Annotated in this window: 47 protein-coding genes (1 of these 47 running past the window's edge); 23 read left to right on the top strand and 24 right to left on the bottom strand. The window is 66.0% G+C overall.

What is annotated here, in order from left to right; genetic code table 11:
• Nucleotides 1–431 carry the 5' portion of a CDP-alcohol phosphatidyltransferase family protein gene (locus tag GFY24_RS12715; protein ID WP_309230776.1) on the bottom strand. Its footprint begins 181 nt before the window's first position, so only the first 431 of its 612 coding nucleotides appear in the window; it begins with the start codon at nt 429–431; its stop codon lies off the left edge, out of view.
• A gap of 147 nt (nt 432–578) precedes the next feature.
• Here GFY24_RS12715 and GFY24_RS12710 point away from each other — a divergent pair, with 147 nt between their 5' ends.
• The 3 genes from GFY24_RS12710 (at nt 579) to GFY24_RS12700 (ending at nt 4676) form a co-directional block, all read left to right on the top strand.
• Nucleotides 579–2273: a GMC oxidoreductase gene (locus GFY24_RS12710; RefSeq protein ID WP_153805246.1), complete on the top strand. Its 1695-nt coding sequence runs from the start codon at nt 579–581 to the stop codon at nt 2271–2273.
• Between the two features lie 17 nt (nt 2274–2290).
• Nucleotides 2291–3679 (top strand): DUF2252 domain-containing protein, encoded by a 1389-nt coding sequence (locus tag GFY24_RS12705; protein WP_309230775.1) that lies wholly within the window; start codon nt 2291–2293, stop codon nt 3677–3679.
• Between the two features lie 100 nt (nt 3680–3779).
• The gene (locus tag GFY24_RS12700; protein ID WP_153805244.1) at nt 3780–4676 is read left to right on the top strand and encodes an NERD domain-containing protein; all 897 of its coding nucleotides are present in this window, start codon (nt 3780–3782) and stop codon (nt 4674–4676) included.
• Here the strand turns inward: GFY24_RS12700 and GFY24_RS43320 are convergent.
• The gene (locus GFY24_RS43320; RefSeq protein ID WP_153805243.1) at nt 4648–5274 is read right to left on the bottom strand and encodes a phosphatase PAP2 family protein; all 627 of its coding nucleotides are present in this window, start codon (nt 5272–5274) and stop codon (nt 4648–4650) included. The genes GFY24_RS12700 and GFY24_RS43320 overlap by 29 nt on opposite strands.
• Nucleotides 5275–5287: 13 nt before the next feature.
• A complete protein-coding gene (locus GFY24_RS12690) occupies nt 5288–7210 on the bottom strand; it encodes an acyl-CoA dehydrogenase (protein ID WP_153805242.1) in 1923 nt (640 codons plus the stop codon).
• 179 nt (nt 7211–7389) lie between these two features.
• Here GFY24_RS12690 and GFY24_RS12685 point away from each other — a divergent pair, with 179 nt between their 5' ends.
• Nucleotides 7390–8730 (top strand): threonine/serine exporter ThrE family protein, encoded by a 1341-nt coding sequence (locus tag GFY24_RS12685; protein ID WP_153805514.1) that lies wholly within the window; start codon nt 7390–7392, stop codon nt 8728–8730.
• On the opposite strand, the gene GFY24_RS12680 is transcribed toward GFY24_RS12685, so the two are convergent.
• Entirely contained in the window at nt 8705–9193 is a 489-nt protein-coding gene (locus GFY24_RS12680) for an amidase family protein (RefSeq protein ID WP_255458648.1), read from the bottom strand. The two genes, GFY24_RS12685 and GFY24_RS12680, sit on opposite strands and share 26 nt — an antisense overlap.
• On the opposite strand from GFY24_RS12680, the gene GFY24_RS41865 reads away from it, so the two are divergent.
• Nucleotides 9186–9443, top strand: a complete 258-nt coding sequence (locus GFY24_RS41865; RefSeq protein ID WP_309230774.1) for a hypothetical protein — start codon at nt 9186–9188, stop codon at nt 9441–9443. The two genes, GFY24_RS12680 and GFY24_RS41865, sit on opposite strands and share 8 nt — an antisense overlap.
• Here GFY24_RS41865 and GFY24_RS12675 read toward each other — a convergent pair.
• On the bottom strand, nt 9425–10066 hold the full coding sequence (locus tag GFY24_RS12675) for a TMEM175 family protein (protein WP_309230773.1): 642 nt from the start codon (nt 10064–10066) through the stop codon (nt 9425–9427). The two genes, GFY24_RS41865 and GFY24_RS12675, sit on opposite strands and share 19 nt — an antisense overlap.
• A gap of 81 nt (nt 10067–10147) precedes the next feature.
• On the opposite strand from GFY24_RS12675, the gene GFY24_RS12670 reads away from it, so the two are divergent.
• Both GFY24_RS12670 and GFY24_RS12665 read left to right on the top strand, forming a co-directional pair.
• Nucleotides 10148–12355, top strand: a complete 2208-nt coding sequence (locus GFY24_RS12670) for an MMPL family transporter (RefSeq protein WP_375336036.1) — start codon at nt 10148–10150, stop codon at nt 12353–12355.
• 27 nt (nt 12356–12382) lie between these two features.
• Nucleotides 12383–15451 (top strand): NACHT domain-containing NTPase, encoded by a 3069-nt coding sequence (locus tag GFY24_RS12665; RefSeq protein WP_153805240.1) that lies wholly within the window; start codon nt 12383–12385, stop codon nt 15449–15451.
• Here the strand turns inward: GFY24_RS12665 and GFY24_RS12660 are convergent.
• Both GFY24_RS12660 and GFY24_RS12655 read right to left on the bottom strand, forming a co-directional pair.
• Nucleotides 15448–16173, bottom strand: coding sequence for a TetR/AcrR family transcriptional regulator (locus GFY24_RS12660; protein ID WP_153805239.1), 726 nt, complete (start codon nt 16171–16173; stop codon nt 15448–15450). The two genes, GFY24_RS12665 and GFY24_RS12660, sit on opposite strands and share 4 nt — an antisense overlap.
• 10 nt (nt 16174–16183) lie before the next feature.
• Nucleotides 16184–17419: a cytochrome P450 gene (locus GFY24_RS12655; protein ID WP_309230772.1), complete on the bottom strand. Its 1236-nt coding sequence runs from the start codon at nt 17417–17419 to the stop codon at nt 16184–16186.
• Between the two features lie 246 nt (nt 17420–17665).
• On the opposite strand from GFY24_RS12655, the gene GFY24_RS12650 reads away from it, so the two are divergent.
• Complete coding sequence (locus GFY24_RS12650) at nt 17666–19165, top strand: sugar transferase (protein WP_153805238.1); 1500 nt, start codon at nt 17666–17668, stop codon at nt 19163–19165.
• Here GFY24_RS12650 and asnB read toward each other — a convergent pair.
• Entirely contained in the window at nt 19162–20997 is a 1836-nt protein-coding gene (gene asnB / locus GFY24_RS12645; protein ID WP_309230771.1) for an asparagine synthase (glutamine-hydrolyzing), read from the bottom strand. The genes GFY24_RS12650 and asnB overlap by 4 nt on opposite strands.
• A 106-nt stretch (nt 20998–21103) precedes the next feature.
• Nucleotides 21104–21685 (bottom strand): serine acetyltransferase, encoded by a 582-nt coding sequence (locus tag GFY24_RS12640; RefSeq protein WP_309230770.1) that lies wholly within the window; start codon nt 21683–21685, stop codon nt 21104–21106.
• Between the two features lie 63 nt (nt 21686–21748).
• On the opposite strand from GFY24_RS12640, the gene GFY24_RS12635 reads away from it, so the two are divergent.
• Nucleotides 21749–23875 carry an alginate lyase family protein gene (locus GFY24_RS12635; protein WP_309230769.1) on the top strand — a complete coding sequence of 709 codons (2127 nt, stop codon included), beginning with the start codon at nt 21749–21751 and terminating at the stop codon, nt 23873–23875.
• On the opposite strand, the gene GFY24_RS12630 is transcribed toward GFY24_RS12635, so the two are convergent.
• Genes GFY24_RS12630 through GFY24_RS12615 form a run of 4 tightly spaced genes read right to left on the bottom strand, consistent with a single transcriptional unit; the run spans nt 23856 to nt 28288 of the window.
• The gene (locus GFY24_RS12630) at nt 23856–24440 is read right to left on the bottom strand and encodes a YdcF family protein (RefSeq protein WP_153805237.1); all 585 of its coding nucleotides are present in this window, start codon (nt 24438–24440) and stop codon (nt 23856–23858) included. The two genes, GFY24_RS12635 and GFY24_RS12630, sit on opposite strands and share 20 nt — an antisense overlap.
• Nucleotides 24419–25885: a lipopolysaccharide biosynthesis protein gene (locus tag GFY24_RS12625; protein ID WP_153805236.1), complete on the bottom strand. Its 1467-nt coding sequence runs from the start codon at nt 25883–25885 to the stop codon at nt 24419–24421. The genes GFY24_RS12630 and GFY24_RS12625 overlap by 22 nt, the downstream gene beginning before the upstream one ends.
• Entirely contained in the window at nt 25882–26895 is a 1014-nt protein-coding gene (locus GFY24_RS12620; RefSeq protein WP_153805235.1) for a glycosyltransferase family A protein, read from the bottom strand. The genes GFY24_RS12625 and GFY24_RS12620 overlap by 4 nt, the downstream gene beginning before the upstream one ends.
• A gap of 16 nt (nt 26896–26911) precedes the next feature.
• Nucleotides 26912–28288, bottom strand: coding sequence for a nucleotide sugar dehydrogenase (locus GFY24_RS12615; RefSeq protein WP_228566258.1), 1377 nt, complete (start codon nt 28286–28288; stop codon nt 26912–26914).
• Nucleotides 28289–28495: 207 nt separating this feature from the next.
• Between GFY24_RS12615 and GFY24_RS12610 the strand changes: the two genes are divergently transcribed.
• Genes GFY24_RS12610 through GFY24_RS12595 form a run of 4 tightly spaced genes read left to right on the top strand, consistent with a single transcriptional unit; the run spans nt 28496 to nt 33313 of the window.
• Nucleotides 28496–29797, top strand: coding sequence for a phenylacetate--CoA ligase family protein (locus GFY24_RS12610; RefSeq protein ID WP_228566257.1), 1302 nt, complete (start codon nt 28496–28498; stop codon nt 29795–29797).
• Nucleotides 29798–29814: 17 nt separating this feature from the next.
• Nucleotides 29815–30375, top strand: a complete 561-nt coding sequence (locus GFY24_RS12605) for a hypothetical protein (RefSeq protein ID WP_228566256.1) — start codon at nt 29815–29817, stop codon at nt 30373–30375.
• Nucleotides 30372–31802: a CpsD/CapB family tyrosine-protein kinase gene (locus tag GFY24_RS12600; RefSeq protein WP_153805232.1), complete on the top strand. Its 1431-nt coding sequence runs from the start codon at nt 30372–30374 to the stop codon at nt 31800–31802. The genes GFY24_RS12605 and GFY24_RS12600 overlap by 4 nt, the downstream gene beginning before the upstream one ends.
• Nucleotides 31799–33313: an O-antigen ligase gene (locus GFY24_RS12595; RefSeq protein ID WP_153805231.1), complete on the top strand. Its 1515-nt coding sequence runs from the start codon at nt 31799–31801 to the stop codon at nt 33311–33313. The genes GFY24_RS12600 and GFY24_RS12595 overlap by 4 nt, the downstream gene beginning before the upstream one ends.
• Here GFY24_RS12595 and GFY24_RS12590 read toward each other — a convergent pair.
• Genes GFY24_RS12590 through GFY24_RS12565 form a run of 6 tightly spaced genes read right to left on the bottom strand, consistent with a single transcriptional unit; the run spans nt 33274 to nt 41152 of the window.
• Entirely contained in the window at nt 33274–34476 is a 1203-nt protein-coding gene (locus GFY24_RS12590) for a glycosyltransferase family 4 protein (protein WP_153805230.1), read from the bottom strand. The genes GFY24_RS12595 and GFY24_RS12590 overlap by 40 nt on opposite strands.
• Nucleotides 34473–35606 carry a glycosyltransferase gene (locus tag GFY24_RS12585; protein WP_153805229.1) on the bottom strand — a complete coding sequence of 378 codons (1134 nt, stop codon included), beginning with the start codon at nt 35604–35606 and terminating at the stop codon, nt 34473–34475. Before GFY24_RS12585 ends, GFY24_RS12590 begins: the two co-directional genes overlap by 4 nt.
• Nucleotides 35603–36628, bottom strand: a complete 1026-nt coding sequence (locus GFY24_RS12580; RefSeq protein WP_153805228.1) for a glycosyltransferase family 4 protein — start codon at nt 36626–36628, stop codon at nt 35603–35605. The genes GFY24_RS12585 and GFY24_RS12580 overlap by 4 nt, the downstream gene beginning before the upstream one ends.
• Before the next feature lie 48 nt (nt 36629–36676).
• Complete coding sequence (locus GFY24_RS12575) at nt 36677–38083, bottom strand: polysaccharide biosynthesis tyrosine autokinase (protein WP_153805227.1); 1407 nt, start codon at nt 38081–38083, stop codon at nt 36677–36679.
• Nucleotides 38080–39795, bottom strand: a complete 1716-nt coding sequence (locus GFY24_RS12570) for an oligosaccharide flippase family protein (RefSeq protein WP_194852844.1) — start codon at nt 39793–39795, stop codon at nt 38080–38082. The genes GFY24_RS12575 and GFY24_RS12570 overlap by 4 nt, the downstream gene beginning before the upstream one ends.
• A complete protein-coding gene (locus GFY24_RS12565; RefSeq protein ID WP_153805225.1) occupies nt 39788–41152 on the bottom strand; it encodes a polysaccharide pyruvyl transferase family protein in 1365 nt (454 codons plus the stop codon). Before GFY24_RS12565 ends, GFY24_RS12570 begins: the two co-directional genes overlap by 8 nt.
• Nucleotides 41153–41330: 178 nt before the next feature.
• Between GFY24_RS12565 and GFY24_RS12560 the strand changes: the two genes are divergently transcribed.
• Genes GFY24_RS12560 through GFY24_RS12545 form a run of 4 tightly spaced genes read left to right on the top strand, consistent with a single transcriptional unit; the run spans nt 41331 to nt 45669 of the window.
• The gene (locus GFY24_RS12560) at nt 41331–42575 is read left to right on the top strand and encodes a GNAT family N-acetyltransferase (RefSeq protein WP_194852843.1); all 1245 of its coding nucleotides are present in this window, start codon (nt 41331–41333) and stop codon (nt 42573–42575) included.
• A gap of 13 nt (nt 42576–42588) precedes the next feature.
• A complete protein-coding gene (locus GFY24_RS12555) occupies nt 42589–43764 on the top strand; it encodes a glycosyltransferase family 4 protein (protein ID WP_153805223.1) in 1176 nt (391 codons plus the stop codon).
• 8 nt (nt 43765–43772) lie between these two features.
• A complete protein-coding gene (locus GFY24_RS12550; protein ID WP_375336035.1) occupies nt 43773–44789 on the top strand; it encodes an NAD-dependent epimerase/dehydratase family protein in 1017 nt (338 codons plus the stop codon).
• 4 nt (nt 44790–44793) lie between these two features.
• Entirely contained in the window at nt 44794–45669 is an 876-nt protein-coding gene (locus GFY24_RS12545) for a polysaccharide lyase (RefSeq protein ID WP_153805221.1), read from the top strand.
• Here GFY24_RS12545 and GFY24_RS12540 read toward each other — a convergent pair.
• On the bottom strand, nt 45664–47052 hold the full coding sequence (locus tag GFY24_RS12540; RefSeq protein ID WP_153805220.1) for a sugar transferase: 1389 nt from the start codon (nt 47050–47052) through the stop codon (nt 45664–45666). The genes GFY24_RS12545 and GFY24_RS12540 overlap by 6 nt on opposite strands.
• A 502-nt stretch (nt 47053–47554) precedes the next feature.
• Here GFY24_RS12540 and GFY24_RS12535 point away from each other — a divergent pair.
• Genes GFY24_RS12535 through GFY24_RS12520 form a run of 4 tightly spaced genes read left to right on the top strand, consistent with a single transcriptional unit; the run spans nt 47555 to nt 51238 of the window.
• Nucleotides 47555–48787: a class I SAM-dependent methyltransferase gene (locus GFY24_RS12535; protein ID WP_309230768.1), complete on the top strand. Its 1233-nt coding sequence runs from the start codon at nt 47555–47557 to the stop codon at nt 48785–48787.
• Nucleotides 48784–49566, top strand: coding sequence for a glucose-1-phosphate cytidylyltransferase (locus GFY24_RS12530; RefSeq protein ID WP_153805219.1), 783 nt, complete (start codon nt 48784–48786; stop codon nt 49564–49566). The genes GFY24_RS12535 and GFY24_RS12530 overlap by 4 nt, the downstream gene beginning before the upstream one ends.
• The gene (locus GFY24_RS12525; protein WP_153805218.1) at nt 49563–50213 is read left to right on the top strand and encodes a PIG-L deacetylase family protein; all 651 of its coding nucleotides are present in this window, start codon (nt 49563–49565) and stop codon (nt 50211–50213) included. The genes GFY24_RS12530 and GFY24_RS12525 overlap by 4 nt, the downstream gene beginning before the upstream one ends.
• 2 nt (nt 50214–50215) lie before the next feature.
• On the top strand, nt 50216–51238 hold the full coding sequence (locus GFY24_RS12520; protein WP_153805507.1) for an NAD(P)-dependent oxidoreductase: 1023 nt from the start codon (nt 50216–50218) through the stop codon (nt 51236–51238).
• A gap of 6 nt (nt 51239–51244) precedes the next feature.
• On the opposite strand, the gene rfbC is transcribed toward GFY24_RS12520, so the two are convergent.
• Entirely contained in the window at nt 51245–51802 is a 558-nt protein-coding gene (gene rfbC / locus GFY24_RS12515; RefSeq protein WP_153805217.1) for a dTDP-4-dehydrorhamnose 3,5-epimerase, read from the bottom strand.
• Nucleotides 51803–51816: 14 nt separating this feature from the next.
• On the opposite strand from rfbC, the gene GFY24_RS12510 reads away from it, so the two are divergent.
• Both GFY24_RS12510 and GFY24_RS12505 read left to right on the top strand, forming a co-directional pair.
• Complete coding sequence (locus GFY24_RS12510; RefSeq protein ID WP_228566255.1) at nt 51817–52935, top strand: methyltransferase domain-containing protein; 1119 nt, start codon at nt 51817–51819, stop codon at nt 52933–52935.
• A 60-nt stretch (nt 52936–52995) separates the two neighbouring features.
• Complete coding sequence (locus tag GFY24_RS12505; protein ID WP_228566254.1) at nt 52996–53622, top strand: MspA family porin; 627 nt, start codon at nt 52996–52998, stop codon at nt 53620–53622.
• Between the two features lie 23 nt (nt 53623–53645).
• On the opposite strand, the gene GFY24_RS12500 is transcribed toward GFY24_RS12505, so the two are convergent.
• The 3 genes from GFY24_RS12500 to GFY24_RS12490 all read right to left on the bottom strand — a co-directional run bounded on the left by GFY24_RS12500 (nt 53646) and on the right by GFY24_RS12490 (nt 56904).
• The gene (locus tag GFY24_RS12500) at nt 53646–54482 is read right to left on the bottom strand and encodes a glycosyltransferase (RefSeq protein WP_153805216.1); all 837 of its coding nucleotides are present in this window, start codon (nt 54480–54482) and stop codon (nt 53646–53648) included.
• Nucleotides 54483–54508: 26 nt separating this feature from the next.
• Nucleotides 54509–55687, bottom strand: a complete 1179-nt coding sequence (locus GFY24_RS12495) for a polysaccharide pyruvyl transferase family protein (RefSeq protein WP_228566253.1) — start codon at nt 55685–55687, stop codon at nt 54509–54511.
• A gap of 80 nt (nt 55688–55767) precedes the next feature.
• Nucleotides 55768–56904: a serine hydrolase gene (locus GFY24_RS12490; protein ID WP_153805214.1), complete on the bottom strand. Its 1137-nt coding sequence runs from the start codon at nt 56902–56904 to the stop codon at nt 55768–55770.
• Between the last annotated feature and the right edge of the window lie 767 nt (nt 56905–57671).

Below are 57671 nucleotides of genomic sequence, written 5' to 3'. Positions count from 1 at the left end.
GACATGAGCGCGAAGGTGGCGGCCTTACCGAGATAGATGACTTCGGGCGGAGGCAGTTGGCGGCGCTTGTATATGCCCAGCGTCAAGGTCAGGATGCCGTCGCGGGCGATCAGGATGAGCACCACCCACCAGGGCAGGATGCCGCGAATCAGGAAGCCCGCCAGGGTCGCCAGCAGATAGAGGCGGTCGACGAGGGGGTCCAGAATCGCGCCCAGCTTGGACGATTGATCAAGCAGCCGTGCGAGTTTGCCGTCCAGGAAGTCGGTGAAACCGCTGGCGATGAGCAGTGCGAACGCCCAGCCGTCGGCCTTCTCGGCCAGCAGCAGCCAGAGGAAGACGGGGACGCCGATCAGCCGGATCGCGCTCAGCACGTTCGGGACGGTGAGTATGCGGTCGCTGTACACCGGTTCGGCGTTCCGCTCGGTTGTCACAACCCACGTCTTACCCCAATCGCCCGCGAGTCTCCAGGCGGGTCCCACGCGAGTCTTGCCGCTGTATGGTCTCCGCCATACCGAGCGAGTGACAGAATGAGTTGGTAAGTTTCTCATCTGTTATGCAGGCATGCGAGAGGAAAAACCATGCCCGACTTCGACTACGACGTCGTTGTGATCGGCTCCGGGTTCGGGGGGAGCGTGAGCGCACTGCGCCTGACCGAGAAGGGTTACCGGGTGGCCGTGCTGGAATCCGGCCGCCGGTGGGAAGCGCAGGACATCCCCAACACCAATTGGAAGGTGCGCAAGGCGATCTGGGCCCCGCGCCTGGGCATGACCGGGACACAGCGGATCAGCGTGCTCGGCAAGTGCGCGGTGTTCTCCGCCTCCGGGGTGGGCGGCGGATCGCTCATCTACGGGAACACGCTGTACGAACCGCTGCCGGACTTCTACACCGATAAGCAGTGGGCGCATATCACCGACTGGAAGACCGAGCTCGCGCCGTACTACGACCAGGCGCAGCGCATGCTGGGGGTCGCGCCGAATCCGCGAATGACGCCCGCCGACGAGGTGATTCGTTCGGTCGCCGAGGATCTCGGGGTCGCCGATACCTTCCATGCCACCAATGTGGGCGTGTTCTTCAACGAGTCCGATCCGGGCACCGAGGTCGACGACCCGTACTTCGGTGGCGCGGGACCGCGGCGCAACGGCTGTATCCACTGCGCGCGCTGCTTCACCGGCTGCCCGCACAATGCCAAGAACACCACGCCGAAGAACTACCTCTATCTGGCCGAGCAGGCGGGTGCGACGGTCTTCGCGCTGACCACGGTGACCACGGTGCGGCCGATGACCGGTGGCGGCTATGCCATCGAGACGGTGCGCTCGGATCGCTGGGTTCGTAAGGACCGCAAGACCTTCACCGCCGAGCAGGTGGTCTTCGCCGCGGCCGCGCTGGGCACGCAGAAGCTGCTGCACAAGATGCGTGACGAGAAGGTGCTGCCGGATCTGTCACCGCGCCTGGGCGCGCTGACCCGTTCCAACTCCGAGGCGATTCTCAATGTGGTGAGCCACGGGCGTGACGATTTCGCGCAGGGCGTGGCGATCACCTCCTCGATTCATCCCGAGCCGAACACCCATATCGAGGTGTGCCACTACGGGCACGGGCAGAACGGCCTGTTCCCCATGTCGGTGCCGATCGTGGATGGCGGGGCATTCCGGTTCCTGCGGTTCCTGCTGGCGATCCTGTTGCATCCGATCGTGTTCGCGCGCAGTCTCAATGCCCGCAATGCCTCGGACAAGTCGGTGATCCTGCTGGTCATGCAGTCCCTGGACAATTCGCTTACCTCGTATCGGCACTGGGGTCAGCTCAAGACCAAACAGGGCACGGGTAAGCCCAATCCGACCTGGATTCCGCTGGCGCACGAGGTGGGCCGGCGGTTCGCCAAGAAGGTCGACGGGGATGTGCACAGCCTGATCATGGATGTGTTCAATATCCCGGCGACCGCGCACTACATCGGCGGGTGTGTGATCGGCGAGGGTCCGGAAGCCGGTGTGGTGGACCCGTATCAGCGGGTCTTCGGGTATCCGGGACTGCATATCGCGGACGGTTCGGCGGTGACGGCGAATCTGGGTGTGAATCCGTCGCTGACCATTACCGCGCAGGCCGAGCGCGCAATGGCGTTCTGGCCCAATCGGAATGAGGCCGATCCCCGGCCGGAGCTGGGTGCGGCGTACCAGCGCATCAACCCGGTGCGACCCAAGCAGCCGACGGTGCCGGAGTCGGCCTCGGGTGCGCTGCGGCTGCCGATCTTCCCGGTCGATCCGGCGGTGCCCGTCAACTGACGGTAAGTTCGATTGTTGTGTGCTCCAACGTGATCGACTTCCGTACCCCCGTGTCGGCCGAGGACGTGCGGGATCGCGGCCGGGCGCTGCGGGACCGCGCCCCGGTCGAATCACGGGATCGGGCAGCGGTTTCCGCGTCCCGGCCGGGAGTGCTCGACTTCATCGACGCAAGTAATGCCGGGCGTTTGCCACACCTGATTCCACTGCGGATCGGGCGCATGGCGGCGTCCCCGTATTCGTTCTTCCGGGGGTCCGCCGGGCTGATGGCGGCTGATCTTGCCGGCGGGCCCGCGAGCGGTCCGGCCGCCCAGTTGTGCGGTGACGCGCATGCGGCGAACTTCGGCCTCTACGGGACTCCGCGCGGCGATATCGTCATGGATATCAATGATTTCGACGAGACCGCGCCGGGGCCGTGGGAGTGGGATCTGGAGCGGCTGGCGGCGAGCCTGGTGCTGGCGGGGCGTGAGGGCGGGGCGTCCGAGGACGAATGCCTGGACGCCGCTCGCGATGCGGCCCGCTCCTATCGACTGGCGGTGGCCGCACTCGCGGAGCAGCCGTTCCTGACCTCGTGGACGGCACTGCCGGATGAGTCGGTGATCACGCGGGCCAGTGCCGACGCATTGCTCGAGCAGTTCCGCAAGGCCGCCAAGAAGGCGCGCAAGAACACCAGCGCCAAGGTGGTGCGCAAGTGGACCGAGCACCTCGAGGATCATGAAACCGGGTATGGGACACGGAAGTTCGTGGCCGATCCGCCGCTGCTGACGCCGGTGGGCGAGCGGGTGGCCGAGGCGGTGATCGATGGGCTCGCCGGGTACGTGAGCACGCTGCGGGAGTCGCGGCGCAATCTCATCACCCGATTCACGGTGTCCGATATCGCCTTCCGGATTGTCGGCACCGGAAGTGTGGGCCTGCACAGCTATTTGGCGCTGCTGCACGGCAATGACGATGAGGTGCTGGTGTTGCAGATCAAGCAGGCGTCACCGTCCTCGCTCACCCCGTATCTGCCACCCGTACCCGCCCGGCATGAGGGTGAGCGAATTGTGCAGGGGGCCAGACATGTTCAGGCCGAGACCGATATTCTGCTGGGCTGGACGACGCTGACCCTCGGGGGTGAGCGGTTACCGTTCATCGTGCGGCAGTTCCGCAATCTCAAGGGCGGCATCGATCCGGCGTCGCTGGACGCGGGCCTGCTCGACGATTACGGGCGGCTGGCGGGTGCGCTGCTGGCCCGCGCGCACGCGCGTTCGCTGGATCCGCGGCTGGTGGCGGGGTATCTGGACGGTGCGGAGGCTTTCGACGAGGCGGTGGCGCGATTCGCGGTCCGCTACGCCGATCGCACCGAGGTCGATCACGGGCAGTTGGTGACGGCGGTCAAGGAAGGCCGGTTACCCGCCGAAACGGCCTGAGTGCCACCGACACACGACGGGTGGCAAATCTGGGCGGGCGGTGCGGACCCTCCGTACCATTTTCATAAGTGTGATCAGTCTCGAGAGAGGTGCGGCGCCGATGCTCGTTCGAGTGCAGAATCCCGCTGCCACGCATGCGGAGAAGGTTCTGATCGATTGGCTGCGCACGTGGAAGGGCAGCGGCGACCCCAAGGGTGTCGCGACGGTCAATTGCAGCCTGTTCCACGGTGATCGGCTATACCCGTTCGACGCGGTGATCTGGACGCCCACCAGCTGTGTGGTCATCGAGGCCGAGTCCCTGGTGGAGCGCATGGAGGGTGAGCTGGAGGTGCCGCTCAACGGGCCGTGGCGGGTCGGCGACAAGCTGATCAATTTCGAGGGCAATGACAAGCGCACGCCCCTCGACAAATCCCGCGATCACACCTTCGCGCTGCAGAATTGGCTCGCCGAGCGTGGTCTCGGACAGCGCGTGGTGCATGGCGCGGTGCTGGTGGTGCCGTCACCGGACTCGAATCTGCGGGTGACGCAGCTGTGGAGCGATCCCAGTTTCGAGGTGCTGGTCGGAAGTGATCCGCGCCGGCTGCACGAGTACTTCACCAATCTGTCCTCGCGCGGGCGGCCGCAATGGTCCGCCAATGATGTGGCGTGGGGCTTCCGCGGGCTAGGGATTCTGCCGTATCTGCCCGCGCCGCAGGATCTGCTGAACGAGGGCTTCCTGGGGCCGGTGGATATCACGCTCTGGCATGGCGGGCCGCAGCAGGCGCAGGCCGAGGCGTATGCGGAGGAGCAGGCGCAATTGGAGGCCGACGCGGCGGCGGCCGGGAGCGCTTTCCGGGTGCCGACGCCGTGGTTCGCGCCGACCAAGCTGTATCCGCGTGAGCACGGGGATATCGACTTCGGGCGCGGATTCATGCGGATCATGTTGACGCTCGGCATGATCGTGGCGGTGTTGTGGGTGCTGTGGGTGATTATCGCGGGGGTGGTGGCGTATGGGTGAAGTAGCGCCACGGTAGATACAGCGCCGACGCCATGGCGATGGCGGCCGCGGTGCCGCCGATGACGTCGGTGGGGTGGTGATAACCCATACCCACCATGCCGACCAGTACGACGGGCAGCACCACGGCCATGACCACCACGATCGTCACCCGCGCCCGGGTAGATTCGCTCACCAGGGCCAGTGCGGTGACAATGGCGACCAATTGCACGGTATGCCCGCTGGGGTAGGCCAGGTAGTGGTGGAGTTGCCGGTCCCAGAAAGGCTTGAGCGCGAACGAGTTCACCATAATCGCGACCTCCGGGCCGATGATCATGAACCCGGTCGCCCACCACTGCCGCCGGTACGCGAACCGCAGCGCCGCGCCGAGTTGCAGCGGGATGGCGATGTAGTTGTTGCTCGGTGCGACCAGCACCCGGTACAGCCATTGATGCGCGTCGAACGATGAGTGGATGTGCCCGTCGAGGGAGTTGTCCAGTCCGGTCGGACCGCCGTCGGCCGGAAAGAATTGCGGCACAACGACGGTGACGATCACGGCCGCGATAATGAGCGCGGGGAGCGCGGCTTGCCTGGCCAGGTGCGGTGCGGGCGATCGGGTCACGCCGCCACGATAGCTACCCGATGCTCGGCGCCTCCAGCATGGCCGCGCCCAGCATTTTCTCGGGCACGCCCAGGCCCTCGATGAGGGTCAAGGCGTTGGGGCGCAGACGATCCACCAGTTCATTTACCCCGCGGCGGACATTCTTCGCCCGCTCCACGGACATGAAGCGGTGCATGATGTACCACGCCTGGTTCTCCTCCAGTGAGGTGTAAACGTAGAGATCGCAGACGGTTTCGGCGAGTTCGCGGGCCTGCTCGTCCTCGATTCCGGCTATGCCTTCGATGAACGCTTCCAGCACCAGGCGGTCGATGTGGGCCGTGCCGGCCGCCAGAATATGGTCCTGGGCATTGTTGAACGCCTCGAAGGGTCCGGTTTCCTTGGCACGGGCGCGAAGTCGATGTCCGGCGGTGCGGACCAGGTAGTCCTCGCGGTCGGCGAAGAGTTGCAGTTGTACCGAGCGGCGGGAGAGGTCGGCGTCGTCGACGCTCTCACCGGCGCGGTCACGCAGGCGCTGGATGAGCTGGCGCACGCCGGAGCGTCCACGTACCTCGTCACGAGCGATGGTGGCGGCGAAGCGAACCCAGCCGAGGGCGTCCAGATCGCGGACCTCATCGGAGTAGGCGGTGAGCAGATCCTTGGCGACCAACTGGGTGAGGACGAGATTGTCGCCCTCGAAGGTGGTGAACACATCGCTGTCGGCTTTGAGGGTGACGAGGCGATTTTCGGTGAGATACCCTGCGCCGCCGCAGGCTTCGCGGCATTCCTGAATGGCGCGGGTGGCGTGCCGGGTCTGCGCGACCTTGAATCCGGCGGCGCGTTTCTCCAGCGCGCGCTGCGCGGCCGGGTCGGTCTCCTGACCGGTCTGCACCAGGTGCATACGCTGCACCAGATCGTTCTGCGCGAATTGCAGTGCGTAGGCGCGGGCTACGAGCGGCAGCAGGCGGCGTTGATGGCTGCGGTAGTCCATGAGCACGGTTTCGATACCGGTGTCGGGATCTTGGAACTGGCGACGCTGTTCGGCGTAGCAGACGGCGATGCTGATCGCGACCCTGGCTGCCGCCGCGGCTGCCCCGCCGACGCTGACCCGGCCCCGTACGAGGGTGCCCAGGGTGGTGAAGAACCGGCGGCTCGGGTTCTTGATATCGGAGCTGTAGGTGCCGTCCTCGGCCACGTCGGCGTAGCGGTTGAGCAGGTTCTCGCGCGGAATTCGCACCTGGTCGAACATGATTCGGCCATTGTCGACACCGGGCAGGCCACCCTTGAGGCCGTCGTCGGAGGTGGTGACGCCGGGCAGGTCGGTGCCGTTCTCATCCCGGATGGGTACCAGGAAGCAGTGCACGCCCTGACTCTCCCCGCCGGTGATCAGTTGCGCGAAAACCGCTGCCACGCTGGCGTGTTCAGCCGCGCCGCCGATGTAATCCTTGCGCGCGGACGGAGTTGGGCTGTGCACCACGAACTCTCGCGTGGCAGGGTCGTAGGTGGCGGTGGTTTCGAGATTGGCCACATCGCTGCCGTGGCCGGTCTCGGTCATGGCGAAGCAGCCCAACAGGTGTAGCGGCAGTAGTTGCTCGATGTACCGGCGGTGTCGTTCGGTGCCGAGGTTCTCCACCGCGCCGCCGAAGAGTCCCCACTGCACACCGCATTTCACCCAGAGCGAAAGATCGGTGTAGGCAAGCATTTCCAGCGCGGTGACGGCCCCGCCCGGGTCGTCGGTACCGCCCTCGACGCGGCGGAAGCCGCGTTCGGCCCAACCGAAGGAGGACACCAGATGCATCTGCTCCAGTACCCGCGCTCGCGCGGCCTTGTAATCGAGGTAGGGGTCGCCGTAGAGCCGGTCGTCGTCGAGGTGTTCCCGAGCCTGTTCACGTACGTACCGCCAGGGACCGTCGAGGGCCGCACGTAGATGTTCCGCTATCTGATCGCCACCGTTCGCCATGCTCCAAAACACTACTGCTATAGACCTGGTCAACCCGGTGATCTGAGGCACCCGTGTATTTTCCTTCTGTGAGCAATGATTTGGCTACCGAGACCGGCGGGGGTGTGACGGGCCTGCGCGGGCGGTGGCGGCAACTGCTGACCAGCGTGGTGAATATCGCGGTCGCCGACCGTAATGCCATGGCGGACGCCGTGGTCGAGGCGCCCGCGCCGCTGCAGCCGATCGACCTCACCGATGATGCCGTCGTCACCCAGGTGCTCGATCTGGCCGAACGGGTCGGCGAGGTGGTGCTGGCCGCCGGGACCGCGGTCACCGATACCACCGATCAGATCGAGTTCATCGCCTCGACGTACGGGATGTCGAATTGCGATATCGATGTCACCTACAACTCGATTCGCATCTCCGCCGATCGCGGGCCGACCATGCCACCCGCCAGCACCATGCGGGTGGTGCATTACCGGTCACTGGATTTCACGCGATTGGCAGCGGTGGATCGGCTGACCCGGCGGATTCGCCGCGAGCTGGTGCCGCCGGAGGAGGCACTGGCCGCGCTCGATGAGATCACCTCCGCACCGCATCCTTATAACCGGTGGATCTCCACCTTCGGATGGGCGCTGATGGCGGCGGGTGTGGCGCTGCTGTTGAACGGCGGGCTGCTGATCGCACTGATCAGCTTCGCGACCACCTTCCTGATCGACCGCACGAACCGGCGGTTGAACCGGCGCGGACTGCCGTTCTTCTTCCAGCACATGGTCGGCGGAATGATCGCGGCGGTGCCCGCGGTGCTGGTCTCCACCTTCGCCAGTCATCTGCGTCTGGATCCGGCGTTGATCATCGCGGCGGGAATTGCCGTGCTGCTGGCCGGTTTACAGCTGGTCGGCTCGGTCGAGGACGCGATCACCGGCGCACCCATCACGGCATCGGCGCGCATGCTCGAGGTGGTCATGATGACCGGCGGCATTATCGCCGGCATCGTGCTGACCCTGCGCGTCTCCGAACTCCTGAACCTCACGGTCCCCACCGTCGACATGTCCCCCGGCCGCGACCTCACCAACCTCCCGGTCAAATTGTTCGCGGGCGCGATCACCTCCCTGGCCTTCGCCCTGGCCTGCTACGCCGAACGCCGAGCCCTGGCCGCCGCGGCCTTCAGTGGTGCGGCCGCCACCATCGCCTATCTATTGGTCCAGCACGCAGGTTTCGGCCCGATCATCTCCTCCGGCGTAGCCGCGGTGGTCGTGGGTCTGGCCGGTGGTCTCCTGGCTCGCCGCGCCCTGACCCCACCGCTGGTCGTGACCTTGGCCGGTATCACTCCCCTACTCCCCGGCCTCCGCGTCTATCGCGGCCTCTACGCCCTACTCAACAACGAACAACTCATCGGCCTCAACCAACTATTCAGCGCCTTCGCCGTAGGCTGCGCCCTCGCGGCAGGGGTAACCCTCGGCGAATGGTTCGCCCGAGACCTGCGCCGCCCCCGAATAATCAACCGCCTCAACACTATCCGCCGACCGCGTCTCGGCTGATCTCCGGGTAGCGCTCGAACCACGGTCGGGCACTTTCGATTTCGGCAGCCAGCTGCAGTAGTAGGTACTCACTACCCGTGGGTCCGACGAACTGGGTTCCCAGTGGCAGGCCGGTCGCGGTCCAGTGCGTGGGCACACTCATGGCGGGCCGGCCGGTGATATTGGCCAGCTGGGTGAATGGGACCGCGGTGAGGTTCCTGGTCACCAGGTCCGCATAGAAGTCGCTGCGCGACAGCAGCTTTCCCGCACCGAACCGCAGCAGCGGAGACAGCACCGCTTCGGCGATCGCGGGGGTGCGGTGCTGGCCGATGCGCAGCGGAGGTCCGGCCAGTGTGGGGGTCAGGAGCAGGTCGTAACCGGCGTGGAAGTCGGCGAGGGATCGGGTGTAGAGGTTCCAGCGGGCCCTCGGCATCAGCCACGCCACCCTGATCAGGCATTTCGCCACCAAGGAGGCATTGCTCAACGAGGTCCTCGAACGCATTCGCACCGACTTCGAACAGCGCCTGCTCGCCCAGGCGACCGGGCCCGGCGATTCCCCCGCCGATCTGCTCCGCACAGCAACTTTCCTGCTCGCCCAGGTCCGGGGGTTACAACTGGACCTCATCACCACGGGCGATCGCTCGCGTGTGGACGACGCCTTCGAGGCGACCGTCGAATTCCTCGTAAGCTCGCTGGTGCGACCGTCCGATCAGGTTCAGGACGCGGTGTCGTGAACCGGGACGGAGATCTGGTTGAGGGCGTAGTAGACGGCCAGGCCGCCGTGTAGGGCGAGGGCCAGCGGGGCGGAGACGAAGGCCAGGGCAACGGTGCAGGGGTAGATGATCAGGCCGAGGCCGAAGCGCCAGCGGGTGCGGCGGGCGGCTTCGGTGTCTATGCGGGAGTCGAAGAGGTGGCCGGTTTTGGTGAGGTGCATCCACAGCGCTTGGAAGACCACGGCGTGATAGACCATGAAGCTGCCATAGACGGCCATCGCAATATGGGCGGCGTCGCTGCCGTGCAGGAGGCTGGAACCCTCCTGGCCCTCAGCCAGATACTCGGCCACCAGGGACGCGGCCCAAGGCAGCGCGACCACACCCAGCAGTAGCAACAGATTCAGAAACAGCAGGGTTCGGTCGACTCGTTCCACGAACCCGAAAACCGTGTGGTGATTGACCCACATGATCCCGATGACCAGAAACGTCACGACATACGCCGCGTACGAAGGCCATTGGTGCCCCAACTCCCGCAACAGCTGGTCCCCCGCCTCCGCCGGCACCTTGATCTCGAGGATGAGCAGGGTAATCGCCACCGCGAAAACCCCATCACTGAAGGCTTCCACCCGGCCTGAATCATTCACGGCGACAACAGTACTGACAGTTGACAGGTGAAGAAGGGTGGGCGGGGGTGCTGGGGGCGATCTTGCTTGTTACCGTGAAGTATGAACCTGTTCGGGCGATGGGGTGAGCTGGCCTGCCGATTGCGGTTCGCCGTTATCGGAGTAATGGTGGCGGGGTTGCTCGCTTTGGGTGGGTACGGGATGGGGTTGGACAACCATCTGAGTTCGGGTGGGATGTTCGATGATTCGTCGGAGTCGGTGGAGGCGGCGCGGATCGCAGGTGGGGCGTTCGGGGCGACCCATGATGTGGATGTGGTGGTTTTGTTCACCGCGCCCGACGGCAGGACCGTCGATGATCCGGGCTTCAGTGAGACCGTTGTCGCGCATTTGAATGCTTTGCCCCGGGATCATCCGGGACAGATCGCGGGGGTCAAGGCGAGTTACTGGCAGACCGAAACCGGGGCCGTGTCCGCGGCTTTGGTGACGAAGGATCGAACTCGGGCGTTGGCGGCGATCGGGCTGCGCGGGGCGAACGATGCCGAGATGGCGCTGAACTATCGGATTGTCAAGGACGACTTCGGTATTCCGGGGATGGATGTTCGGGTCGCGGGGATGCAGCCGGTGTCGGCGACGCTCAACAATACGGTCGCCGATGACCTGCATCGGATGGAGTTGATGGCGATTCCGCTGGTCGGAGTGCTGCTGTTCTTCATCTTCGGCGGAGTGGTCGCGGCTGCCCTGCCGCTGCTGATCGGGCTGCTCACCATCTTCGGGGCGTTCGGTGTGGTGCGGTTCGTCACCAACTTCACCGAGGTGAATTCCTTCGTGTCCCCGGTGGTTTCGATGATCGGGCTGGGGCTCGCCATCGACTACGGACTGTTCATCGTGAGCCGGTTCCGGGAAGAGCTCGCCGCGGGATATGACACTCGGACGGCGGTCAAGCGTACGGTGATGACGGCCGGGCGGACCGTGGTGTTCTCCGCGACCATGATCGTGGCGAGTCTGGGTGGGCTGCTGCTGTTTCCGCAGGGCTTCCTGAAATCCATCGCCTACGGCGCGATCGCGACGGTGACGATCGCCGCGCTGACCGCGCTCACGGTGCTGCCCGCCGTGCTCGCGATCCTCGGCCCGCGCGTGGATATGTTGGGGCTGAACCGTTTCCGGCGTACCAAGTCCGCGGCGAAGCTGGAGTCCGGGTTCTGGTGGCGCAGTACCGGGTGGGTGCTGAGGCATCCACGCAAGGTGGCGATTCCGCTGGTGCTCGGACTGCTACTGCTGATCATCCCGATGCGGAATCTGATATTCGGCGGTTTCAGTGAGAAGTATCTGCCGCCGGATAATCCGACGCGGGTGGCGCAGGAGCAGATCGACAAGCACTTCCCGCTGCGCAAGGCCGATCCACTCGAAATCGTCTTCATCTCGGGCACTTCGGCGGCGGTCGGCCCGGTGTGGAACGTGGCCAATCAGGCACCGGGGTTGGCGGGGCAGTTCGAGATTCCCGCGCGCTCATCGACACAGCCGGATGTCTATCGGACCAAGGCGCCGGTGGTCGATATCAATCATGCCGGGGCGACGATCGAGTACCTCCGGAAAATGGAACTGCCGGAAGGCATGACACTGCTGGTCGGCGGTGTGCCCGCCCTGCAGAAGGACAGCATCGACGCATTGCTCCAGCGAATTCCGTGGATGATCGCGCTGGTACTGCTCGTAACCACCCTGCTCATGTTCCTGACCTTCGGCTCGCTGGTGCTGCCGATCAAGGCGGCGCTCATGAGCGGTCTCGGACTCGGCTCCACCCTGGGCATTCTGACGTGGGTCTTCATCGAAGGCCACGGTGCGAGCCTGCTCAACTTCACCCCGCAGCCGGGCCAGGCGACCATGCTGGTGCTGATCATCGCCATCGTGTACGGCCTGTCCACCGACTACGAGGTATTCCTGGTGTCGCGTATGGTCGAAGCACGTTCGCGGGGTGCGAGCACCGAGGAAGCCATTCGCACCGGCACCGCGCAAACCGGTGGCATCATCACCGCGGCGGCGCTGATCCTGCTGGTGGTCACTGGCGCGTTCGCGTTCTCGGATCTCGTTCTCATGCAGTACATTGCGTACGGCATGATCGCGGCGTTGTTCATCGATGCGACAGTGCTGCGCATGTTCCTGGTCCCGGCGACCATGCGCCTGCTGGGTGATCGCGTGTGGTGGGCGCCGGCGTGGATGCAGCGAATCCAGCGCCGAATCGGCATGGGCGAGCCGATTCTCGATGATGAGCTGCCCCCGATCACGGTCCCCGATCTCACCGAAGCCCGGCATTGACCGCCGTTCCGCCTTAGCATTTCGATCGTGGCCGAGGAGGATTCGATCACCCAGGGCCTGACCGGGTTGCTCGGCGGCTTCGGCGGTGGGGTGATCGTGGCGGGGGTATTGGCGATCGCGCTGAAGAAGCTCGGCGACAAGCTGGGTGAGGGCATGTACGGCCTGCTCACCGCGCTGCCGCGCCGAGCGCTGGAGCGGATCGCGGTGTGGGTGAGCGAGGACAAGCGAATCACCCACTACCGCGCGAAGATTCCCGATGAGTACGGGCGTCATGTGCTGACCAAGCAGCGGCAGGTCACGGTGGATTCGGTCTATATCCACCTGCAATACGAGCGAGCCGGGCGCAGGCATGATCTGCGGCGGCGGGTGCTCGAGGAGAAGGCGGTACTGCTGCTCGGCGAGGCGGGTGCCGGAAAGTCCTTGCTGTCCAAGTATTTTCTGCTGCAATGGGCCGAGCAGCCGCGCAAACTGCAACGCGAACAACAGCTTCCGGTACTGGTGGAGTTGCATCGCTGTGACGGGTCGGTGGATCTGGCCAGCCTGATCGCCTCCCGTTTCCGACTCCCCCATGACAAAGATGACTCCCGCGCAAAGGATTTCGTCACCCGCAGATTGAACGAGGGCGCGCTGCGCCTGCTGTTCGACGGCTTGGACGAGGTGAACCCCGACCAGCAGTCCGCGGTGATCGACGCCCTGGAAGTCTTCCGCCGCACCTACGCCAGCGGCGAGGAGGCCAATGCGATCGTGGTCACCTGCCGCTCCTCGGCCTACAACGGCAGCCTCGGCGCATTCGAACTGATCCGTATCTCCGACTTCGACGACTCGTCCATCCTGCGTTTCCTGGACCGTTGGCTGACGCTGGAGCGGTCCGCGCACGGCGGGCTGACCGAGGCCGAGCTCACTGAATTGGGCAGTGCCGAACGCCTTTTCGAGCAGATTCGACAGAACCCCCAATTACATCAGCTGGCCCGCACCCCATTGCTGCTGAGCCTGCTCGCGGACCTGTACACCGGTAGCCTGCTGCGCCGGGGCCGTTCCCTGCCGAGCTCACGCGCCGCCTTCTACTCCCGCGTCACCGATCACATGGTGACCCGAGACCTGTTGCTGCACCGCGCGGGTCGCGCCTCCCCGTACGAGCCGGGCGAGAAACTGGCCGTGCTCAAGCGCATTGCCCGCACCATGACGGAAACCCCTGCGGCAGACGGTGATCGGCTCAATATCGACCACCTCCGACTGCGCGAAGTCATGACCGAGGCCCTCACCTCTCTGGATCTGCGCACCGAGCACGGCCGCGAACTCCTGCGCGATCTGACCGACCGCACCCAACTACTGGTCGGCTCCGATACCGGTGAGCGATTCTGGTTCCCGCACAGGAGTTTTCAGGAATACTTCACCGCCCGAGCCTTGGAAGGCCCGGTAGGCGCGGGCCGCCTGCTTACGGGCTACTGGTCCGATCCCCCATTCTGGCGCGACTCGGTCCGCTTCTGGTGCGGCCTGGACGGCAATGACTCCACCATCGTGGTGGAGCGACTGTTCGACTCCGACGACATCACCCATCGCGTGCTCGCCCTGGAGTGCCTGGCCGAGGCCAGCCAAATCGACAGTCGGCTCGCGGATCGCATCCTCGCGCACTTCCTCGCAGAACTCCCCACTATCCGCCGCAATCTCGGACTGGACGGGATCGTCGACGCGCTGGGCAGTGTCGCAGCCCGCGATACCGATCGCGGGAGCACCCTGAGGGCCGAGCTCCAAATCGGATCAGCCACTGGCGTCTTTCGCGCGATGCGTGTGCTGGCCCGCTCCGGCCGCCCCGATGCCGCCCAGTTCCTCGTGGATCTCGCCGTTCACGAGAATAGTCGCCGGGCCAGGATCTGTGTCGAGACAATGGGTGAAGTCGCGGTACCGGCGCTCGCGGGCGTGGTTTCCGATCATCGACTCTGGCCCATTGATGCGCTGGGCGCCATCGGAACACCCAGCGCCGCACTTCGCCTGACGGAGCTGCTGTGGCGAGACGGCGAGTCGGCGATCCGGGCAGCATGGTGGATATGCGTTCTGTTGCGCGAGCCGAATATCGAAGCCGCGCTGCAAGATAACGGCTCGATCGGCGTGCCCGAGCTGACCACTATCGACGCCGCGTGGATACCGTTCACCACGCCGGAGTCGAGGCTGCTGCCACGCATCATGCAGCGGATCACCGCCGTCGTCGATTCCTCGTTCCCGCCCGCCGATCTACGTCGTGAGCTGGACCCGCGTGTCGCGATCCTGCTGATAGGGCGCATGTTCGTTCGGGTCAGGAATGTAGCTTCCGGTACGTATCCCACACTCTCCATGGAGTATTCGAAGCACCTCGCCCGGCGGGAGTCCGCTATCGAATTCGATGCGCAGCTTTCGGATTTCCTCACTGAACTCGGGGTCGAGGCCCCGGTTCTGGAGATGATTCGCGCACTTCCCCTGAGTGTGCAACGAAAGCTTGCCGAAGAACTTCTGGAGACCAACTACGATGCGAGCAGCGAATTGCGCTGGGCGCCTTTATGGTCCAGGGCAGCCCTTGATGCAGAGCATAACACCCGGAGAATGACACTTTTCCTCGCCGCTACCGTGAGTCTGGCGGCGGTGAGCTTGCCAGGTATCGGCGTGGTTCGCATGATCTCGACAATCAATCGATCTTGGGCGTGGGGACCACTCTGGCTGGCCTGGACGATGCTTGTCCTGCCGGTCTGCACCCTGGCTGGGTTGGGCGCGGGCTGGTACTTGATGGAGCACTCCACACCGCTGCCACGCGAGCGCCTTCCCGAACAATTTGCCAGGCGCGGAACCATATTCACCTGGCGGGATGACATCCTGGTGCCGCTCATCGTCGGGGGCGTAGGAGGAACCCTGCTCTTGGGGGGATTGCTGGCCGTACCGGGGACGGTCACGCTGGCTGCGTGGATCGGCTGGATCCCGGTACTTATCGGCACTCCTGTACTGCTCGTATTCTGCTTCGCGCTGAACTACACCATCGAGCGCCTGAATCGTGAGACCGATAACCCCTTCCGCGCCATCATCCAGGAGTATCGGCGCAGCAGAGATCCTGCTGACGAACCTCGCGGCTAGCTGACGAGTCCGATGCTTCGCCCGATTTCGGCGAGGGTGGCGTCGAAGAGGACGTCGGGGTTGGTGATGGGGATGGGGTAGTTGCCGAAGACCTCGAGGGTTACGTGGCCGTAGAGACGGGCCCAGAACTGGATCATTACGTAACTGACGCCCAGGTTCAGCTTTTCGGCGGGGAACTTCTGGCCGGAGTCGGCGAGGACTCGGAGCAGGTCGGTTTGGAAGGCGATGAGGTCGTCGCGGAGCTCGGCGGGGATGTGCTCCATGGGCGGGGTGACCACGTCGTAGTCGGTGAGTAGCCGTCCGGCCGCTTCGAGGAACAATCGGCCGACCGGTTCGCCGAATTGCTGCATGGCACTACCCAATACGGCCGCGGTGGGCGAGGCGAAGACCAGGGTGAATTCGCGGCTGTGCGCCAGCGCCCACTGCCGGAAGCCGCGGCAGATCGCGAAGAATCGGATGCCCGGATCGTCGGGCAGCCCGTCGCATGCGGTCGACAGTGCTTGCGCCAGGTCATTGCACACATCGGTACGAACCTCCGCGACCAGTTGGTCGCGGGATTCGTAGTACCGGTAGAGCGCGGGCGCGGTGATACCCAATTCGCGCGCGATGGCGCGCAGGGTGATCGCGTCGGGCCCCTGCTCGACCAGCAGTGACCGCGCGACGCGGCGGATATCTGCATCGCTTACCGCAGGTATCCGGCCGCGTCGGCGTGGTTCACTCATGCTGAATTACTCACTCGTACTTGACTTGCCAGCTCTTGATGCCGTTCAGCCAGCCCGACCGCAGGCGGACCGGGTCCGAGACCTGGCTCAGGTTCGGCATCACATCGGCGATGGCATTGAACATGAGGTCGATCTCCAGGCGGGCGAGGTTGGCTCCCACACAGAAGTGGGTGCCGGTGCCGCCGAAGCCTACATGCGGATTCGGGTTCCGGAGGACATTGAACTCGAAAGGCTTCTCGAAGACCTCTTCGTCGAAGTTGGCGGCGGAGTAGAACATTCCGACGCGCTGGCCCTTCTTCATCTCCTGGCCGGACAGCACGGTGTCCTGCAGCAGGGTGCGCTGGAAGGCGATGACGGGGGTGGCCCAGCGGACGATCTCGTCCGGAGCGGTGCGCGGACGCTGCTCGCGGTAGAGCTCCCACTGCTCGGGGTTGTCGACGAACGCCTTCATGCCGTGGGTGATGGCATTACGGGTGGTCTCGTTGCCGGCCACCGCGAGCAGAATCACGAACCAGGCGAATTCGTCCGAGGCCAGGGCCTCACCGTCGACGTCGGCATTGAGCAGCGTCTGCACGATGTCCTCGGCGCCGCCGAGGTCGACCGGGCACTTGCGCTTCTCTTCGGCCAGGTTCCACGAGTAGCCCATGACCTCGGCGGTGGCGACCTTGTGGTCGCCCTCGAAGTCGGGATCGTCGTAGGAGATCATCTGGTTGGTCCAGTCGAAGATCTTGCCGCGATCTTCCTGGGGGATGCCGATGAGCTCGGCGATGGCCTGCAGCGGGAGCTCGCAGGCGACCTCGGTGACGAAGTCACCGGAGCCCTTCTTCTTGGCCTCGTACACGATCTTCTCGGCGCGCTCGCGCAGCGCATTGCGCAGCGATTCGACGGCGCGCGGGGTGAAGCCCTTGGAGACGATGCGGCGCAGCTTGGTGTGCCGGGGCGGGTCCTGGTTCAGCAGCAGGTAGCGCTGGACCTCGATCTCCTCCCGCATGATGTCGTCGTAGAAGCGGATGACAGCGGTGTTCTCCTCGGAGGAGTACACCTCCGGAGTCTTGGAGATCTCCTTGATGTCTTCCATTTTGGTGACGGCCCAGTAGCCGTCGTCTTTGAAGCCACTGCCGGCTTGCGGAACCCACGCGATGGGCGTGGTGCGGCGGAGTTCGGCGAACTCCTCCACGGGCAGACGCTGGGCGAGCAGGTCAGGGTCGGTGAAATCGAACCCGGCGGGGATGGACGGCGCGGACACGGTACCTCCTTTGGAACACGTTCCACGAAGTGAACCACATCACCGGGCACTTTGTGAACACCTATTAGTAAATAGGTATCACTTGACCCGTCCGGGATGTCCCGGCTCGGGCGAAATCCCTTGGGTTCCAGTCCATTCGGTTCCGGTAATGCCCGCCGCCCGGCGAGCGAAACCAGTAGTATCAGCTCGGGCGTCCATTCGGGGGGACTGCCACGAGGCTCAAGTGTCCACTGATGGAGCTCCAGGATGGCCTTCCAGCTCGACGCGGAACAGTCGCTCGACGGCTCCGCACGCCACCAACCACCACGTCCTTCGGGCAAACGCCGCTGGCAGGCCGAGTATCGCCGCCGCCTGCGCATTACCGACACCCTGGTGGTCGGTGGCGCTGTCGCACTGGCCCAGCTCATTCGCTTCGGCGGCCTCAATCACGACTCACAACTGGACTGGGCGGGTGACGCGCGCATCGGGTACTCGGTGATCTCGGTCTCGCTGGCGCTCACCTGGCTGATCTTCCTGGCGGTCGGCAATGCCTGGTCGCCACCCGTAATCGGTACCGGCCCAGAGGAATACCGGCTCATCATCGCCGCGACCATGCGCCTGTTCGGTCTCATAGCGATCGTATCGCTATTGCTCCGAATGGATTTCGCGCGCGGCTACCTCGGCATCGCACTGCCGGTCGGTTTGCTCGGCTTGATCCTGAATCGTATGGGCTGGCGCAAATACGCGGCCCGTCGCCGCCGGTCGGGCGACTATCTCACCTCGGTTCTCGTTGTCGGACGCCGTGATTCGGCCCGCGAGATCATGAAATGCTTCGAACGTGATGCGGCGGTTGGCTATTCGGTCGCCGGCGTCTACATTCCCTATCCCGAGGATGAGGCGATGGAGACGGCCGAGGCCGATCTGCCCATCCTGCAGGAGTCCTCGGTACTCGATGCCGCCCGCGCGGTCGCCGCCGATACCGTCGCCATCGCCGCCACCGAACACCTCGGCACCCAGGGGATAAACGACCTGGTCTGGAAGCTTTCACCGCTGGGAATCGATCTGGTGGTGACGCCCGGTGTGGTGGATGTGGCCGATCAGCGACTGTCCATTCGGCCGGTCGCGAATCTTCCACTGCTGCATATCGAGAAGCCGCAGTACGATCGCGCCAAATCCTTCGGTAAGGCCGCCTTCGATTTCCTCTTCGCGGCGGTGGCGCTGCTGGCGATATCACCGGTCATGATCGCCATCGCGCTCACGGTCAAATTCAGCAGTTCGGGACCGGTCTTCTATAAATCCGAGCGCATCGGTTTGAACGGCGAACCGTTCCGAATGATCAAGTTCCGCAGCATGTGTGAGGACGCCGATAAGGAGCTGACCAACCTCCAGGCCGAGAACGAGGGCGCGGGTCTGCTGTTCAAAATGCGCGCCGACCCTCGCGTCACCCCCATCGGGCGAATTCTTCGCAAATACAGCCTCGATGAGCTCCCCCAGTTCATCAATGTCCTCAAGGGCGAGATGAGCGTGGTCGGCCCGCGCCCGCCCATGCGCGCCGAGGTCGAGCGCTATGACGGGAAGGTGCGCCGCCGCCTGCTGGTGAAGCCCGGCGTGACCGGTCTCTGGCAGGTCTCCGGCCGCTCGGATCTCTCGTGGGAGGAGTCGGTCCGCCTGGACCTGTCCTACGTCGAAAACTGGTCCATGGTGCAGGATCTCATGATCATCAAGCGCACCATCTTCGCGGTGGCGCGCAGCGACGGCGCGTACTAGGCGGTCAGGCGGCGCTGTAGTTCGCGGTGCCAGACCTCCAGCGAGAGCAGTGTCCAGATGCGCGGCTGCTCATCCCGGCCGCCGGTGGTGTGGCGGTCCAGTAGTCGGCGCACCTCGACCCGGTCGAAGTGCGAGCCGACGAAGGATGACGGTCCGTCCAGCAGATCGAAGGCCATTTCGCGCAGGTGCCCGCGGAACCATTCGTCCAGGGGCACTTTGAATCCGACCTTCGGCCGGTCCACCAGACCCAGCGGAAGATGGTGGCGCGCCAGCTCTTTCACGATCCACTTGGTGGTGCCGCCGCGCACCTTCACCGAACTGGGCAGTCGGAAGGCCAGTTCGGCAACGCGATGGTCCAGGAAGGGCGGGCGGAGTTCGAGGGAGGCGGCCATGGACATGCGATCGCCGCGTTCGAGCAGGTTATCGGCCAGCCAGGTGTGCGCGTCGGCATAGAGCATGCGGCGCAGGGAATCTCCGCGCCCGTCCAGATAGGGCGCGAGCACGGTGCGCTGGGCCGGGCCGCCGAGCAGCCGGTCCCGCTCCAGGGTGGTGAAGGGCGCGAACCAGCCGCGCATGCGCTCGGCATAGCTGGGCTCGGACATGGCCCGCAAGGCGACGGTCAGGCGGGCCTGGCTGGCCGGGAGCCGCTCCTCGAGCAGCCGCAGCGGTGCCCCCGGGACCGCACCTGCCAGCCGGGTGGCCCGGGCGAACCGGTATTTCGGGTAGCCGCCGAACAATTCGTCGCTGCCCTCGCCCGACAGCACCACCTTCACGTGTTCGCGGGCGAGCTGGGCCAGCCGGTATACCGCGACATCGGCGGGTTCGGACAGCGGTGAATCCCGATGCCAGCTCAGCCGCGCCCAGTCGTCCTGGAAGTCACCGGCGGTGATCACGGTCTCGTGGTGTTCGCTGCCGACGATTCCGGCGGCCATTCGCGCCCAATGGGTTTCGTCGACCCGCTCATCGCCGAAGCCCGCGGAGAAGGTGTGCAGTCCCGCTCCCCCGCGCTCTGCAGCCACCAGCGCACAGATGAGACTGCTGTCGACCCCGCCGGAGAGATACGCGCCCACCGGCACATCCGCGACCAGGGCGTCGCGCACAGCGGCTCGCAGCGCCTCATCGAGCAGTTCGACCGCCGCGGCCGGTGTCACATCGAGCAGCTCCGAGTCCTGCGGCAGCCGCCAATACGCTTCCGTGCGAATGGTTCCGTCGCCGCGCACCACCAGGTGATGCCCCTGCGGCACCTTCCGAACGCCTTCGATGAAGGTGTACGGCGCGGGCACGGACCGGTGTGCCAGGAAGTCGTGCAGGCTCGCGGTGTCGACCCGGGGTGAATCGATCACCGGATAGAGCGCCTTGATCTCCGAGGCGAAGGCGAACAGGGTGTCGGTGGCGTAGTAGTACAGCGGCAGAATGCCGAGCCGATCCCGGAACAGGTGCGTCTCGCCGGTCCCGGAATCGTGGATGGCATAGGCGAATTGGCCGCGCAGGCGGCTCACCCCGGCCGGCCCGTAGCGGTCGTACAGCCCGAGCAGCACCTCGGTGTCACCGCGTGTGGTGAATGGATAGTCGAGACCGGCGCGGAGTTCGCGATAGTTCAGGATCTCGCCGTTGAAGGTGAGGTGGGTGGTGCCGCGCGCACCTGTCATGGGCTGCGCGGAAGCCGCCAGATCGATGATGGACAGCCGGGTGTGTGCGAAACCGACTGTCCCATCACACCAGAGGCCGTGGTCGTCGGGGCCGCGATGTTGCAGCGAACCGCTCATATCGGTGAGCAATTCCTTGCTGACCGGTCCACCGTCGAATCGGCGCACACCGACTATTCCGCACACATCGACTCCCCCTTCACCCCCGCCGCGTCGGTCGCGCACGAGCCTGCATTCGTCAGCCTAGTCGCGTCGCGGTCAGGGTGTGGATCTACGAAACCGCCTGGGACATTTATGGTTTCGTGCCCAGTCGGTCCGTTTCGGGCGGTGTGACGGCCTGTTCCCGGAAGTCGTGGATGATCCGCGCCGGCACCCCCGCCACATGTACATCGGCAGGAACGTCCTTGACTACCACCGCACCCGGGCGAACTTCGACGCGATCGCCGATCGCGCAGCCGACGACCACCGCATTGGGGCCGATGAACACATCGTCGCCGATCACAGGGTAGCGCCCCGGCGCACCGCTGGCCAGGGAAACACCCTGGTGGATCCGGCAGCGCGCGCCGATCCGCGCGTTCGGACTGACCAGCAGCATGCCGACATGCGCGATGGAGAGTCCGGGCCCGAACACATTGCGCGGTATGGAGAATCCCAATCGCTCGCCCAGAAGTTTGGTGCGCAGCGCGTACCAGAGGAACACGCAGCGGCCGATCGGATCGGTGCGCACGTTCTGCCAGTACTCGGACCTGCGCAGTAGTCGCTGAAAGTAGAGGGGACGATAGGTGAGCCAGTAGTACGGGCGCCACCGGGTGAGGTTGTGTGCCGCCAAATCCTCTGCGAGATAACGCCGCAGGCTCTCCTTGGAATCGATCACGGGGGAAATACTCCCTCACCGGTCGGGCAGTCCACAACCGATTCTCGCGGTATGGTCCTGCGGGTGTCGAGCCACCTGATCTGGTATCTGCACCGACTGCGCGCCATGAGCGGGCACGAGATGCTGTGGCGCTCGGGCAGATTGCGACGGCGACTCGTCGCCAGACCCGTGACCTGGGATTCCGCGCGCGCCACGCTCTTCGGGCGCACCCGGCCCGATTGGGATGCGCTGCTGCGTGATTTCCGCGAGGGCGCGGGACGGCCGGTGATCCTCGATCGGGCGCGCGCCGCCCGGGTCGCGGCGACCTGCCCGGAGGCGGCCGCCGCGGTCATCGCCGCCGCGGAGCGAATGCTCGCCGGGCAGGTGCGCTACTTCGGCTATCCCCCGGCCGAGCTCGGGCCGCTGATCGACTGGAACCGGGACCCGCTGGCCGAAATACGCTGGCCCGGTGTGAGTTCCGAGCGGATCGACCATCGCACCACGGCGGGCGATCCGAAATGGATCTGGGAGCTGAACCGGCTGCAGCACCTACCGTGGCTGGCGCAGGCGTGGCTGTTCACCGGGGAGCCCCGTTTCGCCGAGGCCGCCTTCGACCAACTCGACAGCTGGATCGAACAGCAGCCGCCCGGCACGGGCATTGCCTGGCGCGGGGCGTTCGAATGCGGAATCCGTTCCATATCAGTCGGTTTCGCGCTGCAGGGGCTGCGTGACGCGCCGGGACTGACGGCCCGGCGCTATGGCGATTACGTCACCATGCTCGGGGAGAGTGCCCGGCGCTGCTGGGCGGAACGATCACTGTTCAGCTCGGCGAACAATCACCTGATCGGCGAACTGACCGGGTTGGCCGTGGTGGCGTCATTGTTCCCCGAATTGCCTTGCGCCACAGCCTGGCAGCGCGACGCGCTGGCACTGCTCACCGAGCACGCGGACCGGCAGCTGCTGCCCGATGGCGCGGGAGCCGAGCAGGCCATCGCCTATCAGCTCTTCACGGTGGAGCTGCTCGCGCTCGTCTACGCCCTGCTGGCATTGAAATACGAACCGCCAGAACGGCTCGGCGCGACCATCGCGCGCAGTTCACGCTTTCTCGCACTACTGGTCGGTGATGCGGATCCGCAGCCGCGCTACGGCGATGACGACGGCGGGTTCGCACTTCGATTGGGCCCGGAGGAGATTCGCACGGTGCGCGAGCACCTCGGTATCGCCGATGCGGTGGTACCCGATCCGGCGGCCGCGCGCACGGCGACGGCCACGATTACCGCCGCCTGGCTGCGTGATGCGCTCGGTTCCGCCGCCGTCGCCGCCGCCGCGGCACCGGCGGCGAGCGGTTACGCCGCCGACGGCGGTCTGGTGGTGCTGCGCGCGCCCGGCCGCCGGATCACCATGGATATCGGTCCGCTGGGCTATCTTTCGATCGCCGCGCACGGGCATGCCGACGCGCTGTCGGTGACCCTCGCGGTGGACGGTGCGGAGGTCATCGCGGATCCGGGCACCGCGAGCTACTACGGGCATCCCGAATGGCGGGTCGCGCATCGCAGTACCCGCGCGCATCCCACGGTCACCATCGACGGGTTGGATCAGTCGGTGGTCGGCGGGCCGTTCATGTGGAGTGCGCACGCGCGGGTGCGGGTGCGGGCGGTCGATCTCGTGCACGGGATCGTGGATGCCGAACACGATGGCTATCACCGGCTCGAGACGCCGGTGACGCATCGGCGGTGGCTCATCGCGGCACCGGACGGCGACTCGCTCGTGGTGGTGGATCTGGTGTCCGGCAAGGGATCTCACTCGGCGCGGGTTTCCTGGCCGCTGCATCCCGCGCTGACGGCCGGTCCGGTCGAGAACGGTCATCTTGTCCACCGGGACGGCGATCCGGTGCTGGCGTTGACCTACGCCGCGACGGTCCCACTCGGCACCGATCAGGTTCGGGGCAGCGAGAACGACAATCTCGGCTGGTGGTCCGAGCGGCTGGAGTCTCGCGAACCGGCCTGGCTGCTCGGCGCGCAGTGTTCCGGCACAGCGCCCTTCGTGATTGTCACGGTGCTCTCGCTCAACGGGAAGCCCGTAGATGGGTTACGGGTCTCACACGCGGACAAGGCGATTCGGGCCGATTGGCACGATGACACGACGCCGCGGGCTCTCGATATCGACATCTCACGTGATGGTGCGGCCGTGCTCAGCACCCCGAATCAATGAAGGCCCGGACGTATCCCGCGCTTTGATACACGTACGACCACGCCCAGTACCAGGGCGCGATATCCACCGGGCCGGGCTCCATGATGAGCTGACCTTCGAAGCACTGCTCCAGGATGTACCTGGCCCGTGACAGATGCGGCCGCATCGTAATGACAATGACTGTCCGCCAACCGCGTTGGCTCGCCAAGGCGCGCAACTGCCGCCCCTCACCGACGGTGGTCGGCGGATTCGGGGCGAAGCATTCGAGGGTGAACCCCTGCTGCGGCGTACGACATGGCTCCCGCACCTCGTCGATATCGGTGTCCTCGCCATAGGGATTCGAGAACAGCACGGTCGAGGCGTATCCCTGCCGCGCCAGCTCCAATCCGTAGGCGTACCGGTCCACGCCCTCACCGCCGAGGACCAGGATCGCGTCCGCATGCCGGAGCGGATCCACCTGCGGTCGCACATACACCGGAAATCCGGCGGCGATGATGCCCGCGATCAGGGCGATCACGAACCCGGCCACGTAGATCCGGCGGTGCCCGCGCCGCACCGAACCCGTCACCGGCGGCGCGCCTGCCATATCGGCCGCAGTGTGGCGGGTGAAATCACTTGCAGCACAACGATGAACAGTCCCGCGAAGGCGAGGGCCTCCAGCACGATCAGTCCCAGTCCGGCCGCGACCCCGTGCGCGCTCGCATGCACCACGCGATGCTCGAAGACTCCGACAGCCACGGCGGCACCCACTCCGGCCAGCAGTACCGGCACGAGGCAGCGCGCGAGTTCGCCACGGGACACCCCAACCACGCTACGCGACAGAACAAGACCCGCAAGTCCGGTGAGCGCCGCCGAAATCGACAGTGCCACACCGACACCGGGCAAACCATGCGGCAGCAGCAACACTATGAGCGGAATAGCGGTGAGTGCGCCCACACCACTCATCCAATTGATCAACTGCGGCCGTCCCGCGCCCTTGAGCGCCTCGGCGGAGACCGACATGAGCGCATAACCGACACCCACCCCGCACATGGTCTGAACCAGGACACCGGCTCCGCGCCACTGACCTCCCAGCAGCAGTACCACCGCCGGCTCCCCGATGGCCGCGAGCAGCGCCGACGCCGGGACCACCGCCAGCCACATCCAGCCCAGCGCGGTGAGGAAACCGCGCTTGAAACGCTCCCGCTCCCCCGCGATCCGGGCGAACGCCGGAAACAGTACGTATGAACAGATTTGGATGATCGCCATGACCGGCAGGAAGGCCAGCCGCCGCCCATTGCGATAGTTGCCGAGCGCGGAGGTCTCGAGCCGATGGCCGACCAACACCACCTCACCGGCCTCGATGGCACGCTCCAGCACGCTCTCGATGAGCAGCGGCAGCGCGAAAACCGCCAACTCCCGCCATAATCCGAAGCGGAAATGCCCGCGGCCGGGCCGCCAGCCCGACAGCCACCACGCGGCGATCACCGAAACCGTCAGCGCGGCATAGTATCCCGCCACCAGCGCCCAGACACCCCAGCCCGCCGCCGCTCCCGCGATGGATACGATCGCGAACGTCGCGGCATTCGCGGGATCGACGATTACGCGCCGCTTGAACTGGAACTCCCGCTGCATCAGGGCATCCGGCACCGCCATGAGCGAGGTGAGCAGTACCGTGCCCGAGGACACCGCGGCGACGAGACCGACCTGCGAGTCGTCGAATATCGCCGACAGCACCGGCGCGGTCGCCAGCAGTACGCCGGCCAGCAGCGCACCCGAGACCAGCGTCGCCCAGAATACCGTCTCGGCGGCGTCCGCGATCCGATCGTGCCGCTGAATCAGCGCATGGCTCAGTGAGCTGTGCGAGAAGACCACCACGAAGGTGGTGAGCACGGTGCCGGCCGTGAAGACGCCGACTTCGCCGGGCGACAACAGATGTGCGAGTACCAGCGTCTGCGCCAGCGCGATGACCTGCACCGCCGCCACACCCGCCGCGGAGAGCGCGGCTCCGCGTTTGAGTATCGCGAGTAACCCGCCGCGCTCGTCCGTCACCGTTTGACGGTGGTGACAATCCGGCCCGCCACGTGCGCCACCCGCTCGGACACCTGCTGCTTGAGCGGATGAATCCGCCGCAGTAAACCGGGAAACGTATTGACCGACACAATGATCGCCGCGGCCCGCACCGTGCGGCGCTGTCCGAACGCGTCCCGCGCCGCCCTGCGCGCGGCCGGATCATCGCCCGCGAGCAGGGCCTGTTGCGCGCGCCAGAGCCATACCCAGTAGCGGAAGGTGCGCAGGGTCTTGTCCAGAGCCGCTTTGGCTTCGGGGTCGGTGGGCGCGGCCCAGGCGAAAGAGCGTTCCAGTTCGGCCATGAAGGCCTCGGCCTTGGCAGGATCGCGGGTCATGGAGTCGCTGCGCAGCCGGAAGCGCGCCAGTCGTTGCGGCAGTATGCGAATGTCATAGGAGCCGACCATGCGAATCCAGATGGCGACCGATTCGTGTAGTTCCTGGCCGCCGCGATCGTAGCCGCCGACAGCCTCCCAGACCGTGCGCCGGATGGCGGCGGTGTAGTACGGGACGAGGCCGCCGAGCAGGTCGGTCAGGGTCAGCGGTTCGGCCGGATCCGGCTTCTGCTTCACATTGGTCGACCGGTAGTAACCGGTGGGCAGGTCCGCACCGGAGTCGTCGAAACGGAATGCGTCGCAACCGATCGCGTCGATATGCGGGTCGGCGTCCAGAGCTTGCCCGATGGCTTCGCAGAAGGTGGGCATGACCTGATCGTCGCTGTCGAGCACCACGAAGAACCGGCCGGTCGCCACTTCAGCGGCGGCCATCACACCCCCGTCGTAGCCCTTGTTCTCCTGCCGTACCAGGCGAATTCGCCGGTCCTGCGCATAGCTGTCGACGATCGCCGCGATCTCGTCCGACATGCCATTGTCGACGACGATCAGCTCCCAGTCCGGAAGTGTCTGTGCCAGTACCGAATCGATGGTGTCCCGTAGATAGTCCTCGGTTTTGTACGCCGTTGTCAGAAAGCTGAACGCCGGTTCGGACGCCGCCATCAGTACCCCTTTGTCACTACCATCCGATGCCCAGATATCCCGGCCGCTGCCGCCGCGTCGCGGCCCCGGGCAACCGCACCAGATCGATGACGGTGTGCTCCGGGCCGAGCCCGTCGATGGCGGAGACCACCTCGGGTTCGGCGCTGCCCGCGATGAATATCTCCCCGTGCGCGAGAACCGTTGCAATATCGTCGGTCAGCAGTTCGCCGATGTGCGGCAGCCGCTCCTCGATGAAGGCGCGGTTCGCGCCCATGAGCCGGGACAGCGCCACATTGGCGTCGTAGATGCGTACGTCATAGCCCTTGCCGATGAGGCGTTCGGCGAACTCCACCATGGGGCTTTCGCGCAGATCGTCGGTGCCGGATTTGAACGACAGCCCGAAGATGCCGACTCGGCGCCGGCCCAGTCCGATCACCATCTCGACCACGCGACGCAGCTGGGATTCGTTGGAGGCCAGCACATTCTGCAGTACCGGCAGCTCCAGATCGTGCTGGCGGGCGGTGTGGGTGAGCGCCCGCACATCCTTGGGCAAACACGAGCCGCCGAAGGCGAAGCCGGGCCGCAGATAGGCGGGGCTGATATTGAGTTTGGTGTCGGCCAGGAAGATATCCATGACCGCGTGCGAGTCCAGGCCGAGTTCGGCACAGAGCGCACCGATTTCATTACCGAAGGTCACCTTCAGCGCGTGAAAACTATTGTCGACGTACTTCGTCATCTCGGCGACGGGGATGGGCACCTGGAAGCGTGGCCCCGGCAGCTCGTCGTAGAGGCTCATCATCTCCGCGCCGGTGCGCGGATCTGTCTCGCCGACAACCGTTTTGGGCGGATTCTCGAAATCCCGGACGCTACTGCCCTCGCGCAGGAATTCCGGATTCACGCAGACGCCGAAGTCCACCCCGGCCCGCTTCCCGGACGCCTGCTCGAGAATCGGTATGAGCTTCCCGGCGCAGGTGCCCGGCACCATGGTGCTGCGATACGCCACCACGTGCCAGGAGCCCTTGACCGCGAGCGCCGCCCCGATCTCCTGGCTCACCCGCTCCAGATACTCGGTGGAGAGCCCCCCGCCCGGCGCGGACGGCGTGCCCACGCAGACGATCGAAATATCGCTGGCCGCAACGGCTTCGGCGACCTTCTCGGTGACGGTGAGCCTGCCCGAGGCCACCACCTCGGCTATCACCTCCCCGATGCGCTCCTCCACCACCGGGGTGCGACCCTGCCGAATGAACTCGGTCTTCTGCGGATTCACATCCACCCCGATGACCGAGTTACCCCGAGCCGCCAGGCAGGCCGCGGACACGCAGCCCACGTAGCCGAGCCCGAAAACACTCACCCCCAGCGCCCGCCCCATGCGCCGATCCTGTCCGTTTGCTGTCAGCCGGTCGTGCTCGTCCATCTGTACCCCATCAGGGATCGTCGCTACCGCTATTTAGCTTTATACCAATGTATTCCGTGATTGGGTCGAGTTATCATCTTCCCGTGGAATGCGCGACGATGCCCGTGTACGTCGCGGTCGGGGGTGAGGAAGTCGAGGCCGGTACCTTCGCGGGGCCCCGGCTGGGGGGTTGCTGAGTACATGAATTTTTCAGGCGTGGGCTTGGGCATGAAGTATCGGCTCCGGCGCGCTCATCCGCGTCGTGGGTCGATCAACCGGACGCTCGCCAAGCTGGAGCGGGCCGATGCCGGGCGCATAGCGGAGTTTCAGGAGCGCCGGTTGCGGGGGCTGGTGCGGGTCGCGGCGGCGCGGTCGCCGTTCTATCGGGAGTACTTTCGCGATAGTGGGATAGACCCCGCGACGATTCGGACGCTGGCCGACCTGCCTGCGCTGCCGCTCATTTCGCGGCTGGAGCTCGCCGAGCGGGCCGACGATTTCCGGACGATGCCGCGGCGGCTCATGTGGTCGGTGCGCTCCAGTGGCACCTCCGGTGTGCCGATCGAGTGCTATCGAACCGTCAACTCCTCGGTCTTCGAGTTGGCGGTCATGGAGCGGCAGTGGAGCTGGTTCGGGTTGCCCGCGAATTCCCGCCGGGTGGTGCTGCGCGGTAGCGGATTCGCCAGCGACGGGACGCACGGACCGACGCTCGTGCTTCCGTGGGCGCGGCAGCTGCTGGTTTCCAGCTATCATCTGACGCCGGATCGAATCGATGTGATAGCCAATAACATTCGCCGCTTCCGGCCCGATGCCATCGAGGGCTGGCCGTCCAGCATCGCGTTGCTGGCGGCACTGCTGCGGGATCGGAACCACACCATTCCGGTGCGCGCCATCATCACCTCCTCGGAGTTGATGGCCCCGGGGCAGCGCACCCTCATGCAGGAGGTGTTCGCCGCGCCGATCGTCGATCACTACGGGCAGACCGAGCGGGTGGCCATGGCGGGCACCTGTGAGGCGGGCGGCTATCACGTCTTCCCGCACTATGGCATTGTCGAGCTGCTGTCGGTGGCCGGATCGAACTCGCGGTGGGAGATTGTCGGAACCTCGTTGCAGAACAACGGTTTTCCACTCTTCCGGTATCGCACCGGTGACGAGGTGCGCCCCGCCGCGCCCGGACCGTGCCCGTGCGGGCGGGCCTTCCCGCTGCTGGGCGTGGTCGACGGCCGGGTGGAGGACACCTTCACCGCCGTCGATGGCAGGCCGCTCCCGCTGCCGTCCAGTGTGGTCGACGATCTGACCGGATTGCGGGAGGCGCAGATCGCCCAGTTGCGGCCGGGTTTCTTCGAACTGAGAGTTGTCCCCGGCACCGGATTCAGCGAATCGCGGACCATCGCGCACGCGCGGCGCAATGTGGCGCAGCAGTTCGGCGCGGGTCAGGAGGTGGGGTTGCGGGTCTTCGACCGGCTGCCCCGCCCGCGCAGCGGCAAACTCAAGACCGCGATCGTCGAGCACGCCGAGCGCCTACGGCCATGACGAGAGGGGCAGTCGCCGTGCGAATGGCGAAAGCGGCAGTGCTGGTTACGGTTACGTTACTGATGGCGGCCTGCGGCGGGACTTCCGCGCCGCCCGGACACCCGCCGGTCACCACCACCTCGGCCGCACCGATCGACGAGTTCGTGCCCAAGACCCGCACGCCCGATCCGGGTGCGGTGGGCATCGGTCTCACTAACATCTCCCTCGCGGCGAGCGATAAGGCCGATCGGGTGACCTTCCAGTTCACCGGTACCGCGGTGCCGGGCTGGGCGGTGCACTACGTGAAGCAGGCGATCTCCAATACCAGTACGCAGGCGGTGTTCCCGGTGACCGGGCAGTCGATTATCGAGGTCCTCATTCGTGAGGCCGCCAATCCCTTCGAATCCGGTGTGCCGGCCTATGCCGGCCCGCAGCTCCTCTCCGATCCCGAGGCGGGCACCATCGGCGAGGTCCGCTATGCCAGCTCGCTGCGCGGGGTGACTCAGGCTTTCATCGGCCTCGAGACCCCGCAGCGTGCCTTCCGGGTGACCGCGCTGACCGATCCGACCCGGATTGTGGTGGAGGTGGATCACAAATGACCGACGAGCCGACTTCGCGCACGCCCAATACCCTTGTGATACTGCGTGACCGCATCTGGCAGCGCCGCTGGCTGGTGACTGCCATCGCCCTGGTCGCCACCTTCGGCGCGTATCTGACCGCGCACGGGCATGCCACCACCTACACCAGCCGGGTGCTGGTCTCGGCGGCCTCGACCCGCCCGCCCACACAGGACGCGATTCTGGCGCAGGGCTACACCTACTACCTCAATGACCCGACCTATCAGGCCGGCCTGCGGCAGAAGCAGGGCTTCCCGTCCGATATCGACGGCTTCTCCGCCGAATTCGTCACGGCCAGCCCGCTTTTCTACATTCAGGTCATCGCGGCCACACCTTCTGCGGCGACCACGGCCGCACCGCAGATCGCGCAGCTGTACATCGACGACATCAACGGCCGCCTCGATGCCAGCCGCAGCGCCACCGCCGCCGATATGACCGCGGCCATGCTGCGCGTCTGGGGTGATCGGCTCACCGCGAGTGATCCCAGCGCGTACACCGCGCAGATCCAATTGCAGCAGCAGATCGATCAACTCAACTCCAATGAGGCCAATCGGCTGACCATTCTGCAATCGGGTGCGGGCGCGATGGCCATCGGTCCGGGCAAGACCCGCAAGCTGGCGACCGGCATGGTGGGCGGCGTCATTCTGGGCTGTGTGGTGGCGCTCATGGCGGGTGCGAGTACCCGGCGGCTGTACAACGACTACGACGTGGTGGAGAAGACCGGTATCCGGCCGTTCGATGTGATTCCGCCGGGAGGTTCCCCCGCGCGCGATGCCCGCCGGGAGGTGGCGGTGCGGCATGTGTCGAATCTGGTCGCGCGCGCGGCCACGCACTCCCCCACTTCCATTGCGGTGGTGCCGGTTTCGTCGGGCCGGGGCGCCGATCATATTGCCCGCGCGATTGCCGAGCAGCGCGCGGCGCAGGGCTCGCGCACGGTCTTCGTCAATGCCGATCTGCGGACCGCCGATTACGGGCCGCGTCAGCGGGGTGTCGCGGAGTATCTGCGCGGCCTGGTCGGCAATGTGCATGATCTGGTGCGGCAGTCGGGTTCGGGCGGGTTCGCTGAGATCTCCGCCGGTGAGGCCACCGCGGACCCGTACCCGCTCTTCGATCGTGATCGGGTGCGCGAGTTGCTCCGAACCGCCGGGGAGAAGGCCGATTTGGTGATTATCGCGGTGCCGCCGATCAGCAGCGCCCCGGAGTCGCAGATCGTCGCCGATATCGCGGATCAGACCGTGCTCATTATCGAGCGCGGCCACAGCCGCGTGCGGGAGGTGGACGAGGCGGTGCGTGCGATCAACCAGGTGGGCGCGCAGGTGCTGGGCGCGCTGTTCGTCGATACCGCCGAGTATCGCCCGGCGGTCTGGGACCGGCTGCGCCGATCGGGCCGATCCCGGACCACCCCATGACCTTTCGCTCGCCGGTGCTGAACCGGCTGACCCAGCTCGCGGTGCTGGCCGCCGCGCTGATCGTCGGACTGGGGGCCATGCTCGCGGTATCGCCGAAGGCGCCCGGCGGTATCGGCACTGTGGCGGCGGCGGGCGGTATCGCGGCCGTCCTGGTCGTGATCGGATTGCGGGATCCCCGTTGGGCTTTCGTCTTCCTCCTGGTCGCGACGTTCCTGCGCCCGGCGATTCCGAAGATCCTGCCGACCACGGACCCGTTCATTCTGGCCTTCGGTGGCCTGCTCATCGCCACCCTGGCCTGGGTGCGCGGGCATCCGGAGCGGCGGGTGTCGCTGGGCGCGCTGGAAGGCGCCATGGCGCTGTACCTGCTGTGGAATATCAATTCGATTCTGCAGCCGCACGAGTACAAGCCGATCCTTTACCCGCTGACCGGCATCATGCTGGATCTGTGGCGGTATCTGATCATCGGCACCGGGATTCCGTTCGCCACCTATCTGGTGTCGCGGATGATCTTCGACAATCGCCGGGCCGTCGGGTTTCTCATCACCACGCTGCTGAGCTGTAGCGCGTATTCGGCATGGGTGAGCATCCTGCAATTCCACGGCCCGAAGGCGCTGGTGTGGCCGAAATACATTGTGCTGGACCCGGCCTGGACCGAGCGGGCGGTGGGGCTGCCGAATCAGCCCGAGGTCAATGGGCTGATTCTCATTGTTGGATATGTGCTCGCCCTGGTCCTACTCGGCACCGAACAGCGGCCGCGATGGCACAGGATCCTGCTCGCGGTGATCGCGGCGGCCTGCGCGTACTCGGTCTTCCTCACCCATACCCGTTCCATCTGGCTGGATTTCGCGGTCGTGGTGGTGGCCGGGATCGTGCTGGGCAAGGGTTATCGCACCGGTTTCGTACTGACCGCGCTGGGCACCCTGGCGATTATCGCCATGAACTGGTCCACCTTCACCAGCTCCGATCGCAAGGCCGGCGGTGTGGCCTCCACCAATGAGGTGTACGACCGGCTCAATGCCGATGCCACCGCGGTGTGGGCGTTCGCGCAGAAGCCGTGGAGTGGTTGGGGGCTGGGGCGTTTCGTCTCGGTCAATACCTATCGGCACCAGCAGTATTCACCGAGTACGCCGTGGGAACGCGGCCTCGGTATCCCCGCGCACGAGACCGAGCTCGGGATTCTGGCCGAGCTCGGGATTGTCGGGGTGCTGCTGTGGCTGACCGTGCTGGTGCTGCTGGCCCGCCGCCTGTTCATCGCCTATCTGCGGTTGCCCGACGACGGCATGCTGGGCCGCCCGCTCGCCTTCATCGCGTTGACCGCATTCATCTCACTGGTGCTCGGCGGCCTGTTCGTGGATCTGCGGCTCTTCGACTATCCGAGCGCCATGGTCTTCGCGCTGGTGGGCGCGGCAGTCGGCGCCGCCGATCGGGCATCGGAACGCCCGCGGGTCGATCCGCTGGCCGCGGGCGCCGATCAGCGCGCGGCATTGCGGGCGCGAAAGACCCTGGCGTAGAACTCGACGAGGTTGTTTCGCGAAGTGTCCCAGGATAATTCGCGCTCCACGCGGGCCCGGCCGAGACTGCCCATGCGGTCCCGGCGGGCCGGATCGTCCAGCAGTTCGACAATGGCCTCGGCGAATCCCAGCTCGTCATTGTCGGCCACGTACACCGCCGCCGCGCCCGCAGAGACGCGCGCCTCGGTGAGTTCGAAGGAGACCAGCGGCCGGGACATGGCCATGTACTCGACGACCTTGTTCATGGTCGAGACGTCATTGAGCGGATTGCACGGATCCGGCGAGAGGCAGATATCGGCGGTAGACAGGCAGGTCTGCAGGAAATCGTCGGGCACGCGGCCGGTGAATTCGACCAGTTCCTGCAGATTCAGCTCCTCGGACAGCGCGACCAGATCGTCGAAGGCGTCACCGCTGCCCATGAAGATGAAGTGGATATCGGTGCGCCCCAGCTTGTCTCGCAGCTGGGCTATGGCACGCAGCGCGTAATCGACGCCGTCCTGCGGTCCCATCACGCCGAGATACGCACCCAGATACCGCTTTCCCCGTTTGAGCTCCGGATCGGGTTCGCGCGGAACGAATTTGGCGAGATCGGGCGCACTACGCACCACGGTCACCAGCTCCGGGGCCATATGCCCGCGTTCGATGGCGACCTGCCGATAGCTCTCGTTGGTGGATATGACCGCATCGGCGCAGGCGAATGTCAAGCGCTCCAACACCTTCGAGACCCGGTACAGCGGTCCGGTACCGCCGAAGCGGGACAGGAACAGCTCGGGCACCAGATCATGGTGATCGAAGACGAATCGCGTGCCACCGACCCGCAGTACGAGCGCGATCAGGAAGAGCAGATCCGGCGGATTACACGCCTGCACCACATCGATCGGCCCCTCCCGCCGTACCTTCCAGGCCAGCCGCAGCGTATGCCAGAGCGCGAGCGAGTACTCCCGCAGATATCCGAGGGGTCCGCCGGTGGCCGCGCGCAGTGGATACCGCAGTATGCGCACCCCGTCGATGGTCGCCTCGGGCTCGCGGTCCTGCTTACTGCCCGTCGGGCAGATGACGGTGACCCGATACCCCGCCTCGACCAGGGCCCGGCTCTCCTGCCAGACCCGGCGATCGAAGGGCACCGAGAGATTCTCGACCAGGATCAGAATGTGTCCGCTCATCGATTCACGACTTCTTCCAGGGCCTGCTCCGCGGCCGCAATACTCGATTTCAGAGTGAATTTCGTTTCGACGCGATCACGCGCCGCCAGGCCCATACGTCTACGGGCCGGGGCATCGGACAGCACCTCGATGAGCCGTCGTGCGAGTTCTTCCGGATTACGCGGCGGGACAAGGTATCCCGTCTCACCGTCGGCGATCATCTCCGGGACGCCGCCGACCGCTGTGCAGACGGCCGGACGCGCCGCCGCCATGGCCTCGAGCAGCGCCATGGGAAAGCATTCGACGCTGTAACTGCTGAGCACGACCACATCCATCGCGCGGAGCAGGGCCGCGATATCAGGGCGGTTGCCCGCGAGGATGACGCGGTCACCGAGTCCGGACGCCCGGATCCGGTCCTCGATCACGCCCCGCATGGGGCCGTCGCCGACAATGAGAAACTTTGCCGCGGGGACCTTTTCGGCGATGATTCGCGCGGCTTCGAGGAAGGTCGTATGGTCCTTCTCCGGGCGCAACGCGGCAATGATTCCGACGACGAGATCATCGGCACCGACCCCGATATCGGCGGCGGCAGCGCGATCGTCCGCGATCTCGAAGGCCGAGGGGTCGACCCCGTTGTAGATCACCTTGATCTTGGACTCCGGATAGCCGAGATCGTCTGCCATATACCGGATCTGGGCACGAGCGACGCCGAAATAGGCCGAGGTGCGTCGATCCAGCACACGATCCACGACCGTCCGGAACCGCCCGCGCGGCTCCACATCGCCGTAATTATGCACCCAGACAATGGAATTCGGCACCCCCGCCCGCCAGGCGGCGATCCGTCCGAGTGCCTCCGCGTTATAGCCGCGGGTGATCACCACATCCGGCCGCAGCTCCCGCATGGCCCGCACCAGATCCCGCAGCGCCGGACCCGCCTGCCGTTTGGTGTAATGCAGTGCCCGCGCGGGCACCCCCGCCACCGTGAGGTCGGCGAACAGCTCACCCGGCTCGCCGATACAGATGACCGAGGGTTCGAACCGACCGCGATCCAGGTTCGGCAGCAGTGTCGTCACATGCCGTTCGGCCCCGCCCACACGCAGATCCGGCACCACGTAGAGCACCCGAATCGGCTGGCGTACAGCGGAACTCATTGCAGGATCTCCCGGTAGATGCCGCCGAAGCGCTGGCATACGACCGCTATATCGAATTCGTCGCGCACCCGTTGCAGCGCCGCCGCACCCAGTCGCCCGCGCAATCGGTCATCGTGTACCACCCGTCCCAGCGCTTCGGCCAGCGGCTGCACCTCCCCCGGCGGCACCAGGAGCCCGCAACTGTCATCGAGGAGGTCGGGGATGCCGCCGACCGGGCAGGTCACCACGCAGAGTCCGTGCGCCATGGCCTCCAGGATCGCCATCGGCTGTCCCTCCCGGTGCGAGGGCAGCACCAGCACCTGCGAGGCGGCGATCAGCTCCGGAATCCGTTCCGGGCCTATCCATCCGGTGACCTCGACGCTGGCGTCGATGCCGAGGTCGGCGACCATTTCGCGGGCCCGGTCCACCGCGCCGTCACCCGCGACGATCAACCGCGCCTCGACCTCGGCGGTCTTGACCATCCGCTGCCAGGCTTCCAAGAGGGTGAAGGTGCCCTTGCGTTCCCCGATCTCGCCCAGGAACAACACCTGCACCGGTGCACCGGAGTTCTGCCCCACCTGCGCGCCAGGCCGAATCGCATTGGACACCACAATAATCCGTGCCTGCGGCGCGATATCCCGCAACGCCACCGCCCACGGCTCACCGAGCGCGACCACCACCGCCGCACCGCGCAGCGCATCCCGAATGGCCGCCCGCAGGGGACCCGGCGCTTCGTCGTAGAACTTGCTGAAATCGGAGCCGTGCACATGCAGCACAACGGGGGTGCGGGCCGCCCGCGCGATCAGCTCGAACAGATACTTGCGCGGGAAACTACCGTACGAGGAGAGATGCAGGTGCACGATCGCGGGCCGGTGCACCACCAGCCTATACAGGTAGACGAACAGCGCCAGCGCGTAGACCGCCAGCTTGGTACCGACCCCGCCGTCGCGATGGGTGGCCACGTGCCGGATATCCCATTCGGTCCAGATCGGCGTCTCGCGCATCTCCCGGACGAAGGTCGCGACGCCGCCGCGGGTGGACATGCTCGTCGAAACCCATAGGGCTCGTTTCCGTTTCATTTCCGCCCGCGATTACTCGGGTCCGCGCGAGGGGGTGAAGACCCGCTCGCCCGGCGCTGATTCCCGCGACGGTGTGCGCGCGGCGTCATCGCAGCCCGCCCGCGCCGGCGCATCGACGAGGACCGCGCCGAGCACGGTGGTCTCGACCGCCTGCAACAGCTGGAGTGCGCGCCGGGCCGCACCCGATGCGGTGACACCTCGATCGCAGACCAGCACGGTCAGCCCGGCGGTGGCCGTGATCACCTGCGCCTCAACGGCATCCAGCAGCGGCGGCGCGATCACCACCACCAGGTCGGCGCGTTCGTGCAGCTGCCGCAGCAGCCGGGTGAACCGCTCCCGGCTGAGCGCGGTGAACGGATCGTCACCGGTGCTGCCCGGTGGTAATTCCCGCAGATACGAGTTGCGGGTCTGGACCAGCACGTCGCCGAGATCGGCACGGCCGGCCAGTATTTCGGCCACGCCCGCGCCACTGGGCCTGCGCAGATCCGCGTGGACCAGAATCGTGCGCACGCCCTGGCGCGCGCGTTCCTCGGCGATCGCGCGGGCCACGATCTCCGCGCCCGCACCCGCTCCGGGTTCGACCACGGCCACCGCCGCCCGTTCCGCCGGGGTGGCCAGCCCGACCGCGGTCACCACCTGTTTGAGTGCCCGATCCCGTTCCGCCGCATACTTCTCCGATTCGGCGGGCACCACGGCGAGCGCGGTCATACCGACCTTCTGTTGGATGTCGCCGGCGGTCCGCAGCCGCCGTGACACCACCCCGAGCACCAGCGCGAGCAGACAGCCGATCAGCAGCCCGCCGACGCCGTAGGACATGAGGGTGGGCCAGCGCGCCGGATCTTTGCGCACCACATCCGAGGCCAGCTGCAGATCGATGAGCTTGTTCGAGGTGTCGGCATTGATGCGGTTGATCGCATCCTGCATCTGGGTCAGCGAGACATCGCTCACCACGCCATTGGCGGCGCGAATATCGTCGAACGGTTTGCGCACCGCGGCGATTGCGGCATCCTGGGCGGCGCGCAGCCGGGCATTGATCTCATCGCGAAAAGCGGTGCCCGCCTTGGTCGCCGCGTCCTGCGCGACCTGCGGCTTACTCGCCGTGGCCTCGATATAGAGGATCGGACTCGACGCCACGGTACGGGCGGCCAGGGTGACATCGCTCGGCAGGCCCGTACTGGATTTGAGTTTCGCCTGATACGCCGGATCACCGAAGTACTGCGAGTAACCCACCGACAGCACCGCGTCCTGATCGGGGGCGCGGTTGGGTGAGCCGACCGTCATGGCCACCCGGCCGGTGTACGTCGGCTGCGCACCGAGCGTGCTCACGAATCCGAGTGCCACGCCGATAGCGGTGATCGCCAGCACCAGCCATTTCCGGCGCCAGATCCGTTGCGCGTGAACTCTTGCGGCGCTGTTCAATTCGTCTCCCTCGAAGGCCCGGGCTCCGCGTTCCTGGGTATCGCGGTCCCGTCGGCGTCGTTACGTCGTCGGCGTGGTGCGAGCCGGGCCGCCAGCCGTGCGAAGCCGCGGACCACATCCGGTGCGAGCACCGACAGCACCAGCAGGTAGATCACCGTGAAGGCGACCGTGTCCAGGATCAGTACCCCGATCGCGAGCAGGATCGGCCGCGAATCCGCTTGCAGCACTTGATGTTCCAGGTACCAGGTGGCCGCGAGGGCCAGCGCGGCGGCGGGCAGCGGCGGGCCGACCGCGCGCACCAGCGCCAGCAGCGGTATGCCCATGGCCGAGCGGGCCAGCGTGGTCACCAGGGCGGCGACCACCAGCATGGTCCCCGAGGTCGCGAGCCCGACACCGATCAGGCCGTAGTACTTCACCAGCACCAGCAGTAATCCGATACCCAGTACGATCTCGGTCGCGGTCTGCCAGTTCAGCAGTTTGGTGCGGCCCACACCCTTGATGGCTTCCTCACTGACGCTCATCCAGGCTTTGCCCAGACCCAGCCCCGCCATGGCCACCATGAGCGCGCCCGCTTCGCGCCAGCGTTCGCCGAAGACCACCACCACCGCCGGTTCGCCGAGCGCGATAATCAATCCGGACAGTGCCGCCGCGCCCACCGTGGTGAGCCGGATGGCTCGCAGATACGCGGCCTCCATCCGCTCCGGATCGCGCTCCTCGGCGATTCGGGCGAATGCCGGAAACAGCGAGAACGCACCGACTTCCACAATGAACCGCACCGGAATCTGCGCGATGCGCTGCCCGTAGCGGTAGTGCCCGAGCGCCGCCGAACTCAGCCCGCGCCCGACCACCGCCGCCTCGACGGTGCTCTGTACCCGCGCGCCCAGCATGTTCACCACGACCGGTGAGCCATAGCGCGCCAGCTCCCGCCACAGCCGGAAGGATGCGCGCCCGCGCCCCGGCCGCCAGCGGGCCAGCCACCATACCGTGACCACCCAGACCACATAGGAGGCATAGCTGCCGATGACCATGCTCCAGACGCCGAAGCCGCAGACGGCCAGGGCCACCGAGACGACGGCGAAGCTCACCGAGACCGCCGGGCCGACGATAATGCGGCGCTTCACGCTGAAATCGCGCTGCAGCAAGCCTTCCGGCACATTGGTGAGCGCGAAGATGAGCAGGAAACCCGACGTGGTCGCCGCGATCATCCCGATGGTCCGATTGTGGAAGATCATTCCGATCAGCGGTGCCGCCGCCAGCGCACCCACCGTCATGGCCAGGCCATTCACGAGCGAGGCGCGGAAGACGGTCTCGGCGGTGTCCGCCAACTCCGTCTCGCGTTGCACCAGTCCGGATCTCAGGCCGCCCTCCACGAAGGTGGTCAGCAGCATGGTGAGCACGGTGCCCGCCGCGAAGATACCCACCTCGGCCGGACTCAGCAGCCGCGCCAGCGCGATGGTCTGTCCGAAGGAGACCAGTTCACCGAAGGCGAGCGCCGCCGCGGAGGCGACCGCCACCCGGCCGACCTGCTTGGTGAGCGTGGATTCGCCTGCGGGCGGCCCGGATTCGACCTGCGGTGGCGGACCGGGCTCCATTCGGGTGAGCGCGGTGGGCAGGTAGATCTCGACGGTATCGGCATCGTGGATATGCCGCAGAATCAGATCGTAGGCCCGGACCGAAGGCCGGTCCGGATTGTCGCCGTCGTGTCTATGCATGCTCGATGTGCGTCCGTTCGAGCAACTCGAATAGCCGCTCGTAGACCTGCTGACTACTCGCCACCTGCTCATCCGCCCTGGCGCGCAGGCTGTCCCGCACCTCGGGCGCCTCGGCCCAGGCCGCGGTGATGGCCGCGCCGAGCCGGTCGACGAAGTCCGGATCATCGAAGTGCACCAGGCGAACCCCGCCCTTGAACATATCGTCCAGACCCAGGAACTTATCGTCGTAGTACTCCGTGGAAGTGAGCGCTACGACCGGAATGCCCTGGCTGAGAGCGAATACCGCGAGATGGTAGGCACCGGTGACCAGCACCCGGCACTGCGCGAGCTGCGCGGCGACATCGGCCGGACGGACGAATCGAGCAAGCGGCTCAGCGGGATTCGCGCTGCCGCGCACCAGCGGCACGGTGGTGGCGCGGTCCGGTGAGCCCGGTGTCTCGGCAATGATGAGCGGCACCAGCCACGTCCGGAACTCGGCGGCGGCCGCGCGTACGGCGATGCCGACACCGTCCTGTGCGCGCCGCGCCACCGGTGCGTATCGGGCCACGCGCAGGCAGACGCCGATAGCGCCGCCGAGCTCCGCGGACCGGGCAGCACGGGCGAGTTCGATTGCGTCGTCACCGGTTACGGTCACCGCGCCCGGCGGCACACCGAACGATTCCAGTAGCGCCGGGCCGCGCCGCCGCTCACGCAGGGCGATGAGTGGGAGTTTGGCCAGTACCCGCGCCGCCTGGGCCGCCAGCTCCGGATCGCGCAGCGGGCCGATGCCCTGCCCGACGAGTGCGGTGGGAATGCCTGTGTCGCTGGCGTATTCGAGCAGATCCAGGACCCGGCCGGCCTGTGGGATATCGGCATCGGTGAGGTAGCCACCACCGAGCCCGACCACGAGTGAGGCCTCGCGGACGGCCCGCGCCGCGCCCGGATGCCGTCGTTCGATGCGTGGCGCTTCGCCGGTCTGTACGGGCACGCTGTCGGTCGCGGTGTTCTCGGCCCGTTTCCGCAGCCGGTCCCGGACACGAATTGCCCTGGGCAGCAACCAGGCTCGCGACCGCAGCCAGGTCATAGCCACCGGGCCGACCACCGCCGGGCCCAGTGCCGCCGCGAGTCTTTCGCTCGGTCCCGGATCACCCCACGGGTCCCGATCGCCGACGGTAATGCCCACCGCGCCGGGAAAGTACGCCGCCACCAGAGCGGGCGATTCGGTCATGATTCCAATGCGTGCCAGCGGCCAGCGCGCCCGCAGTCGGCGCACCGTCACCTCGAGCATGGCCACATCGCCGTAGTTGCGGAGCCAATACTCACTGTTCTCGATGAGGACCCGATGCCCGGATCCTCCGCACGGCAGTCCGGTTCCCATCTTCGACCTCCCCCGGTCACGCAGCCGTGCCGAACTTTGCGTTCAACTCCGTCCGCACCGCAACAGTATCTCAATTAGCCACACCCACAACCGGTTTGCGATAGTTCGCACTCGCGTGCGCAGCGGATTTACGGCTACGCGACCGCCCGGCGCGAGATTCTCCGGTAGCGTCGACGCCATGCCGCAACTCGCCGCGGTCACCGGGTCCGCCCACCGGCGCATCGAGCTCGGCCCGGTGCTCGTCGCCGGGCATCGCGTCACCCTGCGCACCACCCGGCTATCGGATTTCCACCCCTGGCACGCGATCCGACTGCGCGACCGCGAACTCATCGAACCGTTCTGGACCACCTCCGCGCTGAGCTGGACGCAACGGCACTCCCGGGCCTGGTGGATACGGGAATATCTACGCCAGCGCCGTGCCCATGCGGCCGGTCGCGCCCTGCGATTGAGCGTATTCGTCGACGGTGACTTCGCGGGCCAGTGCACCCTGTCCCCGATCGATCGCCGCAATCACGCTGCCGAGCTGGGCATTTGGCTGGATTCGGAACGGGCCAGGCATGGCCTGGGCACGGTGGCGGGCGCGCTCGCGACCGACTACGCCTTCGGCACGCTCGGTCTGCACCGGATCACCGCGCCGGTCTGCGTCGGCAATCGTCCAGCACGGCAGGCCAGTATCCGGGGTGGAATGTCCTTGGAGGCCACCATGATTCGTGCCATGAGCGTGGGTGGGCAGGTGCGCGATCATGAGCTGTGGGCGGTCACCGCGGACAAAGCACCAACCGGTGGGTATGTGACGGCTCTCATTGCCTCCGGCGTTGCCACCGAACGCGTTTCGGCCGTGCGAGCCTCCCCGCGCGAGCGCTTGACGACGGGCTGGCGGACGGTCCGCATGGCCGCGCCCGGCACCGTACTCGTGGTCTCGGCCCGGTACTACCTGGGCACCCCGCTGCGGCGTGGAGTTCGCACCGGGATGCCACTGCCTGATGCGCTCTACACCCACGACACCGGAAATCACCCCGTATCGCTCCGAAAGCATCAGTCCCGCTTACACTCTCGGCGCGGCCCGCGCGTCCGCTACGAGGTCACCGCCGCGGGTCAACCGCTCGGTAATCTCATTCTCGACACCGTCGGCGAGCACCCCCGGCTCACCCTCGAGCTCACTCCCGACCCGGCACAGACCAAATCGGCCGCGACCGGCTTGGCGCTCCTGCTGGACTACGCGCACGACGAATTGCACCTCGACCGCATCGAAGCCCGCCTCGATCCGGACGCCACCCACCTGCCCGCCATTGCCGAGGCCGCCGGACTACGCCGCGAAGGCGTCCTCACCGGAGCCCGAATCGGGCCGGACGGTCGTTTCCACAATGTCGAACTTTGGGCCGCGATACCCGAGAAACCGTCGCGCACAAGCGCTCCCGGATAGGTAGAGTCCCGCGGTGACACAGCGAGGAGCACACGTGGGCCTGAACGTTGTCATGATCGCCACCTATCCACTCGAGCCGGGCCGGATCGTGGGCGGTATCGAATCGGTGACGAGCACCCTGGTACCCGCGCTGGCCGCCCGGGACGAGATCGACACCCTGACCGTGCTGCGCTTCCACAATGGGGAAGCGCCGGTGCACACCCGTCGCGAGGGTCCGAAAGTGGAGATCCGCTATCTGCGCGGCCAGAGCCGACTGGGCGTGGCCACCGGCTCGTACCTCGATGTGCGCCAAGCCCGCAAGATCATTGCCGAACTGGCCCCGGATGTGGTGCACGCGCAGGAGATCGGCGTGCGCGGCGATATCGCCACCCAGATCAGCCGCAACACCATTGTCACCGTGCACGGGCTGGTGCATCTGGAGACGAAACTGCAAGCGCGCGCGAGCATCAAGGAGCGGGTGCGCTACTACCTGGTCGAGGCCATGGTCCGCCGGGTGCTGCGCCGCGCCAAGGTCGTCATCTCCATCTCCGACTACGACGCGAAGGCGCTGACCGGCCTGGTGCGCGGCGAGCACATCAGCATTCCCAATCCCACGGCGCCGGAGTTCTTCGCCCTGGCCCCCTCGGCGGAGACCGAACCCCGGCTGCTGTTCGCCGGGGTGCTCTCCCCGCGCAAGAATCCCGAGGGCCTGCTCACCGCGTTCGCGCTTGCGGTACAACAGGTTCCGAAGGCACGCCTGATCATGGTCGGCCCGCAACCGGACCCCGGCTACGCGCGCACCATTCGCGAGCACGCCACCGCCCTCGGCCTGGACGAGCACATCGAATTCACCGGCATGGTCGACAACGACCGGCTGCGCGAGGAGATCGCGGCGGCCCGCGCGGTGGTGCTGTTCTCCCAGGAGGAGACCTCGCCGACGATTCTCGCGCAGGCCATGGCCGCCGGGAACCCGGTCATCTCCTCCCGCGTCGGCGGTATTCCGGAGATGGTGACCGAGGGCGAGAACGGCTATCTGGTCGCACCCGACGATGTCACCGCCTTCGCCGCGCGCATGGTGGAACTGCTCGAAAACCAGGAACTGGCATTGGATCTCGGCCGCAGGGGGCATGCGAAGGCGCTGGAGAAATTCGAGCCCGATGCCGTGGCGCGCCGCACGGTCGAAACATATCTCCGGGTCGCCGGGATGTAGAGGACGTCGTGCAACCCAACGGGGGAAACATCGTGACCGCAGCACAGCAAGAATTGAACTGGACCGGCGCGAAGGTCCTGGTGACCGGCGGGGCCGGATTCATCGGATCGCATCTGGTCGAACTGCTCGTCGCCGCCGGGGCGCAGGTGACCGTACTGGACAATTTCGCCTCCGGCAGCCGGGACAATCTGGCCGGGGTGATGGACGCAATCACCCTGCGGGAGACAGATATTCGGCGACTCGACTGGCAGGAGTATCTCACCGAACATCCGGCCGATGTGATCGCGCATCTGGCCGCCAATGCCTATGTACCGCCCTCGGTCGAGGATCCCGCCTTCGACTGTGAACTCAACTTCCAGACCACCTTCCGGCTGCTGGATGCCCTGCGCGCCCGGCACTGGCCGGGCCGGCTGGTCTTCGCCTCCAGCGCCGCCGTCTACGGCAATTCGGTGCACATCCCCATCAGCGAGGACGATCCCACCGTGCCGATCTCCCCGTACGGGGTGGGCAAGCTGGCCGCCGAACGCTATCTCGCGGTCTTCGCGCAGCTGTACGGCCTGAATATGGCTTCGGTGCGGTTCTTCTCGGCCTTCGGGCCGCGCCAGCGCAAACAGGTGGTCTTCGATCTGCTGGCCAAACTGGACCGCGATCACGAGCGCCTGTTCATCCACGGGGACGGCACCCAGGTGCGGGATTTCCTATTCGTCGGGGATGCGGCGCGCTCGGTCATGATGGTGGCCGCCAACGCACCCCTGCGCGGTGAGGTATACAACGTCGGCGCGGGTCGCGAATACACCATCGATCAGCTCGCCAAATCGCTGTGCTCGATCACCGGTCTCACCCCGGATTTCGACTACAGCGGGAGCAATCGTCCCGGCGATCCGGAGAAGCTGGTCGTGGACATATCCCGTTTGAGCGCAATCGGATACGCGCCGCTCACGGACTTCGACCAGGGGTTGACCAGCACTGTAGCCTGGTTCGAGTCCTTGACCGGCGCCAGTTGGCGCCGCCGAACACAGGAGTAGCCCGTTGCGGTTTGCCCGCGCTCTCGGCATCGTGCTGCTCTCACTGCTGGCGGGCTGCGGCGACACCGATATCGCTCCGATGTCGCCCAGCATGACCACCGCCGATGTCGAACCCTTGGTGGCGGACCGCTTCGTCGGCGATTTCGAGACCGGCAATTTCGACCAGTGGGCGAATTGCCAGAACGTGGTGGTGCGCAGCGCTCCGTGCTCGAGCTACCACAATCCGACCGGCCGGATGGAGGTCGAATCCGCAGTCGTCCGTCAAGGCCGGTACGCCGCGAGATTCGAAGTGCACCAGGGTGATACGCCCGCCCTGCTGTGCTGTGGCGCGCGCGCCGAGGTGAGCGGCGAGGAGGCCACCCGCTCCGAGGAGGGCGACGACCGCTGGTACCAGTGGAGCACCCGTTTCGAACACGGCTTCCCCGCCGATCAGGGTTGGACCGTCCTGTCGCAATGGCATGCCGACGAGGACGGCCCGCCACCCCTGGCCGTCGCGTCGGGACCCACCAATGTGGGCATGAACCGCTGGGGCGTAGTGGTATCCACCTGGGATGCCCCCGGTCGCCCCGGCCCCACCTACACCCCGTGGAGCACCGATCTCGTCACCGACTCGTGGATCGATATCAAACTGCATGTGAAGTGGTCGATCCATGACGAGATCGGCTTCATCGAACTGTGGATCGGGGGCGTCCCGCAGGTCTTCGACGCCGACCCGTGCGCCGGCCAAACCCGTTGTATGGTGCGCACTCTCATGCCGCGCGGCGGGGGCACCTACTTCAAACAGGGCTACTACCGCGATCCCGCGATCAGCGCACCCGGGGTGGTATTCCACGATGGCTTCACCGCGGCGAAGAACGAGGCCGCGCTCGCGCCGCTATAGCGCCCGGCCGCGGCTCACCGCACCGATCGACTTGGCGATCATGAGCAGATCCAGTAGCGCCGACCAGTTCTCCACATACGAAAGATCCAGGCGCATGGCATCTTCCGGCGTCAGATACGAGCGTCCGCGCACCTGCCACAGCCCCGTCACGCCCGGCCGCACCAGCAAACCGCCCACCGCATCGGCGTGCAGCCGAAGCTGCGGGCGCGGGCCGACAATGCTCATCTCCCCGCGCAGCACATTGAGGAACTGCGGAAGCTCATCGAGGCGATATCGGCGAATCACCCTGCCCACCGGCGTCATTCGCGGATCCGTACCGAGCCCGAGCAGCGCGTCGATATGCACCCCGGCCTCGGCGTACATACTGCGGAACTTGAACATGTGGAACGGCCGACCGTCCCGCCCGATCCGCTCGGACAGGTAGAGCACCGGGCCGCGGCTGGTGGCCTTGATCGCCACCGCGATACCCAGCAGCGCCGGTGCGATGACGAGTAGCGCCAGCAGTGCGAAGCAGAGGTCGAAGGCGCTCTTGCGAATCGACTTGGAACGACCGTATTGCGGCTTCTCCACGTGTAGGACCGGCATATCGGCCACGATCCGATGGGTGAGCCGGGTGCCCGCGATCCCCACCAGGCTCGGAGTCACCAGCAGTTCGATACCCAGTTCATCCAATTCCCATGCCAGGCCACGGAAGTCGTCGAGGCCGAGGGTCTCGGTGCGGGTGATGGCCACGGCTTCCACACCGGTCGCCCGCGCGGCCTCGATCACCGCGCGCGGTCCACCCACGCCGGTGCACACGCCGATCACCGCATAGCCATTGCCGGAATCGCGGGCGAACACGGCCGCCAGCTCCTGTGCCGCATCGGGATTGCCGACCACCAGCAGCTGCGCGCGATAGGCACCCTGTGCCCGCTGGCGCGCCACCCAGCCGCGCCACAGCGCCCGCTCGGCCAGCAGCCCGCAGCCGCCCAGCAGAAGCGCGACAATCAGATAGCCCCGCGAAATGCCCAGGCACAGCAGCATGGAAACGATCACGACCGCGCCGAAGAACTTGAGCGATACCGCGACCACTTGCCGGTATTCCTCAGTGCCACTGCCGATCGCGCGCAAAGCCATGGTGCCGGTGAGTGCCAGCACCGCGGTCCAGGCCGCTACCAGCACAATCGATACTGCCGTGTAGGGGACCCCGATCGGCAGTGCGCCGGATGATCCTCCCACACAACCGATCTGGGCGATGGCCACGGCGATGCCGAGCGTCGCCAGGTCGCTCGCAGCCAGCCTGCGGGCGTAATCACCTTGCCGCCGTTGCCTATCCGAGCGCGGTAGCGGTCTGGTGAACCGGCCCGCACGTACGACGCGGCCGGCGGAAGTTTCGAAGCTCATGAACGAACACACCTCCCCCACGGGAGAACTCGGTTCCGATCCCCACTGATCAGTTCCACAAAACGGGCTGAGGTCGGTCCCTGGACATACCGCTGGGGCCGCCGACTAATTCGGTGGTAAGAAGCCGAATGTTACACACCCGGAACACGTACGACGTCGAAAACTGTGGGCTACAAATGTTTCCAGCGGATTGCCGGAAGCGTCGCGACCGGTTTCCAGTTCGTTTCCCCCGATATCCCCCTATTGGCAAACCACCTGGTTGTACCGCACGATATCGCAGTGCCTCGAACAACGTAACCCTTGAATTGCAAGACTCGAGAGTTAGCCGACCGGCTACCCCGTTCTGCGACTCGCAGGAATCTGCTTCATTGTTGCCCTCCGGTCACCCGCGGAGCACCGCTGTGACCGCCAAACCTGTTGTAACGTAAGGCCGGATCGGGCCGACCTCAGTGCAGCCCGGTTCGCCGCCGGGCCCGGTTCCGGTGAAAGGTGGGGATTTCGCGTGCAATGTCGTCTGTGTTCCGCCAGTGCTCTGTTGAGTGTTCTCAATCTTGGTGCGACGCCACCGTGCGAGAAATTCCTCACCGCCGAGGAGCTGGACCAGCCCGAACCCACCTTTCCATTGCATCTGCGGGTCTGTGAGAACTGTTTACTGCTACAGATCCCGGCGCTCATCACCCCCGCCGAGACATTTACCGAATACGCCTACTTCTCCTCTTTTTCGGACAGTTGGGTACAACACGCCAAACTGTTCGTCGAGGAGGCTACACAGCGCCTGCGCCTGGGCGGCGACTCGTTCATGATCGAAGTCGCCAGCAACGACGGCTACCTGCTGCAACACGCGGTCGCCGCGGGCATACCCTGCCTGGGCATCGAACCCTCGGTGAATGTCGGTGCGGCAGCACGGGAGAAGGGCGTACCGACCGAAACCGCCTTCCTCGACGAGGAACTCGCGGCCCGGGTGCGCGCCGAGCACGGACCCGCGAATCTCGTTGTGGCCAACAATGTTTATGCGCACATACCCGACCTGCTGGGTTTCACCCGCTCGCTGCGGGCGCTGCTGGCCGATGACGGCTGGCTCTCCATCGAGGTGCACCACGCGCTGAACCTGGTGGCGCTGGGGCAGTTCGACACCATCTACCACGAGCACTTCCAGTACTACACGGTGCTCTCGGCCCAGCGCGCGCTGGCCACCGCCGGCCTCACCGTGGTCGATGTGGAACTGCTTCCCACACATGGTGGTTCGCTGCGCATCTGGGCGCGGCCCGATGCGGTCGCCGAACCCGGCGAACGAGTCGAACAGGTCCTGCGCACCGAAGCCGAGGCCGGATTACATGACGTCGCAGGCTATCTCGCGCTGCGCCCACGCACCGAGTCGGTCCGCCAGGAGCTGCTGCGCTTCCTGCTGCAGGCCAAGGCCGACGGCAAACAGGTCGTCGGCTACGGCGCACCGGGCAAGGGCAATACCCTGCTCAACTACTGCGGCATCCGCACCGACCTGCTCGCGTACACCGTGGACCGAAACCCGTACAAGCACGGGCGATTCACCCCCGGCACGCGCATTCCCATCCACGCGCCCGAGCGCATCGACCAAGACCGGCCCGATGTGGTGCTGGTGCTGCCCTGGAACCTCGAGTCCGAGATCACCGCGCAACTGCGCCACGTGACCGGCTGGGGCGGCGAGATCGTATACCCGCTTCCCACCCTCCATCATGCAGAGAGCCCGGCGAAATGAAGGTTGTACTGTTCTGCGGCGGTTACGGCATGCGCATGCGCAACGGCACCGAGGACATCATCCCCAAGCCCATGCAGATGGTCGGGCCGCGCCCGCTCATCTGGCATGTCATGCGGTACTACGCGCACTTCGGGCACAAGGACTTCATCCTGTGCCTGGGGTACGGGGCCGCGCACATCAAGAACTTCTTCCTCACCTATCAGGAGTCGGTCTCCAATGACTTCGTGATCCGCGGCGGGAAAGTCGAACTGCTGCAATCCGATATCAGCGACTGGACCATCACCTTCGTCGATACCGGGGTGGAGTCACCCATCGGCGAGCGACTGCGCCGGGTGCGCGAGCATCTGCACGGTGAGCCGTACTTCCTGGCCAATTACGCCGATGTGCTCACCGACGCACCGCTGGATCGGGTGATCGCGGACTTCCGGGCGTCCAAGGCCGCGGCCTCCATGATGATTGTGCCGCCGCAGTCCTCCTTCCACTGCGTGGATGTGAACGCCACCGGCGAGGTCAAGAACATCACCCCGGTGTCCCAGCTGCCCATCTGGGAGAACGGCGGCTACTTCGTGCTCACCCAGGAGATCTTCGAACATCTGCCGCCCGGCGGCGATCTGGTCGAGGACGCGTGCGGGGCGCTCGCCGCGCAGGGGCGGCTCTTCGGGTATCAGCACCACGGGTTCTGGAAGCCCGCCGACACCTTCAAGGAGCGCGCCGAACTCGACAGCGGATATATGCAGGGCGATCGGCCGTGGATGGTGTGGGAGCAAGCCAAAGCATGATCCGACTCGATACGGGAGCGGTGCGGGAGATCGCACTGCTCGCCGCACACTGCGACGATCTGGCCATCGGACTCGGCGGCACCCTGCTGACTCTGGCCAATGCCGTTCCAGGACTGCGCATTCGAGCGCTCGTACTCACCGGCGCGGGCACCGAACGCGCCGGTGAGGAAGAGCGTGCCTTGGCCGCCTTCTGCCCGGGCGCGGAGCTGGATCTGCGGATTCTGGATGTGCCGGACGGCTATGCGCCGGCGCACTGGGAGCGCGCCAAGAACGCGGTCGCGGCCCTGCGCCGGGGCGGCAATCCCGATCTGGTATTCGCGCCGCAGCGCGGTGACGCCCACCAGGATCACCGGCTGCTCGCCGAGTTGACGCCCACCGAGTTCCGGGACCAACTGGTGCTGGGGTACGAAATCCTCAAATGGGAGACCGATACCCCGCAGCCCAGCGTCTTCCACCCGCTGCCCGAGGGCTACGCCGAACTCAAGGCCGAGCTGCTTCTCAAACACTATCCGTCACAACGGGATCGGGACTGGTTCGACGAACAGTCCTTCCTCGCGCTGACCCGGCTGCGCGGCGTGCAATGCCGCGCCTGGCACGCCGAGGCATTCCTGCTCGACAAGGCGACCATCACTTTCGGAGGGGCATGAGCATGCGCGTACTCGTCACCGGGCACGAAGGCTATCTGGGGACGGTCATGGTGCCGGAGTTACAGGCGGCCGGACATGACGTAACCGGTTTGGACAGTGGGTTTTTCGCGGATTGCATACTGGGCGACGCACCGGAGCCGCCGCCCGGAATCGCGGTGGATCTGCGCGATGTCACGGTCGAACAGCTGGCCGGATTCGATGCCGTGGTTCATCTCGCGGCGCTGTCGAACGATCCACTGGGTGCGCTCGCGCCGCAGATCACCTACGACATCAATCATCACGCCTCCGTGCGCCTGGCCCGGCTGGCCAAGGCGGCCGGGGTGCGCCGGTTCCTCTACGCCTCCACCTGTTCGGTCTACGGTGCGGCCGGGAACGGTCTGGTCACCGAGGACGCGCCGCTGCGGCCCCTCACCCCCTACGCCGAATCCAAGGTGCGAGTCGAGGACGATGTGGCCGCCATCGCGGACTCGGGCTTCTCCCCCGTATTCCTGCGCAACGCAACGGCTTTCGGCTTCTCACCGCGACTGCGCGCCGATATCGTGCTCAATAATCTCGTCGGGTACGCGGTGCTCACCGGCGAGGTGCGAGTGCTCTCCGACGGCACGCCGTGGCGGCCGCTGGTGCACGCGCAGGATATTGCCCGCGCCTTCGCCACCTGTCTGACGGCCCCGCTCGAGGCCATCCACTGCCGGGCCTACAACGTGGGCACCGAGACCAATAACCTCACCGTCGCCGAGATCGCGCAGGCGGTGGTGGAAACGGTGCCGGATTCGAAGCTGTTGATCACCGGTGAGAGTGGTGCCGATCCGCGCTCATATCGGGTCGACTTCTCCTATGCCAGAAAGGAACTCGGCTTCGAGGCGGCTTGGAGCATTCCGGACGGCGCGGCCGAACTGTATCGCGAATACACCGCGCGCGGGCTCACCTCCGACGCCTTCTTCCAGCGGTTCACCCGGCTGGCCCACCTGACCTCGCTCAAGGAGTCCGGCGTGCTGGACGACGAACTCCGCCGGATCGGAGCCTGAATGGGATTACAGCCCGAAGGCCGCGAGCAGCTCGCGCCACGAATGCGCCGAGGCATCGCGGTCCGAGACCACCGTGACCGGCTGCGGCCACTCGATCGCCAGATCCGGATCGTCGTAGGCGATACCGATATCCTCGGCCGGATCATGCGCCCGATTGATGCGGTAGCAGACATCGGCGACCGCGCTCACCGCCTGGAAGCCGTGCAGAAACCCCGGCGGCACATACAGATTCCGGAAATCGCTGTCGTCGAGCAGGAACGCTTGCTGCCGCCCGAAGGTCGGCGAGTTCGGGCGGATGTCCACCAGCACATCGTGTACCGCGCCGTGCGCACAACGCACCAGCTTCGCCTCACCCCGGCCCGCCCGGCCGTGCATACCGCGCACCACGCCGCGATAGGACCGGGACTGCGAATCCTGCACGAAGGCGGCCGAGAAGCCGGGCTGCTCCAGGTAGGCGTCGAACTCCTCGGCATCGAAGGTGCGGGTGAACAGGCCGCGGCCGTCCCGGAACGGCTCCGGGGTGAGCACCAGCACGTCGGCGAGCTCGGTTGTTTCGATGCGCATCAGGTCATCGTGCCATGAGCGCCGAGATGCCGCGGGGATGCCGCGCCTGTGGAGCGGCCGGGCTGGTACGGGTGCTGGATCTGGGCAAAATGCCTGCGGCGGACGACTTTCCGCTGTTGGACGCACCCGACACCCCGCCCAATCCGCTGGCCATGGATCAGTGTCCGGCGTGCGGACTGGCGCAGCTCGCCGAGGATGACACCGTCACATCGGAGCCACGCGGGGTGGAGCCGCAGGCATTACGCGATCAGGCCGCCGCGGCACTGGTCGAAGTGGACGCGGCCGGGTGGCTGAACGCGCACACCGCACGCGAATTCGGCAGTCCGCACGGTGGCAGTTGGCTACCGCTGCTGCAATCGCGCGGCTGCACCGTGACCGAGAAGCCGGCCGATGTGGTGATCGACTGCTTCGGCATCATGCACGAGCCCGATCAGCGCGCGGCCTTCCATGAGCGGGCCGCAGCGACGGCGGCCGATGGCGTACTGCTGCTGCAATTCCACTCCCTGGCAGCGATTGTCGGCCACGGTCAGTGGAATGCTCTGCGGCACGGCCACTTCGCGTACTACACACTGCGCACCCTGCGGCTTTTGCTCGCCGCGGCCGGGATGCGGGTGGCGGCGGCATGGGAGTTCGGCCTGTACGGCGGAACGGTTCTGGTCGCCGCGGTACACGGTCCAGCCGAACTCGGCAGTGCCCCAGCCGATCCGGTCGTGAACCGAATTCTCGATGCCGAATCCGCGTTGTTCGGCACCGATTCCGAGACCGCGGCGATCGCGGTGCGCACCCTGCAGCAGGCCGCCGACGACCAGGGGCGCACCCTACGCGCCTGGCTGGAACGCGAAAACGCCTCCGGTCACCGGGTTTTCGCGTACGGCGCGGCCTCGCGGGCGGTAGCCTTGCTGCATCTGGCGGGTGTACACCGAAGTCTGCTCACCGCCGTCGCCGATGCCTCGCCCGCCAAGCAGGGCCGCCGTATGCCCGGCACCGATGTTCCGATTATCGCGCCGTCGGAACTCGTTGCCGCACAGCCGGATCGGGTCCTGCTCACCTTGCCCGACCTACTGCCCGAAGTCCGAACGCAGTGGCCGGAACTGGAGGGGAGGTGGGTACTGAATCCAACCGTGCACGACTGAGCTGGACGCATAACGCAACACCTGATGAGGGCAGTACCTGATGAGGGAATGGGGAACATCATGAAGAGCTCCACGCAGCGCGCAACCGCGCGCACCATGGCCGTCGCGGCCGCACTCACCGTCGGCCTCGCCATGGGGACCAGTGTCTCCCTCGCGGGGGTGGACAGCAGCAGCTCGATCCTCGATCACCAGCAGCGCACGGTCGAGGCCATCCTGTCCGATACGCACGTCAGCTTCGTGCCACCGCTGGACGGAAATCCGCTGAGTCGTGAGTGGTTCCACGACGGCAGGGCGGCATTCCGTATCAGCGGCCCGGATGCCTCGAGCTGGAGTGGCCACATCACCATGGGCTACCAGGTGGGCTATCCGGCCACCCTGGACGGGCGGATCAAATTCCAGTGGTGGACGCCGAGCCTCGGACTGGAGATCGGCAATGATCCGAAGATCGACGTCAACAGCCTGATTCCGCAGCTCGGCCTCGAATTGGCGGTCGGCTTCGGACCCGGCATCCAGACCGTCGAGGCCGCGGGCGGGGATATCTCCGGCGCGGACGGGTACATCCAGATGTCCGGCTTCCACGGCACCGTCACCGGTGTCCTCGGCCAGACCACCATCCGGCCGTGGGTCAAGATCGTCTCCGGTAACGGTGACAGCGTCACCACCTACGGTCCGCTCTGGACCAACTGATTTCTGTTCCCGGGCAATACTTTTCAGCGTAGTAGCTCCGGGCGGCGCAGCAGGGCAGCCGCCGCCCGGATACGCACTCGATGCAGGGCCGCGCGCACCAGCCGCAGATCACCGCCGAGCACCGCGCCGCGCCCGATCAACCGTGGATACTCCCGGCCCAGCCGATGCTGGAAACGCAGCAGCTGCGCGATCTTGGCGGCGGTGCCGGTTTCGCCGTACCGGTTGAACCGTGAATCCCGCCAGGCGGCAAGGCTTTCCGACATGCCGTAGAACAGGCCGAAGGCGCTCAGCCGGGCGATCAGATCCACATCCATGGGCAGCGCCGGATCACCGCGGAACCCACCGACGCGCTCGAAATCCTTGCGCCGGAACATGGCCGTGGCGGTCGGGCCGAAATCGGCGGGGCCGCGCCGCACAATGGTGCGCAGCAGTGTCCGGGAATCGCGCTGCCCCAGCAGATTCGGCAGCCCCAGCCCGGTCTGCTCGACCCGACCGTCGGCGTCGACGACCTGAAACTTCGAGGCGCACACCGCGATACCCTGATCGCCCATGACCGCCACCTGCTTGTCCAGCGAGCCCGGCAGCAGGATGTCACCGGCACAGACGACCTTCACCAGGCGGCCGGTGGCCAGCGAAACGCACTTGTTCCAGTTCTCGCCGATGGGTAGCGGCACCCGATTGCGTACCACGCGCAGGCGTTTGTCATTGAACGAGTGCGCCACCCGCACGGTGTCGTCGGTGCTGGCATTGTCCAGCACAATCACTTCGAAAGCGGTGTCCTGCTCCAGAATCGAGCGCAATGTCGCGCGCAGAGTACGTCCGGAATCGTGCACCGGGACGCATACCGACAGGTTGGCCATCGTTCCCCCTGAGCTGGTGCGGTGGGTTAACGGATCGGCGCCGGTCGCTGCTCCATCAGCCGGAACACTCGGTCCAGGCCCGCGCGAACGGAATCGATCTGCTCGACAGCCCGCTGCTGCAGCGTATCGCGCAGCTCCGGCGCGGACTCCCACAACTCCCGGACCGCCAGGGGCAGTTCGGATTCCAGGTCGTCCACACCCAGCCGCACGACCCGCAAGCCGGCGCCGAACATATCGGCCAATCCGTAGAACCTGTCGTCGCAGTACTCCGATGCCGTTACAGCAACCGCCGGAATACCCTGCGAGAGCGCGAAAACCGCCAGGTGATAGGCACTGGTGACCAGTACCCGACAACGCGATACCCGGCGAGCAACCTCCTCGGCGGCACCCGAGCGAGCGATCGCGACCGCGCCCGGCACCGTGTGACCGAACCGGTCGTACTCGGAATCACGCAGGCACACGCCCAGATCCGCGCCGATCTCCGCGCGCCGCATGCGGTAGGCGAACTCCACGGAGTCATCACCGGTCACCTCGACACGCTCGGCCGGGACACCGATCTCGGCCAGCAGCTTCGGGCCGCGCAGACCCTCGCGCAGGGATATCAGATCCACCCCGGGCAGCACCTCGAAGGCACGGCGCAACAGCTCGCGATCGTGGATGGGACCGATACCCTGGCCGATCATGGCGGTCGGAATGCCTAGGGCCCGAGCGTGTTCCAGCAGATTCAGGGTGCGATGCGCCTGGTACAGGTCGATATCGGCGAGATACCCGCCGCCCTGCGCAATGACGAGATCGGCCTCAGTTATGGCGGCCGGAACCGGTGGCAGCGGCGGCATCCCCGCCGGGGTTTCCTTACCGATGAGGGCTTGCGCCTCGAAGCGGAGCCGATCACCGACCCCGCGCAATTGCCGCAGTGGAGCTTCGGTCGCCTCGCGCCACTTCAGCGCGGTGGGGCCGGTCACCTTCGCCGCGGTCAACTGCTCCAGCTGACCGGCGAAACCGCCTCTGCCCCACTGCCATCCACCGCCGGCGTGTATGGGTTCGGCCTCGGGAAGCACCGCACGCAATACGCGCGGCTCCGCGGTGAGCATACCGATCCGGGCATGCGGCCAACGCTCCCGCAGTCGTTGCACCGTCATGATCATCGTGGCTATATCACCGCGATTGTGTAACCCATACTCGCCGTTCTCGACCAGTATCTTCAATTCCCCGCACTCGCTCTGCTCGCCCTGCCAAGCACCCGAACGCAGCGAATCTATCTTATGGACCGGTTACGCGCACAGTTTCACCCCTGCGCGCACAACGCCGCATCGACGACCTCGTCCAAGTCGGTATTGCGGGCACGGGCGCCCAGAATATCGGGCAGCTGATTCATACTCACGGTCACCGAGCGCTCGGCCGTCGCACCGCCGTACACGAAAGTGCCGTGCATGGTCCCGCCATGGCCCCACGCCTGGATCCCGCACGAGGTGGTCCAATGGAACAGTCCCAGCCCGAAATCCTCCGACCTGCGCCAATCCCCACTCGGCACCGTGCGCTGCATCTGCGCCAATTCCGCCGCGCCCACCACACGCCCCTGTAGCAGCGCCATGAAGAAACGATTCAAATCCGCGCCCGTGGAGACCATCGCCCCATCCGGCAACCCCCACCCGGCATCGATATCGGTGATATCCACCAGATTTCCGTCGAAGTCGTGATAGGCCCGCGCATGCGGCCCCCGAATCACCTGCTCGGCGGGGTACAACGGCCAGTAGGTATCCAACAGACCGAGCGGAATCAGAATCCTGCGCGTCACCTCCACGCCGACCGGCAGCCCGGTCACCCGCTCGACCACCTGGCCCGCGATCAGATAGTTGGTATTGGAATACCCGGACCGCTCCCCGGGCTCGAAATCCTTCGTCTTGTCCAGGCCCAGCCGAATCAACTCACCGACCGGCTTGGGCTGCTGCAGCGCGGCCACCGAGTCCAGATTCAGATCCGTCAGATAGTCGGGGATACCACTGGTGTGCTGCAACAGATTTCGAATGGTGATCACATTCCCATCGCCGCCCGGGCCCTGGACCACCCCTGGCAGATAGCGCTCCACCGGGGCATCCAGATCAACTCTCCCCTCGCCTACCAACTGCAGCATCACCGAGGAGACAAAAGCCTTCGTATTACTGGCGATCCGCACCTGCGCGTTGTCGGGGAACGGTGCGTTGGAACCGAGATCTCCTGCGCCGCTGTTGATCTGGAGAATTCCATCGCCCTCGGTGAGTACCAGTTGCGCGCCGGGGACTCCAGCTCCGGAGACGCTCTCATCCAGGCCGGTCTGCAGGCGGTCCTGCAGGGAGGCCGGTTCGGCTGCGGTGGATCCTGCCGTGAGGAGTACCGCAGTGACTGTGACGGCCAGGAGGGCGATGGTTCTGGGAATGGGCGGCATCTCGTCCTTTGGTTGTCCCCCGGAGAGGTATACGCGTGCGGGCTAAGACGGGTTCGATTCGAGTTCTGTGGCCGACCCATGTCGGTTCGGGTGGGGATGGTATTGCTTTGCCCAAACGGGCTGCAGAGCAGAACTGGCAGTGTGGTTGCTTCGTCTGCCGTACCCGATTTTAGCTCCCCCATCAGGCGGGGAGCTGACACTTCCTGACGGGGGGCCTGGTTGTGGTTGCGTTCAAGGACAAGACCCGAAAAGACAAAAACCCGAAAAGACAAAAGACGCCTGGACAAGAAGGGCCTAAAGGCCCAAAAGACAGAGAACCGGACACCCCCGTTGGGATCGGACAGCACGTCTGGGATCGAACAACACTGACAGGGGCTGTTCGAACCACATGCGCGCTGTCCCGTCAGAGTCCACCCACCCGAAGCGGACAATTCAGGCAAGGTGGCGCATCCTAGGGGGACCGCGCACACCCCTACCGACTCATCACACCCCGTCTCATTGCGGCACACCGCGTACAAGGGGTGTGCCGGTGAGACACGGGGTGTGATGGCTTCGGAGGGTGGGGGATTTGGGGGTTTTGGTCTTTGGGGTTTGGGGTTTGGGTTTTTTGCTCGAGATCGGGACCACGGCCGCCCAGCCCGGCTGGGTCGTGAGTATTCGCGCCCAAAAGGGGGAGCGAAAGCCGGGTACGGCAGACGAGGTTCCCACACCGAAAAATCGTGGCCATCCTCCGAACCCCGCCGGAGGCCGAAGGTGATCCGCCCGAG

It is taken from the genome of Nocardia sp. SYP-A9097 (genome assembly GCF_009649815.1).
Classification (GTDB): domain Bacteria; phylum Actinomycetota; class Actinomycetes; order Mycobacteriales; family Mycobacteriaceae; genus Nocardia.
The sequence above is the reverse complement of the archived record's forward strand: the minus strand, read 5'-3'. Positions and strand labels throughout refer to the sequence as shown.

What these genes read in the sequence shown, in the direction of transcription:
- GFY24_RS12530 (WP_153805219.1), top strand. Translation starts at nt 48,784, where the DNA reads ATGAAGGTTGTACTGTTCTGCGGCGGTTACGGCATGCGCATGCGCAAC.
- GFY24_RS12600 (WP_153805232.1), top strand. Translation starts at nt 30,372, where the DNA reads ATGACCGACGAGCCGACTTCGCGCACGCCCAATACCCTTGTGATACTG.
- rfbC (WP_153805217.1), bottom strand. Translation starts at nt 51,802, where the DNA reads ATGCGCATCGAAACAACCGAGCTCGCCGACGTGCTGGTGCTCACCCCG.
- GFY24_RS12540 (WP_153805220.1), bottom strand. Translation starts at nt 47,052, where the DNA reads ATGAGCTTCGAAACTTCCGCCGGCCGCGTCGTACGTGCGGGCCGGTTC.
- GFY24_RS12615 (WP_228566258.1), bottom strand. Translation starts at nt 28,288, where the DNA reads ATGGACGAGCACGACCGGCTGACAGCAAACGGACAGGATCGGCGCATG.
- GFY24_RS12690 (WP_153805242.1), bottom strand. Translation starts at nt 7,210, where the DNA reads ATGGCGAACGGTGGCGATCAGATAGCGGAACATCTACGTGCGGCCCTC.
- GFY24_RS12525 (WP_153805218.1), top strand. Translation starts at nt 49,563, where the DNA reads ATGATCCGACTCGATACGGGAGCGGTGCGGGAGATCGCACTGCTCGCC.
- GFY24_RS12585 (WP_153805229.1), bottom strand. Translation starts at nt 35,606, where the DNA reads ATGAGTTCCGCTGTACGCCAGCCGATTCGGGTGCTCTACGTGGTGCCG.
- GFY24_RS12620 (WP_153805235.1), bottom strand. Translation starts at nt 26,895, where the DNA reads ATGGCGGCGTCCGAACCGGCGTTCAGCTTTCTGACAACGGCGTACAAA.
- GFY24_RS12490 (WP_153805214.1), bottom strand. Translation starts at nt 56,904, where the DNA reads ATGCCGCCCATTCCCAGAACCATCGCCCTCCTGGCCGTCACAGTCACT.
- GFY24_RS12510 (WP_228566255.1), top strand. Translation starts at nt 51,817, where the DNA reads ATGAGCGCCGAGATGCCGCGGGGATGCCGCGCCTGTGGAGCGGCCGGG.
- GFY24_RS12595 (WP_153805231.1), top strand. Translation starts at nt 31,799, where the DNA reads ATGACCTTTCGCTCGCCGGTGCTGAACCGGCTGACCCAGCTCGCGGTG.
- GFY24_RS12660 (WP_153805239.1), bottom strand. Translation starts at nt 16,173, where the DNA reads ATGAGTGAACCACGCCGACGCGGCCGGATACCTGCGGTAAGCGATGCA.
- GFY24_RS12560 (WP_194852843.1), top strand. Translation starts at nt 41,331, where the DNA reads ATGCCGCAACTCGCCGCGGTCACCGGGTCCGCCCACCGGCGCATCGAG.
- GFY24_RS12580 (WP_153805228.1), bottom strand. Translation starts at nt 36,628, where the DNA reads ATGTCCACCCGCGGCGGCGTCGCGACCTTCGTCCGGGAGATGCGCGAG.
- GFY24_RS12650 (WP_153805238.1), top strand. Translation starts at nt 17,666, where the DNA reads ATGGCCTTCCAGCTCGACGCGGAACAGTCGCTCGACGGCTCCGCACGC.
- GFY24_RS12710 (WP_153805246.1), top strand. Translation starts at nt 579, where the DNA reads ATGCCCGACTTCGACTACGACGTCGTTGTGATCGGCTCCGGGTTCGGG.
- GFY24_RS12565 (WP_153805225.1), bottom strand. Translation starts at nt 41,152, where the DNA reads ATGGGAACCGGACTGCCGTGCGGAGGATCCGGGCATCGGGTCCTCATC.
- GFY24_RS12685 (WP_153805514.1), top strand. Translation starts at nt 7,390, where the DNA reads ATGGCGGACGCCGTGGTCGAGGCGCCCGCGCCGCTGCAGCCGATCGAC.
- GFY24_RS12630 (WP_153805237.1), bottom strand. Translation starts at nt 24,440, where the DNA reads ATGGCAGGCGCGCCGCCGGTGACGGGTTCGGTGCGGCGCGGGCACCGC.
- GFY24_RS12610 (WP_228566257.1), top strand. Translation starts at nt 28,496, where the DNA reads ATGAAGTATCGGCTCCGGCGCGCTCATCCGCGTCGTGGGTCGATCAAC.
- GFY24_RS12505 (WP_228566254.1), top strand. Translation starts at nt 52,996, where the DNA reads ATGAAGAGCTCCACGCAGCGCGCAACCGCGCGCACCATGGCCGTCGCG.
- GFY24_RS12700 (WP_153805244.1), top strand. Translation starts at nt 3,780, where the DNA reads ATGCTCGTTCGAGTGCAGAATCCCGCTGCCACGCATGCGGAGAAGGTT.
- GFY24_RS12590 (WP_153805230.1), bottom strand. Translation starts at nt 34,476, where the DNA reads ATGAGCGGACACATTCTGATCCTGGTCGAGAATCTCTCGGTGCCCTTC.
- GFY24_RS12670 (WP_375336036.1), top strand. Translation starts at nt 10,148, where the DNA reads ATGAACCTGTTCGGGCGATGGGGTGAGCTGGCCTGCCGATTGCGGTTC.
- GFY24_RS12520 (WP_153805507.1), top strand. Translation starts at nt 50,216, where the DNA reads ATGCGCGTACTCGTCACCGGGCACGAAGGCTATCTGGGGACGGTCATG.
- GFY24_RS12500 (WP_153805216.1), bottom strand. Translation starts at nt 54,482, where the DNA reads ATGGCCAACCTGTCGGTATGCGTCCCGGTGCACGATTCCGGACGTACT.
- GFY24_RS12570 (WP_194852844.1), bottom strand. Translation starts at nt 39,795, where the DNA reads ATGCATAGACACGACGGCGACAATCCGGACCGGCCTTCGGTCCGGGCC.